This is a genomic window from Pedobacter nyackensis (assembly GCF_032678475.1).
In the GTDB taxonomy this organism is placed as follows: domain Bacteria; phylum Bacteroidota; class Bacteroidia; order Sphingobacteriales; family Sphingobacteriaceae; genus Pedobacter; species Pedobacter nyackensis_A.
The window spans coordinates 1-57,671 of sequence record NZ_JAVTSF010000010.1 but is presented as its reverse complement, the minus strand read 5'-3'; the positions used below and the strand labels follow the sequence as shown (position 1 = coordinate 57,671).

Below are 57,671 nucleotides of genomic sequence, written 5' to 3'. Positions count from 1 at the left end.
TAAAACATCTTGTTTCGTAGGGTCGTTGCTATAGTAACCGTCGGCACCAACAATTCTTTTTCCACTTACAGGGTCTGTATTGTAGGCATTTACAATGATCTGACCGTAAGGTTGGTTCAGACGGGCTGTGACAGTGGCACCCTGAGCACCCCATAAGATTTGTTCTTGAACATCTCTATATAATCCTTTAACGATAGGTTTTGACTGACTGGCATTAAATAGCATATTCCAGCTAAAATCCTTTGTTTTGATTGGTGTACCATACAGGCTTAATTCAAATCCGGTAGTCGTAATTTTTCCGGCATTAATTCTTAGAGAATTTACACCTGTAGCTTGTGCAACGCTTAGTTTCATGATCTGGCTGTACATTGTAGCGTGGTAAACGTTAAATTCAAAGCCTATGCGATTGTTTAAGAATCTGTTTTCTAAACCAAACTCAAACTCTCTTTTTTTCTCTGGCTTTAAGCTAGTAGGTGGCAAATCTTCCACAGGACTATTTGTAATAGTACCTCCATAGCTGCCAAGTCCATATATTACGTTTGCAAAATATTCAGGGCCTGGTCTACCAACATCTGCCCAGGAACTCCTAAATTTACCATAACTAATCCATTCGGGTAATTTGAATGCATCTGAATAAATAAATGAAGCACTTGCGCCAGGATAATAGTACGAGTTGTTCTCAGGAGGTAAAATTGACGATCCGTCTCTCCGTCCTTGAAGTTCTACGTATAACCAGTCTTTATAAGTGAATTGCGCTGAAGCTACCAATGCTACTAATCTGTTTGATCCTCTACTATATTGCCTGTCAGTTGAAGAATAAAATTCATCAATTTTACTGTTGTTCAATGAGAACCAATCTCTGGTAATGAAGCCATTACGGGTAAATCTGGTGACTCTCTCCGAATTACCTGTTTGCAGTATCCCCCCGAAGAAAGCATTTAACGTAAGGTCTTTGGCAATATTTTTTTCATAGTGCAATAAACTCTGAGCATTAGTTCTGATAGATCTACTGTTCGTAACGGAATAATATCCACTCGCAGCTTCAATTAATGGACGTGTGACTCTTTCCTTTGTTTCTCCATGATTTGTGATCAAATCGAAACCACCCAAGGTTTCAAGGCTGAAACCTTTTCCAAGATTAATGCTAATCGTTGCAGAATTAATAAAGTGTTCGCGTGTATTGTCATAAGAGTTCATAGTCTGGTTCCAGAAATAATTCCTTGCCAATCCATCTCTTACAATTCCTCCTGTCGGATTTTGGGCCTGCCGGTTTTGAACATACCACCAGAAATATCCGGTTTCAGGGTCAACAATTTGTTCTTTACTTAAACGCTTAACGTCCAGCTGACGGGGGATACCATAGGTTACAAAGGCATCCTGGTTTTGATTTGGAGAGTTGTGATTAAATGTATTTACGTAAGTACTTACTAGTTTAAATCTTAACCTGTTAGTTACTTTAAAATCACCACTAAACATAAATTTGTTATCGCTGACATCATATCCCTGAAAAATTCCTTTAAAATCATTTCTTGTATATGAAGCTCTGATATTACCTAATTCACCACCACCCTGTATAGCGACATTTACGTTATTGGTAAAACCATTTTGATAAAAAGCATCTATATTATTTGGTTGAGCAACATAAGGCCTTTTGACTCCGTCATACCACAAAATTTCGCGACCATCCATTTTAGGACCGAAATTATAGTTTGTAGGATAATATGCCTGTTGGCCATTTCTTATAAAAAAACCTTCCTTATCCACTGTCCCAGGGTTGCTCCATGGTGCCGGAAAACCTGAGCCGAACTCATTTTGAAATTCCTGCATGATCCATGGCTTATCAAAAGAGCGGCTATAGCTAAAATCAATTCCTAAACCATCTTTTTTTCCACCGCTTTTTGTAGTAATTAAAATTACTCCATTAGCACCTTCATGACCATAAAGTACGGAGGCTTTAGCACCCCTCATTATTTCGAATGATTCGATATCATTCATGTTAAGGTCGTTTAAACCATTACCGGTACTTCTGTTGATGTCTGTAGGCCCATCCAACATAGGAATACCATCGATTACAAATAAAGGTCTGGTGTTAGATGCTTCGACAAGTGCCACAGCATTTCTAATGTTTACATTAAAACCGCCTGATGGACCAAGTGCTGTCGAGCTTATTCTTAGGCCTGGTGCCTGCCCATATAATGCGCTTAAACTATTCATCGGTGAACCATCATTCTCCAATACACTTGTTTTTACAGTTGTCGCGGAATAACCAAGCGCTCTTTTCTCTTTTTTAACGCCTAAGGCTGTTACAACAACTTCGCTTAGTGATTTTTCATCTACTACCAATTGAATATTAAATACGATACTGCCTGCAACACTGACTTCCTTAGGATGGAACCCTATGTATTTAATAGTAAGGGTAGCTGTTTCTGGTACTGTAAGCGTGAACCTTCCTGCGGCATCAGCCATAGTTCCATTGTTTTTCCCTTTTTCAAAGACACTGGCCCCAGGTATGGGTTGGCCTTCTGGATCTCTTACCGTTCCGGTAACTTTCTTCTGTGCATAGACAGTAACAGTTATTAGGCTAAATAACAGTACTGTCAAACATCTTAAGTAAATTTGTTTCATTTTTTTAAGATTTAATTAAACATTTAGGTTACTTATTGTTTACAAACTTGTGTATTCGTTTTAAAGGATTTTGCCTACTCTCCGTTTAGGAGAGTTATATTCCTGTCGGAATTCGTAATGATTCGCCATTGGCATTCTGGTAAATAAAATATTTTTAATATTTAGTATTACTGTCACTTGATAGGGGATCGGCTACTATAAAAAGTTTCTCATCAGCATCTAAAAAGGAGCAAGCATTCATCTTTATAATTAATGACACTTTTCTGTTACAAAACAATAATTGAACTTATGAAAAAAATAGGAAAGATCCAAAAACTTTATAAAAAAATTATTAACATCCGAGGTTTAGGTAATTTATTAAATTTGGCTGCTGAAGAAAAAGTACCACTGTTATTATATAGGATTGGCGAGAGAGACAGCATAGAGGCTTTTATTTGAACAAAACACTGCGTATTATTATATTGTGTACATGGGATTTTACGATTTAGATAAACAGGACCGCTTAAAGGTTGTTGCGGAAATTAGCAATGATATCGCTACTGAGTTGGAGACAGGAGAATTTAAAAAGACTATTCAATATTTCGCTGATGAGGATACATACATCAGGAAATCAGCCTATTTATCTCTTGGTAAAGTATACCAGGCTAAAGGAGCTCTGCGTTTTAAAATAACCAGTGTGTTGGAAAAATTGTTTTCGGAAACAGATTTTAGAATCCGGCAGACTGTAATCAACACAGCAGGTGAGATTGGTAAAACTGATTTTGAAACCGTGAGGAACTTTTTTGAAAAAGGGCTTTTCGATGAACACCATTCGGTTCGCAACGCAGTGATTGGTTCCATAAAAAAAATGGGCGAAGTAAATCCAATACCTGTACTTGGATGGGCAAGACTTTATCTGCACCATGAAGATAAAGAGATCCGCAGGGAGATATGCCACGGTATCGAGCTTAGAGGGCGCAAATATCCTCAGGATATTTTACCCATGCTACAAGAATTGCAAAATGACAAAACCACAAGGGTTAGGAGTACATTGGTACATGTTATTGGTCAGATTGCTTACAAAAAAGGTTGTATTCAAATAGTGGTCGAACACCTTAAGAACTGGGAAAATAAACAACTTGTTGCAGAGGCGCTTGAAGAGATTATTGATGTTCATGACCGTTATAAGGACTTTGCTGTTTTAACACAAGAGCAGGCCAGGCAATATATTGAAGATAACTTTACCTGATTAGCAAAAGAGTTTCACTTTCATTTTTCTTCCGTTAAAAATTTTTACTCTTTTTTATTTTCGGATGCTGAAAAAAACTTTTATATATTCGCCACTGAATATTTCAGCTCCAACAATAACCTTAGCTTGTTTATCGCTTTTCTGCATGAAGTTACGTCAATTAATTAACGAAATTAAAGTTTTAGAGGAGGTATCTACCTTTTCGAAACATGAACAGCTCATTCAGGGGATTATAAATGCATTAGATCAAAAGATATTGGTTAGGGGAGATGCATTACCTTCTGTGAATGTAATGATAAAGGAGATGGGGTTTGCGCGTGAAACCATCTCAAAGGCTTATAAGGAGCTGGTGAACAGGGGTATTATCGAATCAAAAAATAGAAAGGGATATTTTGTAGCAACAGAAGATACTGAGCAGCATTTAAGAGTGTGTTTATTGTTGTATGCGTTTGACACCTTTCAGGAGACCTTTCATCAGAGTTTTAGAAACAAATTGGGTGAAAATATTCAATTAGATGTTTTCTTTCACCATAATAATTTCGCCGTATTTGAAAATACGATAAATAATATCAAGGGTAAATACGGTATGTATGTTATAGCACCCATTGATCTTCCTGAAGCTGTGCCTTTGATAGAGCAGTTTCCTATGAATAAGCTGTTAATTGTTGACAGACAATTGAATTTAAATGAAGATCATTCCTATATCGTACAAGAATTTAAACAGTCATCTTATAGGGCCTTCGTTGAACTTGTAGATAGCATTAAAGAGTTTGATGAATTTGTGTTCTTTTTTAAGCAACAATCTGCAGAGCCAAATGACGTACTAGATTCGTTTCAGCGTTTTATCAAAGATTACAACGTTAATGGTGTAATAAAAAGCAAATATGAATCTGGAAGTATAGAACCAAATAAGGTATACTTTACAATTCATAATCTCGAACTATGGGAAATTCTTAAAGACTCTAAAACTAAAGGGTTGAAACCAGGGAAGGATTTGGGTATATTATCTCATAACGATGATAATGTAAAGGAAATAATTTTTGATGGTATAACTACTTTTTCTATTGATTTTGCCAAAATGGGTGAGATGGCAGGAGAGTTTGTATTGTCAAGAAAACCCATTAAACATATTATGGAAAATAAACTTATTAGACGGAATTCCTTGTAAGGAAATCTTACTGTGTTGATTTTCATTGTCTTCTATTCAATAGATTTCGCCAAAAAATAATTCGTGTTAAATAAAGTTCTCTGAAAAATAAATTTTGGATTATAAAATATTTTCATACTTTTGGTAGTAGGATAGTGTAGTATAGTACAACTGCTGATCAAACAAACGAACCAACCAAATATAAATTATGAAAATGTTAGCATCCATGGGATCTAATAGGCCCACACCACAAATTAATTATCATCGGTTATTTAAGTGTAATTCTTCCTGAATGGTTTATTGTCGTCATACAATTTTCGCATTTGGTTAAATTATCACATTTAGAGTTTAATCCGTATAAAACTCATTTACTTTAAAACTTAATAATTGATGAAAGATTTTTACTGGTTTTACAGGCGCATTTTAGTACCTAAAAAGTTAAGCTATATACCTGTACTTAGCTGTTTATTAATACTCTCCTTAACTACTTTAAATGTTCCGGAGGCCTTATCTCAAACAGGAAACAAAAAAACAATTACAGGTAAAGTGACCGATGAAGCAGGATTGCCGCTGCCTGGTGTTGTTGTCGCAGCCGTTAGTGGACCAAAACAAGGCACCCAAACAGATAATAACGGAAGGTTTGTACTTGATGTAGAACCTGGTGTTGTACTACGTTTTTCTTATGTGGGGTATATAGAACAAAGGGTAACGGTTACTGCTGATAACAGCTTGATTAATATCAAGTTGCTGGAAAGTAACATTCAAGCTGAGGAAGTTGTAATTACAGCGATGGGGCAGAAACAACGTAAGGAGGCAATTGTTGGTTCTGTAACTTCTGTCAGACCCGGTGAGCTTAAGGTTCCTTCAAGTAATCTTACCGGTGCAATGGCAGGTAAAATTGCAGGTGTCATTGCTTTCCAGCCTAGCGGCCAACCAGGTCAGGATAATTCTAATTTCTTTATCAGAGGGGTAACTACATTCGGCTACAGAAAAGATCCTTTAATCCTGATCGACAATGTTGAAATGACTTCTTCTGACCTTGCAAGGTTACAGGTTGACGATATTGAAAGCTTTTCGATTCTAAAAGATGCAAGTGCAACGGCTTTGTATGGTGCAAGGGGAGGGAATGGTGTTATCCTTGTTAAAACCAAAGAGGGGAAAATAGGAAAAGCCCAGATTACTGTGAGACTGGAAGGTTCATCATCAGAAGCTGTTAAATCGCTGGAACTTGCAGATCCAATTACCTACATGAAGCTCTATAATGAAGCGATAACAACCAGAAACTCACCCGGAGCTCTTTATACGCCGAATAAAATAATGAATACCCAGGCAACTCTAGATGGTGCCCCGGGTAGTAATCATTTTGTTTATCCCGCTGTAAACTGGATGGATATGCTATTTAAAAAGCGTACCAGTACAGAAAGAGCTAACCTGAATATCTCAGGAGGAGGGGGAGTAGCCCGTTATTACATAGCAGGTTCTTATTCAAATGACAATGGAATTTTAAAGACCGACATTAGAAATAACAACAACAATAACGTCCGGTTCAAAAACTATCAGTTGCGTTCAAATGTTAATATTGACCTTACCAATACTACCGAGCTAATAGTTCGTTTATCTGGTAATTTTAATGAATATGTGGGCCCAATGACTAACGACCCATCATTCGCGACAGACCTTTATAATATTGCAACACATACCAGTCCGGTTGATTTTCCTGCTTTTTACGAGCCGGATGCAGCTAATGCAGGTGTACAGCATATTCTTTTTGGTAACAATACAGATGCCACCGTTTTGCCAGATGGGACTACTCCACCTACTTCTTCAACAGATGTGAGAAACATCAATCCTTATGCGGCTCTGCTTAGGGGGAACAGAAGATTTTCTGAATCAAGAATGCTTGCGCAGTTAGAATTGAGCCAGAAGTTAGATTTTCTTACTAAAGGGTTAAATTTTAAAGGGATTTTCAGTACAAACAGGTATGCAAGGTTTGAATCTCAATTGGCTTATGCACCTTATTTTTATAACGTTAAGTCATATGATAAAGCTTCAAATCAATATACGTTAAACTGGATTAACAATAGGCCGGATCAGGCAAGGGAGTATTTAAATTATTATGCGGGCGCAAGTACGCTAAATACCTTCCTTTATCTGCAAGGCGTACTAGATTATTCGGCTGATCTTAACGAGAATCATAATGTGAGTGCTGCTTTGATCGGAACTCAGCAACAGCTTTTAAATGCAAATGCAAATTCATTGTTCAATTCGTTGCCATTTAGGAATTTAGGGGTGTCAGGGCGTGCAACTTACGCTTATAAAAGTCGTTATTTTCTGGAATTCAACTTCGGCTATAACGGATCTGAGCGTTTCTCTGAAAACCACAGATTTGGTTTCTTCCCAACTGTTGGGGCTTCATGGATTGTATCAGGTGAGAAGTTTTATGGAAACCTGGCTAATGTAATAGACAGAATGAAGTTGAGAGCAAGCTACGGTCTTGTTGGTAATGATGCTATTAGCGACAGAAGGTTCTTTTATTTATCAGATGTTAATTTAAACGGGGGGAATTCCGCTTCATTTGGAACAAATCTGGGGTACTCGCATAATGGTGTGACTATTAATAATTATGAGAATAGAGATGTAACCTGGGAAGTGTCTAAACAAATTAACTTAGGACTGGAATTGACACTTCTTAAGAATTTTAGGTTCACTACAGAGGTTTATAAAAATTATAAATCTGATATTTTGCAGGAAAGAAAGGATATTCCAAGTACAATGGGATTAGAATCTGGCATATCTGCAAATATAGGAAAAGTAGAGTCTCAGGGAATCGAGTTCTCCCTTGACGGAAAACATAATTTTAACAAAGATTTCTGGATTGCTTCAATGGCCAACTTTACTTTCTCAGAAAATAAATTTACTCAATTCGAAGAACCTGATTTTGAAGATAAGTACCGCCTTCATAATGGGGTGTCGCTTTACAGAAACTACGGCTATATAGCTGAACGCTTATTTGTAGATGATAGTGAAGCGAGAAACTCACCAAAACAAATATTCAGCACCAACGGTGTGCCGCCAATGGGTGGTGATATTAAATATCGGGATTTAAATGGAGATGGAGTGATAGATGGTAAAGATCGGACCTGGTTTGGAAATCCGACTGTGCCTCAGATTGTATATGGGTTTGGGATGTCTACCGGATATAAGAATTTTGATCTAAACGTATTTTTTCAAGGACAAGCTGGTGTTTCTTTTATGATTGATCCAGCTAGAACGAGTCCGTTTGTCAAAAGTCCTGATTCCTGGTTACCAGGCAATACACAAGTAATTAAGCAATATGCAGACGACCATTGGTCGGAAGACAATCAAAATTTATACGCGTTGTATCCAAGACTTGGTACAACTGGTGGAATCATAGAAAATAACCGTCAAGATAGTTCTTGGTGGTTACGTGACGGCAGTTTTCTGAGAATGAAGTCTCTCGAATTAGGTTATACCCTTCCACGCAATTTGGTAAGTAAGATTAAACTTAAAAATCTAAGAGTCTATTTTAGCGGACTCAATTTGATTACCTGGAGTCCTTTCACCATGTGGGATCCGGAAATAGGTGGTAATGGATTTTCATACCCTTTGCAAAAGGTATATAACCTCGGAATAAATGTTAGTTTATAGTTACTTATAAAGGATAAAGACATGAAGTCATTATATTCAAAATTTTTATACGCTGTTGTTCTGGCATTGTCCTTAACATCATGTAAAAAGTACCTTAACGTTACACCTGATAACGTTGGTACAATAGATTATGCTTTTAGAAACCGTAATGAAGCAGAAAATTATTTGTTTGGTTGTTATGCTACTTTACAACGGTTACAAGAGCCCTGGATGGATGCAGGATTTGCTACCTCTGGAGAATTGGTATTCCCGGGGCCAAAGGAAATAGACGATACGCAGAGTATCAATCCCGTAGGCTTTAATATGATGAGAGGTACACAGACAAGTGCTACCCCGGGATTGAACTATTGGGATGGTAATGAGGGTGGACAGGCAATGTTTCAAGCCATAAGACGCTGTAATACCATGCTGGAAAACATCGACAAACCCATAGACCTGGGGGAATCGGAGAAGAAAAGATGGATTGCGGAAGTTAAGTTTTTAAAGGCTTACTACCATTTTTATTTGTTCAGAATGTATGGCCCGATTCCGATTACAGACGTTAACTTACCTATTAATAGTTCTATTGAAGAAACAAGGGTAAAAAGAAACCCTGTAGATTCAGTAGTAAACTACATGGTTCGTTTACTTGATGAAGCTACTCCTGATTTGCCTAATCAAATTCAAAATCAGGCGCAGGAACTAGGTAGAATAACCGGGCTCATTTCCCGGTCTGTAAAAGCTCAAATCCTGGTAACTGCTGCAAGTCCTTTATTTAATGGAAATCCCGATTATGCTGGGTTTACCAATAAAGACGGGCAGGTATTATTTAGTGCTGAAAAAGATCCTAAGAAGTGGGATCGTGCTGCAGAAGCCTGTTCGGTAGCCTTGAATGCCTGTTTGGCTGGCGGTTTAAGGTTACACACTTTTGTGCCAACAGCTAATATGCCTGGTAATCTTCCTCAGGAATTAGTAGATGTTTTAACGTTTCAAACAGCTATTACTGAAAAATGGGAATTAAATAAAGAACTGATATGGGGTATGGCACCTAATTTCGGATTTGGAAGACAAGAAAGATTTATGCCACGTTTAACAGCTGCGGCTGCCTTAAATTTAGCTAGTGCCCAGGGCTTTTTTGCTGTACCAATTGCTCAACAGGAATTGTTTTATACGAATAACGGACTGCCAATAGATGAAGATAAAACCTGGGATTATAGAAATAGATATACTTTAAAAACGGGAACCTCTGAAGATCAGTACTATATCCATAACGGTTATGAAACGGTAAAGGCCCACTTTAAACGTGAATCCAGATTTTATGCTTCTATTGCATTTGACGGTGGTGTTTGGTATGGAAATGGTCAATTGTCAGATCCTGCAAATGCGAGTTATGTGCAGGCGAGAGGTACCGTAAGTTATGCAGGTCCTAAAGATCAAGGGCATACGAATATTTCGGGATACTGGCCAAAAAAACTGGTGAATTACCTAAGTGTTTATAGTGACCGGTTTACTTATGAAAATTTCCATTTCCCTTTAATGAGACTTTCAGATCTTTATTTACTGTATGCAGAAGCACTGAACGAACAAGGGAAAAATTACACAGAGGTATTACCTTATATTGATGAAGTAAGAAAAAGAGCGAAAATTCCCTCGGTCACCGATGCATGGAGTGCTCAGCTTTCTACAAATCCTTCAAAATATACCACTCAGGCCGGTCTTCGTCAAATCATTCATCAGGAAAGAAGAATTGAACTTGCTTTCGAATGTATGCCTGGATGGGATTTACGTAGATGGAAAGAATTACAAACAGTAATGGCTAAACCGATGCAGGGATGGAGCATTTATGATGATCAGGCAGTGAATTACTATCGTCCGCGTAATTTATTTGTTCCAGTGTTTAACACCAAGGATTATTTATGGCCTATTAAGGCAGATAACCTGGCGGTAAACCCAAATTTAGTTCAAAACCCTTTTTGGTAGTCCTATATAAAGATATATGATCATGAATATAAAAAAATACATCTTGCCTTGCCTGATTATACTGATAGCCGGTATCACAGCATGCAAGAAAAATAATGGTTTCAATACCATTATTTCCGAAGACAAAACAAAGCCGTTACCTGTTAATAATATCAAAGTCGATAATTTTAATGGAGGAGCGAATATTACTTATGATCTTCCTAATTCCCCAAATATTTTATATGTGCTGGCTAAGTATAAAATCAACGAGAATACGGATAGGGAAACTAAATCTTCCTATTATCAGGACACTGTTGTTGTTGATGGGTTTGCAAAACAAAAGCCTTATGAAGTAACCTTATATACGGTTTCAAGGGCAAATGTAATGTCCGATCCTATAACTGTGACAGTTAATCCGTTAACACCTGTTTATCTTGGTGTAAGACCATCAGTAAAGTTAGATCCTGATTTTGGTGGTATAAGTGTAACCGCCGAGAATCCGTTAAAGAAGCAAATCGGGATTGTGGTTATGAGTTATAATAGCAATACCCAGTCGATGGAGATTGAGGATCAGCGCTTTACCAAGGATGCCAGTATTAATTATTCAGTTACGGGATTTGCTTCTGTTGAACGTCAGTTTGGTGTGTATGTTACAGATAAATGGGGCAATATTTCAGATACACTGCAAAAGCCACTTATTCCTTTATATGAAGAAACGATGGATAAAACTAAGTTTAATGTGTTGGATCTGAGTACAGATAGCAAAATAGACTATGATTGGCAGAGACCTTATCTATGGGACGGAAAATTAGATGGAAATGGCTGGCATACTGCGTATGGGGTACCACTGCCGTATTCCGTGAGTTTTGGCATTGGCAAAACTTATAAACTGAGCAGGTTTGTTGTATACCAAAGAACCGGAGAACGTTACACCTATAAATTCGCAAATCCAAAGGAATTTTCTTTATGGGGCACCAACTCATCCACTCCGGATGATATTAAACTTCCTGTAAGAGCAGCTGAAGGTGCTGTGATAGGAAATTGGGTGAATTTAGGGAATTTCCGTTTTCCAGATCCACCATCGGGTAACCTTCCTAGTGCAAGTAACTCAGCGGATGAGGATTTTGTAAAAAAGGGAGTAAGTTTTAAAGTACCTTTTGCCGCTCCTTCAGTTAAGTATTTAAGGTTAGCTGTAGCAACCGTATGGGGAAATGAAGCTGCTGCCCATCTTATGGAGATTACTCCGTATGGAATACCTGAATAAAAATATCAATTGAACTAAATATCAAATTATATAAAGATGAAAAATCTTATAATTTTTATTGGTCTTTTTCTGTTCGTTATTGTAGCGGGCTGCGAAAAGCAACAAACCGATTTTCGGGAATTTTTTGATGGTCATGAGGTTGTTTATACCGGTAGTGTGGCTGACGTACTAACCAGAACAGGAAATTTGAAGACACAGCTAAAATGGAAATCGAGCTCCGATCCGAGTATCGTAAAGTATGTGATTTATTGGAATAATAAGGTAGACTCTCAGGTTGTAGCAATTAATGGCAAAACAGATAGCGTTTTTGTAACTATCCCGAACCTTGAGGAGTTTGTGTATTCCTTTACGATCTATTCTTATGATAGCAAAGGGAATAGGTCAGTTCCAAAGGAAATAAATGGTGTGAAGGTTTATGGGGATATTTATAAAAACGGTTTATTAAACAGAGCCTATGATGCGGATGATCCTTATATTTTCAATTCCGACGGATCTGTTACACTTAATTTTAATACACCCGATACCGTAAACGTAGGTACACTTATTAAGTATACTGATGTTTCCGGAAGTATAGTTGAAAAGACTCTTTCTCCTGAAAATAACAGTATTGTACTCCCTAATTATAAACGTGGAACTGAGGTGCAATATCTTTCTTCTTATATGCCTGAAAGAAATTCCTTAGATATTTTTACGGTCCCGGCTTATTCTACCTATCCAACCATTTACGCTTTAGAACAATGTGATAAATCTAAATTTGCTGAAGTTTATTTACCAAAAGATGTGAAAATTTATAACGGTGATGAGTGCCCGGTTAGGAAGCTTTGGGATGGGACTGTAGGTCCTCAAGGTTATCCAAATATTTTCCACTCTGCTGATGGTAGTAAAATTCCTCAGGTATTTACTTTTGACATGGGCAAGATTTACGAACGGTTATCTGTTTTAGAAGAAACAGGAAGAGACTGCTGTGGCAATCCACTCAAGTTTGAAGTCTGGGGTATCAATGATCTGACTAATGCAGAAACTACTTTAGATGCTAGTGAAGCAGGTTGGAAAGCAGAATCAATTAGTAAAGGTTGGACTTTGTTGAAAGAAGTGATCCGAACAGATGAGGGAAAAGTAGCAATGAAATTTAACTTGATAGATAATGCGCCACCAGTTAGATATATCCGAATTCGAATAACTGAAGCTAGTGGGAGCAATTCGACGGCTAACATGAGTGAGCTTACTTTTTGGAGTAAACAATTATAACAGATAGTTGAGTTCCTTGGTTTATCTCCACCATGCTTTAAATCATAATTTGGCATGGTGGATTTTTAACTGTTATATTAAATGACTATGATTATAAAAGGAAAAGTGCGGAATTTATTTTTTGTTTTGTTATTGATCTGTGCTTCTTCACAAGCACAGATCAATAACAATTTAAGAATTTGGGACGACAAGCCAGCTAAAGACTGGATGACTCAAGCATATCCAATTGGTAATGGAAAGTTGGGGGCAATGGTTTTTGGCGGGGTAGAGGAAGAACATATTCAATTTAACGAAAGTAGTTTGTGGACTGGTGATGAACAGGAGACTGGCTCTTATCAGGCATTTGGTGATATCTATATTAAATTCAAAAATATTGAGCCAGCTAAAGCAACTCAGTATAAGCGGATTTTAAACTTAAATAATGCACTTCATCAGGTTAATTATCAATATGATAATCTCCCGTATACCAGAGAATATTTCTCTAGTTATCCGGATCAGGTTATGGTTTTTAACTATACATCAAAAGCAAAAAATGCGTACTCAATAACCATTAAGCTAAAAGATGCGCACGCTAGTAAAACGCAAGGAAAACCTAATCAATTATCCATAACAGGAGTGTTGGATAACGGGTTGAAGTACGCTTCAACATTACAAATAAAACATGATGGAGGTACCTTAACCATTGATAAAGATGCAGAAGGTAACAGTCAGATACACTTGTTGAAAGCAAATACTTTTACTTTGTATTTGTCTGCTGCAACTGATTATGTTAATCAAAGATCGAAACGCTGGAAAGGCGAAAATCCAGAACTTATTGTCAATAGAAATTTAGGAAACGCTACACAAAAAAAGTATGAGCAACTAAAAAATAATCACATTAAAGATTATCAAAGTCTATTTAACCGTGTTACTTTACAAATTGGAAAAAACGATTCCAGAGTAGAAGTTCCGACCGCTCAGCGAATCATTAATTATAAGAAAAATGAAGATAGCGGTTTAGAAAACACCTTGTTTCAGTATGGTAGGTATTTGCTGATCAGCTCTTCCAGAAAGGGTGGTTTGCCTGCTAATTTACAAGGTATATGGAACAATACGAACAATCCACCATGGCGCTCAGATTACCATTCAAATATCAATGTTCAGATGAATTACTGGCTGGCAGAACCGACTAATTTAGCTGAGAGCAATATTCCATACCTGGATTATATAAACAGCATGCGTGAAGTTAAAAAAGAAAACACCCAAAAGGAATATCCTGGAGTGCGTGGTTGGACGGTAAAAACAGAAAACAACATTTTTGGCGGCGAAAGTTTTTTATGGAATACACCTGGAAGTGCATGGTATGCTCAGGCACTTTGGGACCATTATGCTTTTAACCAGGATAAATCATATTTAAAGGAATTTGCTTATCCCATTTTAAAAGAGATCTCTGAATTTTGGGATGATCATTTAAAACGTAGACCTGATGGGGTAATTGTAGCACCCAATGGCTGGTCGCCAGAGCATGGCCCAAGGGAAGATGGCGTAAGTCACGATCAACAAATTGTATATGATTTGTTTTCCAATTATATTGAGGCTGCAGATTCTTTAAACATTGATAAGGACTATCGCAATCACATTGCAAAACTTAGGGACGGTCTTTTGAAACCTAAAATTGGTAAATGGGGACAGCTACAGGAATGGGAAGAGGATAAGGACGAACCGAATGATAAACACAGACATGTTTCGCATTTATACGCATTACATCCGGGCAAACAAATTAGCATTACCAAAACACCTGAATTGGCTAAGGCTGCAGAGGTTAGTCTAACTGCCAGAGGCGATGAATCTACGGGTTGGTCTATGGCCTGGAAAATGAACTTTTGGGCTAGATTACATGATGGATACCATGCCTATAAGATCTTAAAAAACTTTATCACGCTGGTTGGTGGCGATGGAGTTGATTATGATCACGGTGGAGGTATTTATTCAAATCTACTTTGTGCGCATCCTCCTTTTCAAATTGATGGAAACTTTGGGTATACCGCTGGTGTGGCCGAGATGCTTTTGCAAAGTCATGAAGGTTTTATCGAGTTTTTACCTGCTATCCCTAATCAATGGAAAAGTTATGGCGAAGTTAAAGGTTTAAAAACCAGAGGAAATATTACAGTAAGCTTTAAATGGGAGAATGGTAAAATCACCAGCTATAATTTAACTGCCCCAAAAACATCAACTGTTAAAATTAAGGTAGACGGGGTCTTTAAAGACGTAAGAGTGAAAAAAATATAAACTGTTAGTAACGAATTTTTTAATAATTAATCCATAAACAATAATGCCTATTAAACTTTTGAAAAATATTTTTACGTTGATTTTAATGTTTTGTGCGAACCAGATGTACGCACAACAGAAACTAAGATTATGGTATAATGAACCTGCAAAAATGTGGGAAGAAACGCTTCCGCTTGGGAATGGACGATTGGGAATGACCCCTGATGGAGGTGTATCAAAAGAAAAAATAGTGCTTAACGACATTACATTGTGGTCTGGCGGTCCTCAGGATGCCAATAACTATGATGCTTATAAAAGCTTACCTAAAATAAGACAACTTATTCTGGAAGGAAAAAATGATGAAGCTCAGGATCTGGTAAACAAAGATTTTGTTTGTAAAGGCCCAGGTTCAGGTGGTGCACAGTGGGGTAAATATCAAACCCTTGGGGCATTGGAACTGGAATTTAATTACAAAGGAATCAATTCTGGCCAACCTGAAGTAAAGCAATACCACCGGGAATTGTCGTTGGAACGAGCTATAGCCACTAGCAGCTTCAACGTAAATGGTGTAAACTATAAAAGGGAGTACTTTACCAGTTTTGACGATGATGTAAGCGTGATTCGTATCACTGCTGATCAACCTGGACAGCTTAATTGCAAGATCATGCTAAGCAGACCTGAAAAATTTGCTGTAAAAACTGAAGGCAATGAATTGCAGATGTCTGGACAGCTGGATAATGGGACTGACGGTCAAGGAATGCAATATTTGACCAGGGTTAATGCAAAACTAAAGGGCGGTACACTTAAGGCTGAGAACAATTCACTGGTGGTTAAAGATGCTACCGAGATTGTTATTTATATTGCTGCAGCAACAAATTTTAGAGATTTTCCTTTTATTGAAAAAACAAAACAGGTGCTTGCAGCAGCGGTTAAAAAGCCTTACGAATTGCAGAAAAGCAAGCATATCGCGAACTTTGGAAAACTATTTAAACGCGTTAGTATCGACATGGGGGAAGGTGCATCGGCAAAACTTCCTACCAATTTAAGGTTAGATGGGTTCTATAAAAATTTTGATAATGACCCTTCTCTAGCTCCACTATTTTTTCAGTTTGGCAGGTATTTAAGCATCAGCAGTACAAGGGTAGGATTGCTGCCACCAAACTTACAGGGATTATGGGCTAAAGAAATACATACGCCATGGAATGGTGATTATCACCTGGACGTAAATGTACAAATGAACCACTGGGCAGTTGAGGTAGCCAATCTTTCTGAACTGAATTTGCCTTTGTCGGAACTGGTAAGAGGCCTGGTTAAGCCAGGAGAAAGAACAGCAAAAGCGTATTATAATGCAGATGGTTGGATTGCGCATGTAATCACAAATGTATGGGGCTTTACAGAGCCTGGAGAAAGTGCCTCATGGGGTGCTTCGAACGCGGGATCCGGATGGTTATGCAACAATCTTTGGGAACATTTTGAGTTTAGTCAGGATTTAAAATACCTGAAAAGTATTTATCCTATACTAAAAGGATCAGCTGAATTTTACAAAAGTGCCCAGATTAAAGATCCAAAAACAGGTTGGTTGGTTACCTCACCTTCGGTATCTCCTGAAAATACGTTCTATCTGCCTAATGGGAAAACAGCAAGCATTTCTATGGGACCAACAATTGACAATCAAATTGTACGGGAGTTATTTGGAAATGTAATCAAGGCTTCAAAATTATTAAACATTGATGCTGAATTTAGTGCTGAGCTGCAAGAGAAATTAAAATCTGTACCACCTGTTGGCCAAATAAGTAAAGACGGTCGTATTCAGGAATGGTTGGAAGATTACAAAGAGACCGATCCTGAACATAGACATATCTCACATTTATATGGTCTGTATCCTGCATCGCAAATTACGCCATTTTCTACACCTGAACTGGCTGAAGCCGCAAAGAAAACACTAGAGGTTAGGGGAGATGACGGACCTAGCTGGACTATCGCTTATAAACTGTTATTCTGGGCAAGGTTGCAGGATGGAAACCGTGCTTTTAAATTGTTGAAAGAGATTTTAAAACCAACATTAAGAACAGATATCAATTATGGTGCTGGAGGAGGCGTATATCCCAACATGTTGTCTGCCGGTCCTCCATTTCAAATTGATGGTAATTTTGGTTCCACTGCTGGTATTGCAGAAATGCTTTTGCAAAGCCATGATGGTTTTATCGAGCTGTTGCCAGCAATACCTGATGCCTGGAAAAGCTATGGAAATATTAAGGGTTTTAAGGCAAGGGGTAATTTTACGGTAGACATGACCTGGAAGGATGGTAAAATTGTTAACTATCGTATCGCATCGCCAAAACCACAAAAAGTAAAAGTTAAAGTAAATGGCGAGTTAAAAGAAATCGTAGCTCAGCGTCTGTAGTCGGAGGGGGAACTCTAAAAGCACAACGCACGCAACAAATAACACACAACAGGTAACGCGCAACACACCACAAATGAAACAATAAAAATGACAAAAATTAAATTACTTTCTTGTTTGTTATTCCTGGTCTTTTTCCTGAACCACGCCAATGCCATTACTTTTAAATTTGGTAGGTCTGGGAAAATCATATACGACCTGAATTCCGGAACTTTTAATGCTTATTTAAACGCCGATGAGATCTTAAAAAACGGGTTCTCAAGTTTTAAAGAAAATAACGAGGCCTATAATTCGAAAGACTATGCACGAAGGAATTATTCCAGTGTTAAGATTTCAGATCAATTTGGAAAAGGTATAAAGCACATCATTGACCTTACCGGACCGGGTAAACCTGATATGAAGCAAATATTCTACACCTACGACCACCTCCCTTATTTTTTGGTTGAAATTGAGATTTCAGGGGTTAGTGTAAGTAGTAATGAAATGATTCCTGCTCAAGGCTTGCTTCCCGTTTTGAATGAAAACATGGAGATCAGAAGTGTATTTATCCCTTTCGATAACGACACCTTTATCAGTTACAACTCAAAGCTGTTGAAAAAAAGTGAGCAGCAGATCAGTGCAGAAGCAGGTGTGGTTTATGACAACAAATCGTTCAAAGGAATAATTTCGGGATCAATAAACCATAGGGTATGGAAAACAGGCGTTACATCAGGGATTGATACAGAGGGTAACACCACTATCGTTGTACAAGCTGGCTTTATTAACAAGGATATAACCAGAGATGGAATTCCTCATGGCGTCTTAAAAGGAAATATCGTAAAATCTCCGAAGATTTTTTACGGTCTGTTTGAGGATTGGAGAACCGGTATGGACCTTTATGCGAAGGCAAACAGAATTGCAGAACCACCAATTGTATTTAAATGGACGCAACCAACTCCTATTGGGTGGAATAGTTGGGGAGCTATGCAGGAGAAAATATCCTTCGATAAAATTGTTAAAGTCACCGATTTCTTTGCCGATAGTTTAAAAACTTTTAGAAATGAGGGGACGGTTTATATTGATTTGGATTCCTACTGGGACAATATGCTTAAAGGCGGATTGGAAGGAGATTATTCAAAGCTAAAGGAATTTGCCGATTATGTTAAAAAACGCGGTTTAAAGCCGGGAATTTACTGGGCACCATTTACTGATTGGGGTTTTAAAGCAGGTGGCGACAGGAGGGTGGAAGGTGGAAATTACAAGTACGCCGATTTGTGGACTAAAGTAGGAGCAGGTTACCATGATCTTGATGGGGCGAGGGCATTGGACCCAACACATCCGGGCACGCAACAAAGGATTGCATTAGTTATAGGAAAGATGAAGGAATGCGGATTTGAGATGATCAAAATTGATTTCCTCGGACATGCAGCGATAGAGTCAAACCAGTTTTATGATCCGAAAATCAGCACGGGAATGCAGGCTTATGAGTTGGGTATGACTTATTTGCTTAAACAGTTAGACGATAAAATGTTAGTGTATGCAGCTATATCTCCAACTATGGCTTCCGGTAGATACATTCACGTAAGAAGAATCGCCTGCGATGCCTTTAAATCTATAAATGATACAAAATACACATTAAATGGGTTGACTTACGGCTGGTGGCAAACCCATTTATATGATTATGTAGATGCAGACCACGTAGTGCTTGGAACGGAAAGTATGGGGGCCAACAAGGCACGGACACTGTCTGCAATTGTTACCGGAACTTTGATAGTTGGAGATGACTTTTCAACAACAGGACAATGGTCCGGTCGAGCAGCAGAGCTGTTTCAAAATCAGGCATTATTAGCCATAATTAAAGATGGAAAAGCCTTTACACCGGTTGAAGGGGATAAAGAAGCCTCAGAAATGTTTATCAAACAATCTGGCAAAACGCAGTACCTGGCTGTCTTTAATTATGGAAATCAGGAAAAAAAGTTTGTGGTCAAAGCTGCTGCCCTGGGATTAAAAACCTTTAAGGGATATCAGCTGGAAGACCTGTTTACCCATCAATCTAAGTCGGCCGGAGATGCAGCAGAAATTTTACTGCCACCTGGCGATGCCACATTAATAAAAATTACGAAGTAAATTATATAAGCCTATAAAATCATTTAGAATGTTTAAAGTACGATTGAATACTGCCCTTAATCCTTTTTGTTTATTACTTTTTTTCTCTGCGCTAAGTCCTTTTAGGTCGGAAGCACAGTCTGTTGTTATTCCAATAGAAACACAAAACAATGCACTGGTTTTTCAGGCAGATGCCAATAAGGACCTGTTGACGATTTATTTTGGTAAGAAATTAGCTAACAACAGCGAATATTTACACGTACCAGCGATATATAAGCAGACTTCGGATTATTCAGGTATACTTAATTCAGCCTATGCGCCATCTGGTTCCAAAAATTTGGCCGAACCTGCGATTACGGTGACCCATGCAGATGGTAACAACTCCCTGGATTTAAAATATGTAAGTCATGCTTTAAAGCAAATTGACAATAATGTCTCCCTGCTTAGTATTGTTTTAAAAGATCCTGTGTACGATTTCTCAGTAACACTTTTCTATAAAACCTATTTTAAAGAAGATGTGGTAGAACAATGGTCGTCAATTCAGCATCGCGAAAAAGGTAATGTTACGTTACACAAATATGCTTCGGCAAATCTTTATTTAAAAAGTTCAGGCTATTGGTTAAACCAATTTTATGGCGATTGGGCGAAAGAGATGCAACCTGAAGAATCTAAACTTACACGCGGTATTAAAACATTAGATAGTAAATTGGGTACGAGGGCTAATTTGTTCCAACCTCCGGTATTTATGGTATCTCTGGGTAAACCAGCAACAGAAGATGAAGGAACTGTTTTATTTGGTTCATTGGAATGGAGCGGGAACTTCCGTACCGATCTGGAAGTAGACTATCAAGAGAATTTAAGGATTGTTTCGGGTATCAACAACTATGCATCTACTTATACCTTAAAGTCAAATGAAACTTTTGTAACCCCGGTATTTTTGCATACATTATCTACAGATGGTAAAGGAGTAGCAAGCAGAAACTTGCAGCGTTGGGCCAGAAACTATAAATTATTAGATGGGAAAGGTCAGCGTTTAACATTATTAAACAACTGGGAAGCTACTTATTTTGATTTTAATGAAAGTAAGCTTGCAGGTCTTTTAAAAGACACCAAGAAACTGGGAGTAGATCTTTTCTTGTTAGATGATGGTTGGTTTGCCAACAAGTATCCACGTAATGGTGACGTTGCTGGATTGGGTGATTGGCAGGAAAATAAAGAGAAATTGCCTAATGGTATTTCTTCACTAGTTAAAGAAGCACAAAATAACCAGGTTAAATTTGGCATCTGGATAGAGCCTGAAATGGTTAACCCGAAAAGTGAATTGTACGAAAAACATCCTGATTGGGTAGTTAAGCAACCTAAAAGAGATGAGCACTATTTCAGAAATCAATTGGTGCTTGACCTTACCAATCCTAATGTCCAGGATTTTGTTTACAACGTAGTAGATGGGTTATTTACAAAGAATCCTGAGTTGGCCTATATCAAATGGGATTGTAATTCCATAATTTACAATGCGCATTCTGCTACCATTAAAAATCAAAATCATTTCTACATAGAATATGTAAAAGGCTTGTATAAAGTTTTGGAGCGAATCAGAGCAAAATACCCTACAGTACCAATGATGCTTTGTTCTGGTGGTGGTGGCAGGGTTGATTATGCCGCGCTACAGTATTTTACAGAGTTCTGGCCAAGTGATAACACAGATCCATTGGAACGTATCTTCATGCAGTGGGAGTATTCTTATTTTTATCCAGCTATAGCTACAGCAAACCACGTTACAGACTGGGGTAAACAACCAATAAAATTCCGTACAGATGTGGCTATGATGGGTAAATTGGGTTTTGATATTGTGGTTAGTCACCTCAATGCAAACGATCTAAAATATTGTCAGGATGCTATAAAGAACTATAATTCGCTTAAGGAAATCATTTGGCAAGGAAACCAGTACCGCCTGTCCAACCCAAAAGAATCAAACGTAGCTGCTATGCTTTATCTTGATGAAAATAAATCATCAGGTGTAATATTCAACTACCTTGTCAATTACAGGTATGGCGCAAATAGCAGCTTGCCTATTCGATTGAAAGGACTTGATCCGGCAAAAAAATATAAGATCAGGGAGATAAATCTTTACCCAGGTACAGAATCAAGTATTAAAGGAGAAACAACCTTTTCTGGCGATTTCTTAATGAAAATAGGGTTCAATCCTGATGTAAATTCATCAAGAACAAGTGTGATTTTGAAAATAGAGGCTTTAAACTAACCAAACTTCACAGATGAAAACAAGATTAGTTTATATTTTAATATTATGTTGTTTTTTAAACATTAAAACATATTCCCAGACAAAATCCAATGAAGGAGGGATTTTAGCACCAACGCCTCCAATGGGCTGGATGACCTGGAACTATTTCGCTGACAATATCAACGAGAAGGATATCATGGAAATGGCCGACGCTATGGTGAGTACGGGTATGCTAAGTGCAGGGTACAATTATGTTTTTATAGATGATGGATGGCAGGGAGGAAGAGACAATAGGAACAACATTATCGCTGATCCCAAAAAGTTTCCTTCAGGAATTAAAGCACTTGCAGACTATGTTCACAGTAAAGGGTTAAAATTGGGTATATATTCTGATGCGGCATTACTTACCTGTGCTGGATATACAGCCAGTCTGGGTTTTGAAGAACAGGATGCAAAAGCATTTGCTTCATGGGGTATAGATTACCTGAAATATGATTATTGTGGTGCTCCTGATGATGTAGAAATCGCTAAACAGAGGTATAAAACCATGGCTGATGCATTAAGAAAGAGTGGTAGAGATATCGCTTTCGGGATATGCGAATGGGGAGGACGTAAACCATGGTTGTGGGCAGCTGATGCCGGAGGACAATTGTGGCGAACCACTAATGACGTAAGAGATAAATAGAAAAGAAGAAGTGCTGAAGAAGGTGGAGAAGGAATATTAGATATCATGGACATCAATGCAACACTTGATAAATATGCAGGCCCAGGACATTGGAATGATATGGATATGCTTGTGGTTGGTTTAAAAGGAAAAAAAGGTCCTTCAGGCGATCTAGGTGGAACTGGATGTACCAATACCGAATACCAGAGCCAGATGAGTTTGTGGAGCATTATGGCTTCGCCATTAGCCGCTACCAATGATTTAAGAACTATGGATGCCGAAACTAAACGTATTTTATTAAACAAAGAGGTGATCGCTATTAATCAGGACCGATTGGGTAAACAAGCCGAACGAAAAGTTAATAATGAGAACTGGACGGTATTGCTGAAGCCACTTGAAAATGGCGATTATGCCCTGGCTATATTGAATCGGACTGAAACCAGTCAGGATATTGCTTATGATTTTGCTGGTTTTGGATTGACCGGGAATTATCAGATTAAAGACTTATGGGAGCACAAGGTTGTCGGAAAAGGTAAAAAATGGAAAGGTACCGTGAATGCTCATGAAACCAAACTATTCCGCTTAAGTAAGATCAAATAATTTTATGCACGATTTTTTTATTCATTTTTAATGGACCAATTATTTAATCTTGATGCAAATCCGCATACGCGGCTGAATATTCTCACCGGGGAGAAAGTTCTCGTTTCTCCTCATCGTACCAAAAGACCCTGGCAGGGTAAAATAGAAGATGTAAGTCCGGATAACCGCCCCAAATATGATCCCAAATGTTATTTATGCCCGGGGAATGTTCGGGCAGATGGCGCGGTAAACCCTGAGTATACAGATTGTTTCGTTTTTCAGAATGATTTTGCTGCCTTACTGGAAGATACGCCTTTGGAAAATCTCAATGAAGATGGACTTTTGGTTGCAAATAGCGAGCGGGGGCTTTGTAAAGTTGTTAGTTTTAGCCCTAAGCATCAACTTACACTACCAGAATTAGAAAATGATGAGATTGTATCGATCATAAAAATATGGCAAAAGGAATTTAAAGAACTTGGGCAATACGATTGGATCGAGTATATTCAGATCTTTGAAAATAAAGGCGAGATTATGGGATGTAGTAATCCGCATCCACATGGACAAATTTGGGCACAAAGTAGTATTCCGGAAGAAATTTTAAAGGAAACGAAACGTCAGAAAAGCTATTATGCCGTTCATCGTAAAAGCCTGCTTTCAGCTTATCTGGAAATAGAACAAAAGAAGCAGGAAAGAATCTTATTTGAAAATGATTATTTCGTTGTTCTCGTGCCTTTTTGGGCTGTATGGCCTTATGAAACGATGATTATCAGTAAACGTCACGTAACAGGAATTGATTTGTTTACAGCGTCTGAAATTACTGCACTTGCCGATGCCTTGAAACAACTGACAATAAAGTATGATAATCTCTTTGAGACTTCATTTCCATACTCAGCCGGAATGCATCAGGCGCCAGTTAATGATTTAGACTATCCAGAATGGCATTGGCATATGCACTTTTATCCACCATTGTTACGTTCAGCAACGGTAAAAAAGTTTATGGTTGGTTATGAAATGCTGGCAAACCCACAACGCGATATTACTCCTGAATTTGCTGCCGCACGTTTAAGGGATTTACCAGAGATACATTATAAAAAAAGATAGAATGAAACTATCAGAAATTGCTATGTCAACAGCCAAAGTGGATGTTGACCGTTTAAAATCCATTTTTAAAAGCAGATATGGTACAGTGCCGTTAGTTGTTAAATCACCCGGTAGAATCAATGTCATAGGAGAACATACAGATTATAATGGAGGTTTTGTGATGCCTGCCGCAATAGATAAGGCCGTTTATGTTGCAGTATCAAAAAGAGAAGACAACGAAATTCATCTCTACGCAGAAGATTTTAAACAAAGTCACGAGGCTTCTTTAGCGGAATTAAATATTTCTGAAAAAGGCTGGCCAAACTATATCCTGGGTGTTGTAGATCAAATCATCAAAAGAAATAAAGCTATAGGTGGATTTAACCTATATATTGATGGTGACGTTCCTCCTGGAGCGGGACTTTCCTCATCTGCAGCAGTGGAATGCGCTACGGCATTTGCACTTGATCAGGTTTTTAATCTGGGATTTCCAAAGATGGAATTAACCGATATCGCGCAAAAGGCAGAACACGTATTTGCAGGTGTGAGTTGTGGGATTATGGATCAGTTTGCTTCTGTTTTTGGAAAGAAAGATCACGCAATAATGCTGGATTGCAGGTCTATGGAATATGAATACGTTCCGCTTAATCTGTCTGGTTATCAGTTTCTATTACTCAATACGAAGGTGAAACACTCACTCGCAGATAGTGCATACAACGATAGGAGAGCGCAATGTGAACAAGCGGTCGCCTGGATTAAAGAAGCACATCCTGAGGTTAGTACATTACGTGATGTGGATATGGAAATGCTGGAAATATATGTAAAGCATAGAGATGTAGATGTATATGAGAAATGCAGCTATGTAGTCAAAGAGAATGTAAGGTTAATTCAAGCTGCCGGATATTTAAAGGATGGAAATCTGAAGGCTTTAGGCAAGCTCATGTTTGACACTCATGATGGATTAAGTAAAAGCTACGAGGTTAGCTGTGATGAATTAGATTATTTAGTGGATGCCGTACGCGCAGAAAAATCCGTTTTGGGAGCAAGAATGATGGGCGGTGGCTTCGGTGGCTGCACACTTAATATTGTTGAAACAGAGCATATTTCTGAACTGGTAAAGAAACTAAGTGAGGATTACGACCAAAAGTTCGGACTTAAACTGGAGGCCTATTTAGTAGAAACTGCAGCAGGTACTGGAATAGTACTTTAGCTTTAAATAGAAAAGAATAACAACCTTAAACAAAACCAATAATGAACAATAACGTGCTGGGTACGAGCGATTATATCGTATTTTTTATATATTTTCTTATCGTAGCCTCCTACGGACTATACATCTATTATAAGAAAAAGTCCGTATCAACGGGATCAAAAGATTACTTTCTTGCTGAGGGATCTTTAACCTGGTGGGCAATTGGAGCATCATTGATTGCTTCAAACATTTCTGCAGAACAATTTATAGGCATGAGCGGTTCCGGTTTTAAAATGGGACTGGCTATAGCTACCTACGAATGGATGGCAGCTGCGACATTAATAGTCGTAGCCATATTTTTTATACCCGTGTATCTTAAAAATAAGATATCTACAATGCCTCAGTTCTTAAGTCAGCGGTACAATGGTACAGTGGCTATGATTATGGCTGTATTCTGGTTGTTGTTATATGTGGTGGTCAACTTAACTTCAATTCTTTATTTAGGAGCTTTAGCTGTAAGTAGCATTTCAGGATTTAGTTTAGAGTTGTGTATGTATGTCATTGCTGCTTTTGCCATTATTATTACGCTTGGTGGAATGAAAGTTATCGGCTACACCGACGTTGTACAGGTGTTTTTCCTTATTCTTGGTGGACTGGCAACAACCTATTTAGCGCTAAACCTTGTCTCAGATCATTATGGTACCAAGGGTATTGTTGAAGGATACAGTTTGATGACCTCAAAGGCATCCGAGCATTTTCATATGATTCTAAAACCGGATAATGAGAATTACATTGACCTGCCCGGTCTGAGCGTGCTCATAGGAGGGATGTGGATTGTAAATTTAAACTATTGGGGTTGCAATCAGTATATTACACAAAGGGCACTTGGTGCCGATTTGAATACCGCGCGTGCGGGAATCTTATTTGCTGCCTTTTTAAAATTGCTGATGCCTATTATCGTAGTTCTACCTGGAATTGCGGCCTATGTTTTATTTAAGGACGGTGCATTTCAGTCTGAAATGATCCAGAACGGATCGGTAAACCCCGATCGTGCTTATCCGGTATTGTTGAATCTCTTACCCGCGGGCTTAAAAGGTTTGTCATTTGCAGCACTTACGGCAGCTGTAGTAGCATCTCTGGCAGGTAAGGCCAATAGTATTGCAACAATTTTTACTTTAGACATTTATAATAAAGTACTTAAACCCGATGCGTCAGAGAAAAATCTGGTTTTAACGGGTAAAATTGCTATTGTTACAGCAATGATCTTAGGTGTATTGATCGCACCATATCTGGGAATCGATAAAAAAGGAGGTTTTCAATATATTCAGGAATATACTGGTTTTGTTTCTCCCGGTATTTTTGCCATGTTTATACTAGGGTTTTTCTGGAAGAAGACCACTTCTAATGCTGCGCTTTTTGCAACTATCGGTGGTTTTTGCTTATCATTATTTTTAAAATTTCTTCCGAACTGGACTGATCTTTCCTGGTTATCTGGATGGGGCTTTTCGGTTAAAAATGTTGAAGGAATTTATGAAATTCCGTTTATCGATAGAATGGGCTTTGTATTCTTATTCTGTGTTATAGGTATGTATATAATTAGTCTGTCGCAGAAAAAAGAAGATGCAGAAAATAAAGGGCTGGAGATTGATATCAAGATGTTTAAGACTACAACTGGCTTTGCAGTTGGTGCACTGTTGATTTTAGGTCTGCTTGTAGCGCTTTATGGCGTTTATTGGTAGTCGTAATACGCTAAGTAAACTTCATTGTTAACAGAAAACAGGCTGTAGCATAGGAATAGTTAATCCTATGCTACAGCCTGTTTTCTGCATTTATTACTATGCAGATGCTAGATACAAAGGAGAGAACAGCAGGAACAATAAGATCATAATGATCAACAGGAGACCATTTGCCCAGTGGCGATTTTTCCATGGTTTTAGATCAACAACTGATTTATTCTGTGCGACATACGGCTTCTCCATTGGATATAATTTTCCAATGATTAACATAATGGCTGAAGTGACTACAAAAAGTATAGCCAATACGTGTAGGAAATGGATGCCCGTGTCAAAAACCATCTGTGTAAGTATATATCCGATCAAACAAAATGAGATGCCTATTTTCGCTGCAATTGGCGGGACTCTTTTTGTTACAAATCCGATAAACATGATGGTAAATATAGGGATACTAAATGCAGCATTTATCTTTTGCAAAAAGGTGTAAAAGCTATCATTCGAAAACATGAACAGAGGTGCAATAAACATCGCCAGCAAAGAGGCAAACATTTCAAAGCGCTTGGAGCTTCTGAGTAAATTCTTTTCAGTAACCTGGATACCTTTTTTTTCTTTAAAAGGCTTGTAGATATTTAAAGTAAACAATGTGCTCGCACTGTTGAGTCCGGGCGAGAACGATGTGATTGCTGCGCCGAAAATAACGGCGGCAATAAAGCCGCTTAGCACCGGAGGAGATACATCGCTTACTACTCTCGAAAATACTTCGGTCGTATTTTCCATATTGCTGTACATATGAACGCCAATAATTCCCGGTAAGATAAAAAGTAAGGGGCCAAGTAGTTTTCCTGCACAAGCAAGGGCAATTCCCTTCTGACTGGTTTCAAGGTTGGATGACGCAAGGGCTTGCTGTACGATAACCTGTTCTGTACCCCAATAAAAAAGGTTCATTAAAATCATACCCGTAAAAATGGTAGAAAATGGAACTTCATCACTGGCAGTTCCTATAGAATTGAAATGTTCCGTTTTCGTAGAGAGTATAGTATGTATTCCATTTTGAAAGTCGCCACCACCAATGTGTCTTAAGCCGAAATAGGCAAGCAGCAACGCACCAGTAAACATGCAGATTCCTAAGGCGAGATCGGAAACTACAATAGCTTTTAGTCCGCCCAGAATGGAGTACAAACTACCAACCAGACCAATACACCAAACCAGGATCCAGATACTGCCTCCATAGCTGATATGCCAGATGTCTGAAAAATGAAACAGACCGTTTAATGCAATTGCCCCACTGTATAATACAATTGGTAAAAGATTAACCATGTAGCTGATTAGGAAAACAAAAGATACCAGTTTTTTTGTTTGTGGATCGTACCTGCTTTCCAGAAAATCTGGTGTGGTAGACATGGCTCCCTTCAAATAAATAGGGATTATAAATTCGGATACAAGTAGCATGGCGAATACCGAACTTACGCCCCAGGCCATTACCGTCATGTTGTTGAGGTATACCGATTCGCTGTTACCAACAAATTCTGCCGCACTGATATTTGTGAAAAATAGGGCACTGCCAACTGCTGTGAAACTTAAATTACGGTTGGCCAGAAAGAGCCCTGCGGATGTTGTTATTTTATGCCTTCTGGTTTTAAGCCAGGAAATTAAAGCAACCAGAAGGGTTACAGCTATAAAGGTGATAAAGGCGGTGAGGTTCATTTGGTTTCGAAATTATAGAAAAAATGTGTTTGTAAAACAATAATAATTGCAATTACGGGAAAACTTCTTTTATATTTACCTATAGATAGTACAGAATAGTATAGATCAGTGTATTAGTCTGTTTATTTCTAACCAAAAAACAAATATGAACGTAGAATTTACTAATCAAAAGTAGATAATTCTAATCTGCTAATTTTTTAACACACATGAAAAAAATCCTTTTTTTATACTTCTTTCTTTGCCTTTGGTTTGGCACATATGCCCAGGGTGATGGAGTAACTTTTAAATCAAGCGATGCCGCGTTGCAGACGGCATTTAGTCGGGCCAAAGAAATGGCTTTAAGGTATAAAGGTAAACCCGGTGATTCTGTTGGGCCCTGGTATGAATCTGCACTGCCCCCAAGAATGGCATTTTGTATGCGCGACGTGTCTCATCAGAGTATCGGGGGCGAGATTCTGGGCTTACATCAAGAGAATAAAAATATGTTCAGGCTTTTTGCGAAAAACATATCTGAATCTAAAGATTGGTGCTCTTTCTGGGAGATCAACCATTTTGGGCAGCCAGCGATCGAAGATTATCGTAATGATAAGGAATTCTGGTACAACCTAAATGCTAATTTTGATATTCTTGAATCGAGCTGGAAACTTTATTTATGGACGGGTGACGAGGAATATATTAAAGGTGCAGATTTTGAGAATTTCCATGAAAAAACTGTAACTGATTATATTGATCGTTGGGTTTTACATGTAGATTCTTTGTTGAAAAGACCAAATCATCCAAATGCACCGGTACCGTTTAACGATGAGGATTCATTTCACAGATGTCGTGGTTTACCGTCTTATTGTGAAGGGGTGCCAAACATGAAAATGGGGGTAGACTTAGTCGGAGCAATTTACAGAGGAATGATGTCGTATTCTTCAATATTAGATGTCAAGGGAAAGCGAGCCGAAGCTGATAAATTCAGAGCAAAAGCCGCTGCCTACCAAAATAGTTTAGATGAAGTATGGTGGAATGAGCATGCTTCGCGTTACAATACTTACTATTCAAAAGATCATAAGTTCGGAATGGACGAAGGTGCTACTTTCTTGCTTTGGTTTGATGCCTTAAAAGACGGAGAACGCAAAGAAAAAACCATCCAACACTTACTATCAAGAGATTGGAATATAGAGAACTTATCTTATTTTCCTTTAATCATGTACCAAAATGGACAGCCAGAAAAAGCATATAATTATATGTTGCATTTAACTGATCCATCAACGCACAGGAGAGAATATCCTGAAGTTTCTTACGGGGTGATTAAAGGTTTCACTGAAGGATTAATGGGGGTAGAACCTGATGCTAGAGTTGATCAGGTCAGCACATTAAACCGTGGAAAACTTGCAACTACTTCAGAAATTATAGATTTACCTATATTGAAGACAACAATTAACATTAAACATGAAGGAAACAAAGCTACAACTGTAAGCAACACCGGAAAAAAGAAAATCCGATGGTTGCCTAAGTTTTTAGATGATAACGGAAAAACTGTTACTAAGAAAGCTGTTTGGGTAAAACCAGGAAGCTCAAAAACAATAAACAGGAAGTAATTCCCCTGATGCCTGTGTTACGGATTTCTTCTGTAGCCAAGTTCGGCTCCGCCTGAAACAGCTAATGTTGTTCCGGTAATGAACCTGGCCTTATCAGAAAGAAGAAAAACACAGGCATCTGCAATTACATCACCTTCAGGACAATCACCTAGTGGATGGATATCATCCAGATAGTTTATTATAGATGCAGAATTTGGTTGTTCTTGACTCCATTTGCGCAGCATAGGCGTCCATACCCCGGCAGGCATTACCGCATTAACCCTTATTTTGTCAACAGCATAATCAAGTGCCATTGATTTGGTTAGTGCATTCATTCCACCTTTGGTTGCTGAATAGGCTGCATGGTTTTCCTGTCCGATGTCGCCAACCAAACTGCTGGTATTTAAAATGCAGCCTTTTGTTTTTCTAAGCGCATTTATACCGAAACGAGTGGTCAATAAAACACTTTTTAAATTTACGTTTATCAATTGATCCCATTCATCATCACTGGTTTCATCTAAGGGTTTTGACGGTGAAGCAATCCCAGCGTTGTTATGTATCGCATCTATCCTTCCATATTTTGTTATAGTTTGCTGAATAGCTGCTTCCACGTCATTGGCTTTCGATACGTCGCATGCGATTCCTAAATGTCTGTCACCTAAAATTTCCAGAGCTTCATTGATTGGGCTTGTCGCCAGGGCCGCTATAACAACAATCGCCCCTTCCTGTGCATATGCCTTGGCACATTCAAGGCCAATCCCTGCTGATCCTCCGGTAAGAAAAATCACTTTGTCTGTTAATAACTGCATATAAATTATTGCGTGTTAATTTTATCTAAATACGTAGTATAATATCGCTGTCACAGTTAGTAATAAGGCCGATAGAAATTTATAATTTCCTATGCCACTCCATCCTTTGCCTTGTAGCGGTTCCAAAGGGGATTTCCAATACAATGTTGCACTTTCTGCAGTATGCTGCACTGGATACAGGTATGAGAAAAATACCTGAATAGCCACGCAAGCACAAAACAGGTAAAAGGCCATCATCATAAATGGAATATGTCCAATAACTGATTCGGGATACAATTTGTTTATTGCAAATACAACGACGCCTAGTGCTGAACCAATCCACAACGTTAGCTTTGCTGATGGTGCTGAGGCTTTCTTCCAGAATACACCTAGTAAAAACACACAGGTAATAGGAGGGGCAATATGTGCAATGATATCGTTGATCCCACTAAAGATACTTTCATATCTGTTCAGTAGGGGCAATAAGGCAAGCGAAAAGACAAGTGCAATGCCCGCTGATATTTTTCCTACGTTTATCAATTGTTTGTCGGAAGCTGTTGGACGGAACCGTTGATACATATCATAACTTACCATCGTAGAGATCGAGTTTAATGCACCCGAAACCTGGCTCATTAAGCCTGATAACAATGCAGCGACAAGTACACCTACCAAACCAGAAGGTAACAACTGTGTAATCATGAGGGTATAAATACCTTTGGAATTTACGTTCCCTTTATCATCCAGGCCAAGGCTACTGATATCCAGATGTCCTGTTTTTGATAGGGTATAGGCAAATAACCCAGGTAAAACGAAAATAAATACGGGTAATATTTTTATGAATCCGCAAAACAAAGGGCCTACCCGTGCATGATTCTCGTCTTTAGCCCCCAGAACCCGTTGTACAATGGTTTGGTCAGCACACCAGTACCATATACCTAATATTGGGTATCCCAGGAGTATGCTATACCAGGGCATTCCACTACTGTCGCCATGGGGACGTAACATAGACAACTTGTCCATTTCACCATTATCTTTAAGTACTGCGGTCATAGATTCCCAACCACCCATTTTATCGAAAGCTGCATAGCTGATGATAAAAGCTCCGGCAAGTAACACAACGGTTTGTATAGATTCGGTTACTACTACTGCTTTTAAGCCACCAATAATGGTGTAAATGGCTGTAATAACGCAGATAACGATTACGCTTACGTACATGTTTAGGCCAAATAGGGTTTTGAGTACAATCCCGCCTGCAAGCATAGAGAATGCAATATGGATAATAATAGCCGAGACAACAGAAATTACAGCCAACCAATCGCGACTGGATTTATCGTACCGTTTTTCCAGAAAATCAGGTAAAGTTGCTACACCTGATTTGATGTAGAAAGGAACAAAAAACAAGGCCAGTAAAATGAGTGTTATGGCAGCCATCCATTCGAAGTTTCCATTCAGCAAACCGCTGTCGAAACCGCTTTGAGCCAGACTTACCAAATGTACAGTCGAAATATTGGTGGCAAAAAGTGCCAGGCCTATGGCTGGCCATTTAAGGGTTTTTCCGGCTAAAAAGTATTCACCGGCAGCGTTAGCTTTAGTTTTTTGGCGATGTCGGATTCCTACCCAAAGGCCTATAGCCAGAATGCCGAGAATGTATAGGATACTAATGCTTAAATCAATGGAATTTAACATTTTTAATTAGTTTAATGGTTTTAAATCACAACTGCTTCCTGGTTCCATCGGTGTTTTGTAAACACCGCCTTCAATTTTAACAGGATGAACAAAATGTTGTTGCAAATGAGGGATGTGCTCTAAAAACAGCGCTTCATGACCCATTGAAATATGGTTAAACAAGACAAGGTGCTGATGTAGCTGTCCCATATCACCCACATGTGGCACTACGGGGATATTATATTTGCGACAAAGTAAACTAACAGTTATAAATTCACTGACGCCGCCTACCCTTACTGCATCCACCTGCATAAATCCGGCAGAACCTGTTTGCAGGTAGTTTTTAAATATGATGCGGTTGGGTACATGTTCTCCCAGTGCCAGTTTTGTTGGGGCTATTGCTTTTGCAAGGGTGGCATGTGCCAGGACATCATCCGGATGTGTAGGCTCCTCTATCCAATACGGATTCATGCTTTGTAAATCCTTACATATTTTAAGGGCTTGTGGTAAAGTCCATTGCTGGTTGGCATCAAGCATTACTTTAATATCATCACCAGCTACTTCACGGACAATATGTGCTCTGCGGATGTCTCTTTCAGGATCGGTACTGCCAACTTTGAGTTTCATGGCGGTAAAGCCTTCAGCTACGGCTTTCTTGCAGTTTTCACGAACTTTTTCATCAGAGTAATTAAACCAACCAATTGAGGTGTCATATCCAGCATAACCAGCGTCGATGATCTGAAGCCTGTCGGACTTGCCTGTCTGGTTGTTTTGCAGTAAATGTAAAGCCTGCTCTGATGTAAGTTCGTCTTCCAAATAGGAGAGGTCGAGTGTATTGACAATTTCCTGCGGAGAAAGGTCAATCAAAAGTTTCCATAAAGGAACACCTCTTTTTTTTGCCCATAAATCATAACAGGCATTTGTTACCGAAGCGAGGGCTAAATGAACAACCCCTTTGTGTGGACCCAGCCATCTAAATTGCTGCTCGTTGGCAAATTGATTAAAAACTGCCCCAAAATTAGCCATCAGTTCTTCAATATCCCTTCCTTTTAACTGTTCAGCATAAAATGCTGCGGCTTTGCACACTAAATCATTTCCTTCACCAAGGGTAAAGGCAAAGCCTGTTCCGGTATGACCACTGTCATCAATCAGGTTGGTTACAGCGTAAGAATATATGGGGTCACGGTGAATGGCATCGCTTCCTGCTCCTTTGCCTAAAGGGAAGCGTGCATCTTGTATTTGAATCTGCTTAATCATGGTTATGGATATGACTGGTTATATGTTTTAGTTTACTTTGGTCGTAAAACAAAAATATAGTCTTTCAATTTTCCATCCAATGAACTATTCAAGTGTTTTAATGGATTATAATCTTATCAACGCATCGGAGCAACCCGATGCGTTGATAAGATTATTAATAACTGTTATTTCCAGCCTCCGCCTAAATCACGATAAACATTTGTTATTGCATTAAACTGTTTCTTTTTAGTTTCAATGAGTTCAAGTTTAGCAGCCAATGCATCTCTCTGGGTCATTAAAACTTCCAGGTAATCAGCTCTTGCTGACCTAAAAAGGTCATTGGAAATATCAATAGACCTGGTAAGTGCAGTCACTTCTTCCGACTTCGTGTTGTAACTCTTATCCAGGTTATCGATGCTGGAAAGTTGATTAGAAACTTCGAGGTAAGCATTTAAAATAGTGCGCTCGTAGTTATACATTGCTTGAAGCTGATGCGAATTGGCTGTATTAAACTCCGCTTTGATTCCATTTCTATTTATTAGCGGTCCTGCCAGGTCCCCGGCAAGCGAATAAAGTATAGATTCCGGGAATTTTATGATGTATGACGGTTTAAATGCTTGCAATCCTACAGCAGCCGAAATGTCTAAGGAGGGGTAGAATTCTGCCCTTGCAACTTTAACATCCAGTTTTGCAGCTGCAAGTTCCAATTCCGCCTTTTTTATATCGGGCCTGTTGCCTAATAACTGTGATGGAATACCCGAATGAACTGCCATTGGTGTTAGCCCTAAAAAGTTGTTTTTATCTCTGGGTATTTCCTGTGGATACCTGCCGAGCAAAAGATTGATTTTATTCTCTGTTTCTTTTATGTTTTGAATAATTTCAAACTCAAGGCTTTGCGAATTCAATACCTCTGCCCGGAATTTTTGAACCGCCAGCTCTGTAACCCGGGTTGCTTCCTTCTGCACTTTTATAACTTCAAGCGCTTTTCTTTGCAGCTCAATATTCTGCTTAACCGTTTCCAGTTGGTTATCAAGTGCCAGTAATTCGTAATAAGAGTTAGCTACCTCGGCAATAAGATTAGTAAGTACAAAGTTTCTACCTTCTATACTTGATAGATATCGGGTAACGGCTGCTTTTTTAGCATTATGCAGTTTTTTCCAGATGTCGACTTCCCAGTTGGCATAAGCGGTCAGGGTATAGTCCATCAGCGGATCAGGTACTTCCTTTCCGGGAGCGATTTCTGTAGCAGCATCACCGGCCCCCTGACTGGTATATCTGCCTACCTTTTCAACACCAAGCCCAACCTTTGCACCAACAGTTGGCAGGAGTTTTCCTTGCCTGATCCTGATGTCGTTTTTTGCAATTTCAATTTCCTGTAAAGTGATCATCAGCTCCTGATTGTTCTTAAGGGCTGTGTCTATCAGATTAACCAGATTCGGGTCGTTGAAGAAGCTTCGCCACTGAAGGTTTCCCGTATTGGTGGTGTCACTGTTGTTGTTGTAGGTAATGGGAACTGATTTTTTTTCAGTTAGCTGGGGGAGGGCTGGGACCTTACAGCTGGCAACGGCCATACTTATCCCGAACAGGCCAATATATTTATAGATGCTGAGTTTATACATTGTGATCAATTTCTTCAGTTAGCGGATTCTCTTTTTCATGTTTAACGAGCTTATACTTTTCTGCGATAGTACCGAATATGTAATACAATCCGGGGATAATCAGTACACCTAAAATAGTTCCGAGCAACATACCTCCGGCAGCTGCTGTACCTATAGTTCGGTTGCCGATCCTTCCGGGGCCGGAGGCAAAAACCAGTGGGATAAGGCCGGCTATAAATGCAAATGAGGTCATTAAAATAGGTCTGAACCTTACTTTCGAACCTTCCATTGCTGCTTCGAATACAGATGCGCCAGCAGCATGTTTCTGCGTAGCAAACTCCACAATCAGTACGGCATTTTTACCCAACAGGCCGATTAACATGACCATAGCAACCTGCGCATAAATGTTATTTTCCAATCCCATTACTTTAAGTAAAAAGAAGGCCCCGAAAATACCTACAGGTAATGAAAGTATTACCGTTAAGGGCAGAATGAAACTTTCGTACTGGGCAGCAAGAATCAGGTATACAAATCCCAGGCAGATCAAAAAGATATAAATAGCCTCATTGCCGCGTGATACTTCATCTTTTGAAATACCGGCCCAATCAATACCAAAACCGCGTGGTAAGGTTTTTTCGGCAACTTCATTGATAGCACTAATTGCTGCACCACTACTGTAACCCGGCGCAGATGAACCACTTATTTCTGATGCATTGTACATATTATGACGGGTAATCTCCGATAATCCGTATACCTTTTCCATTTTCATAAAAGCAGAAAAAGGAACCATTTCATCATGATTGTTTTTTACGTAAAGCTTAAGGATGTCTTCAGGTAAGGCCCGGTATTGAGGGGAAGCTTGCACCATTACTTTGTATTGGCGGTCGAACTTAATAAAGTTTGTTTCATAGTTACTACCTACCAACGTTGAAAGTGTATTCATTGCATTCTCAATAGTTACGCCTTTTTGCTGGGCAATATCATTGTCAATGCGTAGCATATACTGAGGGAAGCTGGCACTATAAAAGGTAAATACCGATGCCAGTTCCGGGCGTTTGTTTAATTCTTTGACAAAGTCCCTGCTTACTGTTTCCATTTTTTTGTAATCGCCCGATCCGGCTTTGTCAAGTAAACGCAGTTCGAAACCACCTGCGGCGCCGTAACCTGGTACTGCTGGCGGCTGGAAAAATTCAATCGTAGCACCTTTAATGTCTTTTGAACGCTCTTCAAGTTCCTGTATGATTTCCTGAACCGATTGTTTACGGTTTTCCCAGCTTTTTAAGTTAATGAGACAGGTACCTGAATTTGCCCCTGTACCTTCAGTTAGAATTTCATAACCTGCAAGAGAAGATACAGATTGTACGCCGTCAATCTTTTCCGCAATCTGTTGTAGCCGCTCTGCTACCTGGTTTGTGCGCTCCAGAGAGGAACCTGGAGGTGTTTGAATGATCGCATAGAACATCCCCTGATCTTCGTTCGGAATAAAGCCTGAAGGGAGACTATTGTTGATGAAATAAGTTCCTGCACAAAATGCGATCAATACCATAAAAGTGACGGCCCGGCGGTTAACAATCAGGCCCAACACTTTCTGGTATTTTTCTGAAAGCTTGTTAAACCCGGAATTGAACCCATCCAGAAATCTGTCCGGCCCTGTGTTCTTTTTAGGTTTTCCATGGTTGTTCTTCAGGATCATGGCACAAAGCGCCGGGGTGAGTGTTAGTGCCACTATTCCGGAAAGTATAATTGCAGTGGCCATAGTAATCGAAAATTGCCTGTAGAAAATACCTACAGGACCGGACATAAATGATACCGGGACAAATACGGCAGCCATTAAAAAGGTAATGGCAATAATCGCCCCGCTAATCTCATGAATCGCTTTTCTTGTGGCCTTAAGTGGTGAGAGATGTTCTTCTTCCATCTTGGCATGTACCGCTTCGATGACGACGATCGCATCATCTACAACGACACCGATGGCTAGTACAAGCGCGAATAAAGTGATCAGGTTTAGGGTGATGCCAAAAAACTGCATAAATACAAATGTGCCAATCAGCGACACAGGAACTGCAATTGCAGGAATGAGGGTTGAACGCCAGTCGCCCAGGAATAGAAATACAACCAATCCCACGAGTATAAAAGCTTCTACTAAAGTGTGGATTACTTTTTCAATAGAAGCATCGAGGAATTTGGAAACATCATAACTGATTTCATAATCCATTCCCTTTGGAAAAGAACTCTTTTTGATTTCCTCCATCTTTGTCTTGATGTCTTTGATCACCTGACTGGCATTGCTTCCGTATGACTGCTTAACGGTAATTGCCGCTGAGGGTTTTCCGTTAAGATTGGAGTATATATCGTACATCGAACTCCCAAATTCAATTGTAGCAACATCTTTAAGACGCAGGATCTCTCCATTCGGACTGGATTTTAAGATGATGTTTTCATATCCTTCTCTGGTGGTAAACCTTCCGGGGTATTTTAACACATATTCAAAGGCCTGCGATCTTTTACCTGAACTTTCGCCGGTTTTACCTGGTGATGCTTCCAGACTTTGTTGATTGAGGGCTTCCAGAACTTCGTCCGCCGATATCTTATGCGCCAGCATGCGATCAGGCTTCAGCCAAATTCGCATGGCATATTCCCTGTTCCCCAGAATGTCGGCAACACCAACACCGTCAACACGTTTCAACTCAGACAGCAAATTGATGTCGGCGAAATTGAAAAGGAATTTCTGATCCATGTTTGGATCTTTACTGTATAAATTGATATACATCAGCATGTTTGATTCCTCACGTGTGATCTTAACCCCCTCACGCACTACCAAAGGAGGGAGTTTATTTACTACAGATGCTACCCTGTTTTGAATATTTACGGAAGCCTGGTTAGGGTCTGTTCCAAGGTTAAATACAACCTGTATCGTTGCCTCTCCATCGTTTCCTGCATCAGAGGCCATATATTTCATGCCGGGTACACCATTGATTGCTCTTTCGAGTGGGATGATGACTGATTTGATCATAAGCTCTCCATTTGCACCGGGGTATTCCGCTGTGATATTCACTTTGGGAGGGGAGATGGAAGGGAATTGGGTTACTGGTAAGTGGGTCATGGCTAAAAATCCCAGAAACAGTATAATGAGTGATATGACGATAGACAGGACAGGCCTGTGTATGAATTTGTTAAACATAAAATTATTTTAAGATTGAATGACTACTCTGCTTTCAATTGGAGCCCGGAAAGCACATTCTTAGGTGCTATGAATTCATATTTGATCTTATCGTCATCTTTTACTTTCTGTACGCCTTCAACCAGAATCTTATCATTTTCAGAAAGCTGGTTACTCACCACATAAAGATCTGGCATTTGACTGATGATACTAATGTTTCTTGATTTTACTACGCCATTCTTGTCAACAACAAAAACATAGATCTTGTCCTGAATTTCATAGGTCGCCTTCTGCGGAATGATTAATGCATTTTTTAATGGGACAGTCATCTGTATTTTACCCGTTTCGCCGTTTTTTAACAGCTTATCCGGGTTCTGGAACCTGGCCCTGAAAGCGATACTTCCGGTTTCGTTGTTAAATTCACTTTCAATAGTTTCTACCTCGCCTTTATATTTCAGGGGTTGGTTGTTTGCTAAAAGCAAACTTACTTTAGTGTTCGCGCGACTTTTTATATCGGTTGCATAGTTTAGGTATTCTGGCTCAGATACATTAAAATAAGCAAACATCTGCGTATTATCGGAAAGACTGGTTAGCAGTTCACCCTCATCAATTAAGCTTCCCAGCTTCAAAGGGATACGGTCAATAGTACCGTCGAAGGGAGCTCTGATCTCGGTGAAAGACAGATGGAGTTTTGCCAGCGCTGTCTGGGCTTTCGCCTGATCAACTTTTGCCTGAGCCATAGCCAGCTCATTTTTTGAGACGATATTTTTATCGGCCAGGGTTTTGGTATTCTGCAACTCTATCTCTGTTGCTTTGGCTTCGGCCTGGGCTTTCAAAAGCTCAGCTTCGTACATTTTTGGCATGATCTTAAACAAGAGCTGTCCGGCTTTAACAGATTGCCCTTCATCAACATAAATATTCTGCAGGTAACCTTTTTCCTGTGCCCTGATTTCAACGTTTCGTACAGACTTTATTTGCGAAACATATTCTCTGTTAAAAGTAGTGTCGATTCTCAATGGGGTTGTTACGGCGTATTTTCCGGCCTCTTCCTCTTTTTTTTCTTTATTAGATATACAGCCTGTATGGCACAATACAGCGCAAATGCCCGTAAGCATTATAATTTTATTCATAGTCTTAATTGATGATTAGCGATTTAATGATCTGGAATCAGAAATTCCAAAGAAAGGGAGTTACGTCAGTTTTCCTGGTTGATTATTTAATTACACCAGTGTTAACTGAGGCAGCTGATCGCTCTCATAACCTTAAGACTCTTTGCAGAATGTATTTGTAAGAGGAAGAATAAGATAGGTGTCTGCAAAAAGGCAAACGATTTTTAAAGTAATTGTAGAAACAAACTAAAACGGATGCATAGGCAAGTGTGATAAAATACTTGGTTAACAGCACATATTTTCTGGAAAACATCGAATCATCATCATCTTCGTTTTCGAGACTTACGAATTCATCCTTTTTGCTGTTAAGACTAGCGTCTTTAATTACAGGGAGATCCTGGTTTGTCGTTTCTAAATGTGTTTGTTGTTTTTTCTCAACATGTTGAGCGGAAGAATAACTAAAGCTGTCATCATGAATGGCTGCATAAACATCTGTATGTCCCTTCAGAAGAAGGAAACACAGCGAGAAGAAAAAGACAATAGCAGCTTTCATAGTCTGCGGCAAAAATAATATTAGGCATGAAAGTTTTGCTATGCAGATAGTCAGAATATTGTCAATAATATTTAGCTGATAATCCTCTATTGGAAATCTGAATGCAGGAGTTTTTATGGTATCATTTATTTAAAAATAATCCTGCAAGTTTTAATACAAATGACTGATCAAAACTGTCACTAAGATTGCTGGTTAAAGCTATACAAATCCCATCATTTGGATAAGCCAATAAAAAGGAACGACCTCCAACAGAACTACCTCCATGGTGCACAAAGTAGCGATTGAAATTGTCTTTGTCCATTCTCCAGCCTAAGCCATAATCGGTATGTTGTCCATCGTCAAGTGTGTTTGGTGTCCATAATTTTTGTTTTGTCGATTCCTTTAAAAAAGTATTATTCATTAATGACCGACATATGGTTACCAGGTCAAAAGGAGTGGAGAGGTAGCCTCCACCGGCCCATTTGTTTGAATTGTCTACAGCAGGACTATTAATTATCGCTCCATCTACTTTATCATAAAACCTTACCCGATTGTCTATTATTTCATAAGGGTTGTCGGGTAATGTGTTTTTTAGATTCAATGGTACAAAAATGCTGTCGCGCATATAGTCCGTAAAGTTCATTGAAGTTGCACCTTCGATAACGGCACTTAGCAAAACATATCCGTAGGTAGAATAAAGGTATTTTGTATTTGGTTTAAAAGCCAGTGAATCCTCTTTAAAGACGTCAATACTTTTTTTAACAGATTCATAGTTTTTGTAACTTAAATATTCTCCGTTATTATAAGCTCTGATGCCAGAGGTATGATTTGCTAATTCACGTACAGAAATGGTATATGCTTTCGCTGGAAAGTAGGGGACAAAATCCCGAATATTGTCTGATAATTTTAATCTATTGTTTTCCAGTAGTTTTCCTATAGCAAGGGTTGTCAGTGTTTTTGATACACTACCGATCCTGAATTTTGAATTAATTTTTACCGGTATCTTATTTTCCAGATCTGAAAAGCCAAAACCCTGTGACCAGATAACTTTATCTTTTGTACTTACAGAAATAGATAAACCAGGTATATTTTTTTCTTTCATTAAGATCATAACCAGTTTTTCCGCTTTTTGAATTTCAGATTTAAACTTTGGGTCAATAAATACCGTTCTGGTTTGGTTTATTTCCGGTTGTTCATTTCTCGCCACCGATTGGCTGAACGTCGATATTGTGGTTAGGAAAAGTATTGAAGTAAAAATATATTTCATACATCTATTTAGTTGGAAGCCTGAAGTTAACAAATAAATGGATTGTATGTGTGTGGTTTTAACGTGGCAAAAATGTGGCTGGAATGCCGCTCAGATATTATAATTCGTTATGCGATAATTTTATGATGGTAAAGTGAATAAAATGAACGCCTGATATTGATAAATAGTTCTTATATTAGCACTCGAGAGCGTTAAAAAAGCGGGATGTTCACCAGTAGGATGATGCCCGCTTTATTTTTTATTTTACCAACATTTTTTTATACTCTCTTGGGGTAACACCTTTCGCTGCTTTAAAAAGTTTATTGAAGTTACATAGGCTATTGAAGCCGCAAACATAAGCCAGTTCATTAATCTGCCTGTCGGTTTCTGCCATCAATTTACAGGCGTGACCAATACGTACTTCATTTACAAATGTGACAAAAGTTTTTTGAGTGCGGTTTTTGAAGTACCTGCAAAAGGCCTGTTTGTTCATATTGGTCATGTCGGCGGCTTTTTTAAGCAAGATTTCCTGGTTAAAATTATCAAAAACATATTTCAGTATTTTATCCATTCTGTCGTTGTCCTTTAATTGATAATTATTGGTATAGCCCGGGCTAGCTAACAATTGATAATCTTTCGTATGGCAAAGTACTCTTATAATTTCAAGTACACCTACTAAACGACCTATCTCGTCAGTTTCTGAAGCTATTTTTATCAACAATGGTTTCACTTCGTTTTTCGCAACGTCTCCAAACTTAATTCCACGTTTGCCTAGCTGAAAAAACATTTTTATCTGTTGTATATTCTCTGGTTCTTTAAAAATATCAAGTATTTTTTCTGGGTGAATGAAAAGGGAAATTGATCTTGCTTTTGAATTTCCAACGGTATTGATAAAGTATTCTTTACTGTTGTGCCACACATGTGGCAAATTTGAACCTACGAAAAACAATTCTTCATTGCCGAAATTCCGTATGCTGTCGCCAATCATTACACGGCCTTCGCTTTCCATAAGGTAGACAAGCTGACACTCTTCATGGAAATGGAATTCTGTAGAGAAATATGGTGCGTCGACTACTTTTATACCGTAAACATTATTTATTTTTCCGTCGAGTATTTTAGCGAATAAAGGCTTCACGATATTTGGTTTATGATAATTCCTTGTCAAATTAATTGTCTGACTCCAATCATCTACCGGGAGTGCTTCCAACACTCCTGGCTTATTTTGGAACCAGTTTTTTTAAGCACATTTACCTGGTCATGCTAATTCTCCTTCCTTCAATTTTAAATTTAATATCACCCGTGCCCTCCAGCATTTTCAGTATGCCTCCTAAAGTTCGTGAACGGGAAATCCGGCCTCCAAAATGGAGATTTTCCAATGCCGGATCATAGCTGATATCTACATTATACCACCTGGAAATATTATTGATCATTGTTTTAAAATTCTGTCCATCGAAGATAAACTGACCATTTTTCCATGCAGTCTCCATTTCTACATCTGCCATTACAACCTTTGCTACGCCCTGTTTAAAAATTGATTGCTGCCCGGGCTTTAAAAATGTTTCGTCATTAATAGCTACAGCACCTTCAACCAAGGTGGTTTTAATAACTGTATCATCAAGATAGGCATTCACATTAAAATGTGTTCCCAACACGCTTATTTCCTGATCTTTTGAAACGACCACAAAGGGACGCTGTTTGTCTTTGGATACCTTAAAGTAGGCTTCGCCAGTTAATTCTACCTGACGCATTTTATTCCCCGAAAAAGAGGAAGGATATTTTAGTGTAGATGCTGCGTTGAGCATTACCTGGCTGCCATCCGGTAAAATCACCGTATAAATACCTCCACGTGGTGTAGTAATCATCTGAGGTCCATGAAAATTTTCGGTATCTCCTGAAACTTCAGTCCCATCGTTGTAAGTTAATTTTGATGGTTGAATTACAACTCCATTTTTTACTTCACTTAAAGTAATAGTTTTACCATTTGCAAGCGTCAGTGTAGCTGTGTTTTTTCCGGGAGCTATTTTATTTGCTAATGCATCCATATCTACCTTTTTACTACGTTTACTACCTGTTGAATAGAATAAAAGACCAACAGCTAGTATGATGAGAATCGCTGCCGCCACCATTGTAACTATACGTAACCTCGCATGCTCTTGATTTTGAGGGGGGGCACTTGTGATGTAGTTGAATTGCTGGCGTTCAATTTCTTCAGGCATGGCTAACAGTTCGTCAGATCTTAAGTTTTTCCAACGGTTTTCGAACATAAAACAGAATTCGCTTTCAAATTCCGGTTTGCTCACTAATGCTTTGAATTCTTCAAGTTCTGCGACCGTTAGGCTGTCTCTTTGAAATTTATTATATAAAAAACTCGTTTTTTTTGTACCCATGTTGCGAGTCGACAGGATTTTATAAAATTAACTGTTCTATTAATAGATACACTTCTCAACCAGCGTGAGGGTGACAAGGTGTTAAAATAATTTTAACAGGATGATTAAGATTATGAGATCTACACGATTTTTCATAAAAAAACGAACTGACGCTAAAGCACGTTTCATATGTGTTTTAACGGTGTTGACCGATATATTGAGCTGCTCTGCAACTTCTTCATACTTCAATCCATTTTGCTGGCAAAGGATATAAATTTCACGTTGCTGAGCCGGAAGTTTCCCTATAGCTTCTGTGAGGACTTTTCTTGCTTCACGGAGTAAAATGGTTTCCTCAGTTTCGTTGTGGTCCTCTACAAATTGCTGGCCGGCCTGTTGATTATGTTTCTTTTCTGAAACGAGTTTACGGAAGGCATTTAAGGATAGGTTCTTTGCCGTGACACGTAACCAGGCTTCCATGTGGTCAAAATTGTTAAACCGCTGTTTATGTCGCCAAAACTGCAGAAAAACCTCTTGTGTGATTTCTTCAGCCAAAACAGAAGATCTTAGAATCTGAAGGGCAATTGTGTAAGATTTTTTGTTGAATTTCCCATAGACGGTTTTAAAGGCAAGTGCATCTCCTTCAACTATTTTCGCTAGTAACTCACTTTCGTCTTGAAGGGCTTTGGTAATCATTTGGTTTTTTCAAACGTAAAGTTAGTTGTTTTTAGCATTTGTTCAACAATAGGACAAACCTTTTTCCAAAATGCACAATTAAGAATGAACAGTTTTTTCTCGATTTTAAGCCCAGGTTAAAATTCCCTGGGCTTTTTTTTATGGTCTCTTGTTTGAAAGACTTTTTACGGTTTAGGTGATAGTACTTCCTCTATCAATCGATAAGCTCCATCGGCGTTGGTATATTTATACCTTAGGAAGAGCTTACCAGTTATGGGATCATAGGTGCTTTTCGGTAAAGTAGGATGATTAACAATAGGGGCGGTCGTAGAAATATATCCAGATACCTCAATGGTATTGTCTTCCTTAAAGGTCAATGTCATTTTCGAATCGGCAAAATTTCCCAAATTAGCTATATCGTTCGTAGTCACAATTCCCGGAGTGGTAGTTCTATCCAGTTGTTTATCGATTGCAATGGCTACTGAACTTGCAAGACTACCGTCCGCATTGTAGTTTGCTCTTGTACCTACAGCGATGTAATTCCCTGGACGCAGATCGATTAATATTTCGTCTTTTTTTAAGACCGTGAAAGCATCAATTGCTTTTCGTTCAGGTAGATATTTGGACTGAACATACACCGTTGATCCTGCCTTAACTTCATTGAGTACTGTTTGACTTTCAGTGGGTAATACTGTGATGTTACTAGCGGTTCCTGACTTGTTGGTGTAACTTACCATAGTATTTATCTCACCTTGAGCTGAGCCTGACCAGTTTATGGTAAGTTTAGAATTAAGACGGTCTAAATCGGTAGAGGCAACAATTCTATTAGATAAAGAGTTTTGGTATATTTCACCATACGAAACCCCGGAAGTAAGTAAAGCAATAGATTTGTTCCCAGCATTGTCTGCGGTGTAGATCTTGAACAGATAAGAACTCTCGGGCATATTTTCTAAAACGACCTCAGCTACCTTGTCGGTTGAATTGATAGGTACTTCTTTTACCTGTTTATTGTCGTTCCAGGAGATAATTGCTTTTGTTGCTGTTCTGTTTGGAGGAAGCGTTAGCGCAAGTTTAATTCTGTTATTTCCTGCAAAACTCTGTATAGAATCTACACGAGTAGCATAGATAATTTCTCCATCTTTGATAAAGGGTGCTATGCTGTCGTTCTCTTTGGAGCATCCTGGGAAAATAAGGACAATAATAAATGCTATTAAATTATATCTAATTATAGACTGATGTTTCATAATGTTATTTGTAAATGGACGGTACGTAAATTTTTACTAATTTGGATTTCCCCAGAACTGTAGTTCCATGACATGAACAAAGTCAGTATTTGCCCAGTTTTGTAGCATTTTAATACGGATATACCTCACTGCAGAAGCATTAATGTCTATATTGAACTCATTTCCCTCTGCAGCCTTAGCGAGATCTTCTGCTGTATTTTGACCTGGAGGAAGGCCAGAAGGTTTTACAACTTCATATTCCCCTAGTTTAGTCCATCCTGTAAAATTTGGATCATCAACCAGCGGCAACACTGCTGCACCATATACTTCAAATTTGCGCATGTTACCATGTCTGTAAGAATAGCCGTCGGTGGTACGCTGAAATTGTTTAAACCGGCTTAATTTAGCGGTTACCCCCAAGTCTACGGTAAACCATAAAGGTAAACCAGGTCCTGGTGCTGTATGAAAGCCGTTGCCCTCAGCAAAACTATTGTCAAACAATCTATCTAGCGGCCAGCTATACGCCGTAACCCTATCAGTTGGCAGAACAATAGCTTTATGTTTAAATCTATCTAACATCGTTTCGAAAAATGGATTAATATCCTTGTAAACGATTGGAGATGTATTACCAAATTTATCTCTGATGTAGGCGCCAAATTTTCTTGGTTTTGATTCATATCCTCTTACACTAAAAGCTCCGAGTTTGGCCTTTGTATAAAAAGTTTTTACAGGAAGCATCTCATTATTGTTGTCGGGTGTTAAAACAACAATGGCAATGTCAGCCTCGTTTGCATTGGTGTATTGTACATTTACACCACCGAAATCATCAACCAGCACAAGATTATTTAAGGTTTGTATATAGGCTGGTGTAAGTGGATTTACAGTTACAGTTACAGGTTCAGACTGGTTTTCGGCCTTATCAACCGCATATAGTTTTACTTCATAAGATTTAGCTTCACCAAATCCATCTACAATTAAAGAATCTGTACTGTAAGAGGCCTTAATTTGTCTAAAAGTTCCCGGTCTGATCTCATATTTCTGGCTCCTCTACTTTTGCATAACTATTGTTTGCATATGTAAAGTTACCCATCAAACTTATATATAGGGAATTGGTGAAGCTGTGAGAATAATTTATTGAAGTTTCGAAAGCACGCGATTTTGCTGCTCCAACATTTGCCCTTACAGGAGCTGTTAAGCCCATAGTGGTAGGTATAAAAGCTCTATCCATTAATATATGATCCGTATCGTCTTTTGAATAATCCATATTGATGGTAAACTCTTTAACCTGTACATCCATCCCGAAGTTTATGCGTTTCGATCTTTCCCAGGTAATGTCCGTATTGTCATATCTGGTTACCGATACTCCTGAACGGTTTGTATCAAAGTTTTGTCCGAAAACAAACCCTCTGCCGGCATCGTTCAGGTTGACATTTGAGAGGTAGAAGAAACGGTCGGCAGCACTGCCTATGGCATCATTACCGATAATGCCATAGGTGGCACGGAGTTTTAAGCTGGAGATGATTTTACTCATACCAGTCCAAAATTTTTCGTTTGAGACATTCCAGGCTACACCTGCAGAAGGGAAGAATCCAAATCGCTTGTCTTCCGAAAAACGCTCTGAACCATTATACCCAAAATTTACTTCGGCGGTGTATCTCTTATCGTAGCCATAAGAAGCACGACCAGAAAAGCCCAGGTTTCTAAAAGGTAATGATGCTTGTAAGCTACCAGCGTTAGCAGTCAATTCATTCCTTAAAATACCAACAACAAGGCCACTAACCGCATGTTTTTCGTTGAATGTATGATCATAATTTAACGCGGTTTCCATATAAGATGCTGTAGAAACCTGTTTATCCCCTTCAGCATAACTTAATGTTTCGCTACCAGCGGTTGGATTAAGTGCTTGTAACGTATAATTATTGGTGGCATTGTCATAACTACTGACATTGTAATAGAATGGATTGTAATTTCGTGAAATATCAAAATAGGAGCGGCGTTGAGTGCTGGCCATTAGCCTGGCTTTTAAACCTTGAAAAAGATATTTCGACAAGTCTTGTTTCAGCTCTATTTGTGCAAGCATTAAAGATCTTGAATAATCTTTATATCCCTTTACCATATCCGCATAAGGATTAATATATTGACCATTCTCAAAATTTCCAAACAGAATATGCTTGGTAAAACGATTCGAATTGTCTGCTGGATAAAAGGCGGGAAACAGTACGGGGTTTGTATTAATTATCTTTGTATAAACACCAGTTCCTCCATCAATTGGCCCATTGTAATCATCAAAATTTCCATATAGCCTTACCGCCATTTGTGTAGTATTGGTAATGTTTACATCCACATTTGAACGTAATGAATATGAATTTAATTTAATATTGCTGTTAAAATTATTGCGTTCGTCAACCTTAAGAATTCCGTTGTCCTGGTTAATACTTCCTGTTACAAAATAGGTGGCTACCTTGCCTCCTCCGGCAATGCTGAGGTTACTTCTCTGATTTAATGTAGATTTCTTTAATAGCATATCCATCCAGTTTGTGGCTGGGTAAACCAGTGGATTAAGACCAGCTACTGTAGCATCAATTTTGTTAGGTGAGTAAAGTTGTACGCCCAATGGATCTCTGGTGGTTACGGCCTCATTGTGCAAACGCATGTAGGTTACCGGGTCAGCCAGTTCTAAGTTCTGAGTAGGTCGTGATAAGGCAAAATTCTGTTCAAAATTAATTTTAGCACGTCCTTCAGAACCACGTTTTGTAGTTACCATAATAATGCCGTTAGCTGCCCTGGCACCATATACAGCAGCTGAAGTAGCATCTTTTAATACTGAAAAACTGGCAATATCATTAGGTTGTAAACGGGCCAGATCTGTAGCAGTAAGCTCCAGTCCGTCAATTAAAATTAATGGTTCTCTTTTAAAGCCAAAAGATGTTGCTCCCGTACAAAGAAATTGGCGTTGTCTGCACCAGGTTCACCACTTCTTTGAAAGGCAATAACTCCGGCAACGCGGCCCGATAAAGCTGTGGTTAAGTTACTTGAGGGTACTTTAAGTTGTTCGGGCTTAATGGTTGTAATCGCACCTACTACACTTTCTTTCTTTTGTGTACCAAAAGCTACGATCTGTACTTCGTTTAGTGTAGACTTATCTTCTCTTAGTACAATATTTATTTCTGGTTTGTTGGCAGGTACCGCTATTTCCGCATAACCAACCATTTTAAAAATTATAATTGCGTTGTTGGGTACTTTAAGAGAATAACGGCCGTTTAAATCTGTAGAGGTGCCGTTAGAGGGATTGTTTTTTACTAAAACTGATACTCCCGGAATTGGTTTTTGCAGACTGTCCAATACTATCCCCTGTATCAGACTATCTGCCAGATTGATGCTTTTTTTTGGAACTGTTAAAAATAATTCATTGATTTCTTTTTGTTCGGAAACGGTTATTAAAAGTTTAGGGTCTTTCGAAATAGAAGCCCTTGCATTGGCCGACCAAAGTATGGTCAGGAAGATGAGCGCCCGCAAGTAAAGCGTTGGTATAGTGGGACGCTTTAGTACTGGTAAATAATTGATCATAAAAATTAGGTTTGGTTTATTCGTAAAGTTAGAATCCAGAAAACCCTCATTCTAAGACCAAATTCGCAAGTAGTGATGTTGTGTTAGCAGGAAGTGCCGTTTGTTATTGTTTAGGTTCCTGTCGCATGTAAAGGCTTGTCTGTTTGAATTGTAAAATACATAAGCCAGTTGTTTTTGAACATGATATTTACATAAACTACGATTTAAATCCGGGTATGATTAAAATATATCTTAACCATTTTTGGCAATGGAACCGCGATCAGATTCAATTCGATGGATTTTCCTAAGAGTTAATTTCGCTGACTGTTTGAGTTCGATATTACCAGGGGTTTAGTAGGGCGTTACTAGGGCCTTAGTAGGGCCTTGCTTTACCCCCTAGCCCTAGTAACGCCCTACTAACGCCCTGTTAAGTATAAGTTAATGTTCAAGTAAGAGTAAACTCAGAGCAGGAACAGACAATTCAGATAAAAACGCTTATACTGGTGATATTTTTTATCTTTAGCTCCTAATCAGAAAATGTTAGGTGACGGTAATCAATTTAAAATATATGAAGTTTAAAAAGTGCTTTTTTTCACTTTTGTTTATGGTGGGTGGACTGTATGCACAGGGACAAACACAACCAAATGTGATTTTTATTCTTGCTGATGATATGGGCTACGGCGATATCGGTTGTTATGGTCAGACCAAAATAGAAACACCTAATATTGATAAACTTGCTGCGGGAGGGATACGCTTTACTCAGTTTTATGCAGGAACTTCTGTATGTGCTCCGTCCAGGGCATCGCTAATGACAGGATTGCATACAGGACATACTCCAATTAGAGGGAATATGGAGATTAAGCCTGAAGGTCAATTGCCGCTACCAGCGACTACCTATATTATGCCTGAAATGTTCAAAGCTGCTGGTTATAAAACCGGTGCGTTTGGCAAATGGGGGATGGGATTTCCTGGTTCGGAAGGAGATCCGGTTAACCAGGGGGTCGACCAATTTTATGGATATAACTGTCAGCGACAATCGCATAATTTCTTTCCCGGTCATTTATGGGATAATAACAAGCGTGTAGAGTTGAATAATACAATAACCAGGCAGGTTGAGTATGCTCCGGAATTGATTCAAAAACAGGCCATAGCCTTTATGGAGAATAATAAGAATGCTCCTTTTTTTATGTACATGGCTTATACTTTGCCTCATGCGGCTTTGCAACTGCCAAATGGAGATAAAACTTTTGAATATTATAAAACCAAATTTGCTGAACAACCTAAAGCTATAACAAGTGATTGGGGCGGTTCAGGTTATCAGCCGCAAGCTTATCCACATGCAGCCTATGCTGCAATGGTTACAAAGTTAGATACGTATGTTGGAGAACTGGTTTCAAAATTAAAAGAACTAGGCTTGGAGAAAAATACATTAATCGTTTTTACAAGTGATAACGGTCCGCATAGAGAAGGAGGGAATGATCCTGAGTTTTTTAACAGCAGTGGTGGCTTTAAAGGGATTAAAAGGCAGTTGACTGAAGGTGGTATTAGGGAACCGGTAATTGTGAATTGGCAAGGTAAAATAAAGTCGGGACAGACGTCTGATTATCTTGGCGCATTTTGGGACTTCTTTCCAACATTTGCAGAGTTGGCAGGTCAAACTTTGCCCTTCCGTTCTGATGGACTATCTATAGTTCCATTGTTGTTGAATAAAGGAAAACAGAAACAGCACGACTTTCTGTATTGGGAGTTTCATGAGGATGGCGGTCGTCAGGCTGTACGTATGGGTAAGTGGAAGGCTATCAGAGAAAATGTGATGAAAAACCCGGAAAGCCCGATTGCGCTTTACGACATAAGTAAAGATATTAAAGAAAGTATAGACTTATCAGCTAAATATCCTGCCATTGTAAAAAAGATGCGCGAAATTATGCTTAAGGAGCATCTAGAAGAAAAGAATTTCCCATTCCTTACAGGGAAAATCTGATCTGCATGATTGTTTGACTTTATTCGAGTTTTTTTAAGGCATAGAAGAAACCATTGGTGTCTCCAAAGTATAACATCTGATTTTCTACTAAAGGGCTGCCTAATATAGCGCCTAGTGCAAGTATGCTGTGTTCTGTTTTAATGTAGTCTGCGCCATATAAATCGATTTCTTTTCTTAAATGATCCTGTTCATCGAATATACTTGCGTAAGTCTTTTTGCTTTCTTCGGTTTGAAATGTTGATTTGACCTTTCCAGATTCAGGATCTACAAAATATATTTTGCCATTAAAGCAACCGAAAGCAATTTGATCGTTTATGCTAATGGCGGTGCCGTAAACCCGCATATTTAGCGGTAAGGTCCATTTTATTTCTCCTGTTTCGGCATTCATGCTGTAGAAGCGGTGAGTGTCGGATGTGCCAAAATAAATGTTGTTTTTGTAAAGGAGTGGACTGGCGATAATCCAACTTCCCCTTTCTTTCATATTCCAGTTGCCTGTACCGGTTTTTAAATTGAGTGAGTAGATGTTGTAATCTCTGCTGCCAAAGATGATGGCATTGTTATGAATGATGGCCGCTTTTTGAATTTCTCCTTTAGGGAAAGAAACATCACCTACGGTTTTAAATTTCCAGATGAGTTTTCCGGTAGTGGATTGGAGGGCGTAAAGATTGCCATCGTAGCTCCCGGTGTATACAACTGTATCCTTAACGATTGGTGTGGCATGGACAATTCCATTGGTTTGGTATGCCCATAGTTTTTTCCCTGTGCTGGCATTAATCGCATAAATGTGATGATCGCCGCTACCAATGTATACTGTGTTGTTGTTTATTACAGGCGAAGAGATATAATAGTCCCAAATATCATATACTTTTTCTCCATTGGTTTGAAAGGTCCAGGTAATTTGTCCGTTGTCTTTATTTAGAGCGTATATTTTACCATCAGCACTGGAGAAAACCACTTTATTGTGGTGTATTGCAGGGCTGGAATGAATTTTTCCATTGGTTTTAAACTTCCATTTCAGTTTACCTGTGTTTTTATCTAGTGCATAGAGGCTGCTGTCGGCGCTTCCAAAATAGATCAGGTTCGCACTAATTATTGCAGAAGAATGGATGGCGGCGTTTGTAGGGAATTTCCATAATACTTGCTGTTGCGCTCTGGTGTTTTTTGCGAAAATACTGCACAAAATGATAAGGAGTAGGGGGCGCGTTGTTGCTGAATGAAAGCGTTTTAGGTTCATGTTTTTTGAATATCTTTTTAAAGATAATAGAAAATTAAAGTTTGTATATTTAAAATACTAAAATTATAGCTCATGAAGAAAATTGTTTCATTATTACTGATTGTACTTGGTGTTGTTGGATTGGTAAAAGCGCAGGAGCTCCCTGTACGTGGATTCTGCGTTGTTGCTCCAAATGAAGCTCAGCTTAGTACTTTTATCAAATTTATCGACGAAGAACTTGCCTCGCGTAAAGTGAATACGTTAGTGTTGCGAGTAGACTTTAATTATGAGTTTAAGAGCAGACCTGAATTGAGGGAAAAGGACGCTTTGTCTAAAAAACAAGTTAAAAGGATAGTAGAGGTCTGCAAAAAAAATGGCATTCGTTTAATTCCGCAGATTAATTTGTTGGGACATCAATCATGGGCTGGTAGAATTGGTAATTTGTTAAAAGTCTTTCCTGAGTTTGATGAAACACCTCATGTTAAATTGCCTGAAAAATATGAATGGCCAAATGCTGACGGTTTATATTGTAAAAGTTATTGTCCCCTGCATCCAGAGGTTCATAAGGTAGTATTTGATTTGGTGGACGAAATTTGCGAAGTGTTTGAAGCGGATGCGTTTCACGCTGGAATGGATGAAGTGTTTTATATAGGTGATGATAAATGTCCGCGTTGTTCAGGACGTGATAAGGCGGAACTTTTCGCAAACGAGGTTAATAAAATAAGCAATCATCTCGCGTTAAATAAAAGACAATTATGGATATGGGGTGATCGTTTGATAGACGGTAAAACTACAGGTATAGGTATGTGGGAAGCCAGTATGAATAATACACATCGGGCGGTTGATCTGATTGATAAAGGTGTAATGATTTGTGACTGGCATTATGATCGTCCGGATCAGACTGCGGTGTATTTTGCGATGAAGGGCTTGTCGGTTGTGACGTGTCCCTGGAGGAAGCCGGAAAATGCCATTGCTCAGGTAAAAGATCTGGTGAATTCCAGGAATCGTGCTACCCCTGAATTAAAAGATCGTTATAAAGGAATGATGCAAACCATTTGGACTGGCTTGGGATCTTTTTTGGATGAGTTTTACGGAAAGAAGGTTGTGACTGGGGATAGTGAGGTGGCATGTTTTAAAGCACTTTTCAGCGAAATAAATAATATTCCGGTTACTAAACCTTAAGGAATTATTTTAGCTTCTTTTATTTCTTTTTAGTTTATTTTGTGTCTATAGGTCTTTCTTTTAGGCTTGTATTTGTAGCATTCATTTTATTTTTTTGTTCATTTTGTGCATTTTTATTGTGAGTTGTATTGATTGGCATAATAATAATGTTTGTATAAGTGTTGTGTAATTACACTTTTTGGGAAAATTATTTCCCAAATCTCTACACTTTGTTTTGTTGATTTGTTTGTGTTTCAAATTTTGTTATTTGTATAATGTGCCATATTTTGGCTTTTTTAGCGGTTTTATTGCTTTTGCGAATTTTTTGGCCTGATTATTATATGTAAAATCACATTTTTAACAATTTTTTTAAATAAATGAAATAAATTCTAGCTATTTTGGTGATGGTAAGTCTAATTAAACTCTTAAGAAAAATTAGTGTCATCACTTTATATGCTAAAGACGCTCGGCGGTAATATTGTCTCTTTTAATAGGAATATATCCGCTTTGTTTTTTCTACTTCTTTTTTGCTTCTCTTTAGGTGTAAAGGCAGAAGGGAGTAGGGATTTGTATCCTTTAGGAGCCGCAGGGAATAGGGCTTTTTTGTATTCTAATGCTGCAACTGGAAATATTAGTACTTCGGTAGCTTTCCCTTTCAGAACATTGGGAACGCATTATGTTTACGCTGAAAAAAATGAATATATAGCGGTGGCATCTAGCGCACAGGGGCTTGGTAATGGTGTAATTATTATTACTTCGCCACTAGGGGTACAAACAACTACTCCCGTTGGAAGCACAGTAGGTAAAATCTCCAGTAGAGTAGAAGAATTAGCAGGGCCACAGTTCCCCGGACTTAGTGCATCGAATGATCGCTACGTACCTTATTCTTTTCAGGTTGGCAATGATGAGGGGATTTGGAAAATTGAATTTGTCCCAACGGGTAATAGACTGGATACGAGTAGTCCTACAGCATCGGATGTTTCAGCAGATGGTACTTGGGGGCAAAACAGTAATACTCCACTTATTTCTGCCTGGGACGTTTCAGTTTGTAACGCTACAAAAGACAAATGGTTAACTGGTAGGGTGTATACCAATGTTTTGAATTTAAAACTTTCCCAGAATTTTGACAAAGATAGTAAGGCTTATAACGGAATAAATTATGTTTTAACCAAAGATGGTAGGGCGTATCGTGTAAAAAACAATGGTAACAATGGGTTAGGATTTACTTTTTTTTCAAATAATAAAGGGTTTATAGATGCTACCGGTAATCCACTTTATAAAAGTCTTAATACGACAGACGAAACCGTAATTGCTAACTCAGTTCATGATCCAAGAGCTGTTGATAACATAACAAAAAATTTGGTTACTCATAAATTGTTTTATGGACCTCCTTCTCCTGATCTACCTGTCTCTGCCAAGGTTGCTATAAATGGAACTACTTCTACAACTACCTGGCTAAAAAATGACCCAATTGTCCCAGTTGTTTCGAACATCGATTTTAGCGGTTCTGAGGGGACTACGGGACAGGCGAGTCAAAAAGGAGGGATAATTACGTTTAAAACTAACGTTGCAGGTTCTTACCGAATCACTATACCACTTGGCTCTGGTAAAGACAGGGTGCTGAATGGCGCGGCGGCCGAAGGTATAAATAAGATAAAATGGGATGGGAAGGATGGTCTGGGAAATTTAGTGCCTGGTGGTTTGGTTGTTCCTGAAGTAAGAGTTAGACTGGCATCTGCGGAAGTACATTTTCCATTTATAGATATGGAAATTAATCCAAACGGCATTATTATTGAATTGACTGAAAATACAAACAAATATCTCGTAAATCCAATACCTGGAGTTATTGACGAAAGTGTGTATAGTGATAGGGTATACTGGGATGATAGCGATATTACCGGAGGTAAGGCGGGTCAAGTTTCTGTTCCTCAGGTGAATGTTATTAATGGAGTGTCAAGTAATTCGAACGGGCATAAATGGGGTACATACAGTGGTAATAGCGGTAATGGGAATGGCGGTACTGGTTCAAATAGTTATGGTAATGAAAAGGCCATGGACACTTACGCCTATATCCTTAGTAAAGAAGAAGCACAGCCTTTAAATGTGCATGTGAAGGTGGCAGATTTGCAGATTGTGAGTGTAATGCCAACTTATACTTTTACAGCTGGAAGTACCCAGATTACGTATACTGTAAAGGTTAAAAATGCTGGTGTTAGTGATGTGGCAGGCGCCGCATTTAATTTTAAGATACCCACCGGTTTTACTATTAATACCAATGGGGTAAGTAGCTCTTTTGCCGGAGCGACTGGAGCTGAAAGCAATGCGGTTATTGATGCAATGGGATTTAGTTCTTTGTTGACTTTGGCTAATGGATGCGAATTTACTTATGTGATTACCGGAACTGTTGGTGCTGGTATTTCGGAAACTGATATTGTAGTGGAGTCTAGTATCATGAGGCCAAAAGATGTTACGGATCCAGATGCCACCAATATTGTATTTGAACAAGCACCTACTAACCCGCATGAGGAGTGTGGAAATGGAACGGGTGGAACAGTTTGTAACAATATTAAATATAATACGATTAAGACTTTAGAGGTTTGCGTTGGTTCGCCAATTACCCCATTTGTTTACGATCTGGCCGCGGGTGGTACAACTTATAATATTGACGGTTTACCGAGTTGGTTAACCCCCGTTGTTGGTATTGGAAAAGTCACATTTAGTGGCACCTCTACTGTTGCTAACTCGTTTTATTTTACAGTCGGCACTGCTGGTAATGAGAGAGAAAAAACAACCTATCTTGTTAAAGTTAATCCAGTTCCTGTAATTCTTCATCAGCCAGTGGCTACATCGGTTTGTGAAGGAACTAATGCTGTTTTCTCTGTGAATTCTGATGCTACGAGTTTTCAATGGCAATTTAAAAATGGTAATACCTGGGTTAATTTTACCGATGATATGTTGGTATCTGGTTCGACAACATCAACTCTGACTTTGGCTAAAATTCCAGGCACATGGAATGGTAAAAAAGTTAAGGTAATAGTAACCTCGAGTTTTGGTTGTGTGACGGAATCTAATGAGTGCTTGATTACTATTTTAGCGCTTCCAAATAAACCTTCAATTAGTTACGATGCAGACTTAGAATTTTGTCAGGGAACACTTATTACTTTAACTTCTTCTTCTGGCACAGGCTACCAGTGGTATAAAGATGGTCTGGCGATTCAGGGTGCTACCAACGCAACTTATCTTGTAGGTGCATCTGGCTCGTACACGGTGGTTGTTACGAATCCTAATCATTGTGAGAGCGCTCCGTCCGAGTCTGTAGTTATTAGTGTTGTGGATAAGCCGGCACCTCCGACAATATCTTCAACCAGTCCCGTTATATGTGAGGAAGGAGAAGTGTTGTTAACTTCGTCTGACGCATATTCTTATCAATGGATGAGGGGGAATGTTAACATACCTGGTGCTATTCAGAAAACTTATAGTGCTAAAATAGCTGGTGAATATTCTGTTAGAATTAAGAATGAATTTGGTTGTGGTGCACTTTCTGCTAATAAAATAGTAGTAACTGTTAAC

At 38.8% G+C, this 57,671-nt stretch carries 35 protein-coding genes and 2 pseudogenes (1 of these 37 running past the window's edge); 19 read left to right on the top strand and 18 right to left on the bottom strand.

Translation table 11 applies throughout. From position 1 onward, the window contains the following. Window positions 1-2,625, bottom strand: the 5' portion of a protein-coding gene (locus tag R2Q84_RS24055) for a SusC/RagA family TonB-linked outer membrane protein (RefSeq protein WP_316819157.1). It extends 642 nt beyond the left edge of the window; the window shows 2,625 of its 3,267 coding nt (coding positions 1-2,625); its start codon is at window positions 2,623-2,625; its stop codon lies off the left edge, out of view. 469 nt (window positions 2,626-3,094) lie between these two features. On the opposite strand from R2Q84_RS24055, the gene R2Q84_RS24050 reads away from it, so the two are divergent. From R2Q84_RS24050 to R2Q84_RS23980, 15 genes and pseudogenes are all read left to right on the top strand, one after another. Beyond that, complete coding sequence (locus tag R2Q84_RS24050) at window positions 3,095-3,853, top strand: HEAT repeat domain-containing protein (protein ID WP_316819156.1); 759 nt, start codon at window positions 3,095-3,097, stop codon at window positions 3,851-3,853. 145 nt (window positions 3,854-3,998) lie between these two features. Further along, window positions 3,999-5,021 carry a GntR family transcriptional regulator gene (locus R2Q84_RS24045; RefSeq protein WP_316819155.1) on the top strand — a complete coding sequence of 341 codons (1,023 nt, stop codon included), beginning with the start codon at window positions 3,999-4,001 and terminating at the stop codon, window positions 5,019-5,021. A 369-nt stretch (window positions 5,022-5,390) separates the two neighbouring features. Then, window positions 5,391-8,669 (top strand): TonB-dependent receptor, encoded by a 3,279-nt coding sequence (locus R2Q84_RS24040; protein ID WP_316819154.1) that lies wholly within the window; start codon window positions 5,391-5,393, stop codon window positions 8,667-8,669. 21 nt (window positions 8,670-8,690) lie between these two features. Further along, the gene (locus R2Q84_RS24035) at window positions 8,691-10,628 is read left to right on the top strand and encodes a RagB/SusD family nutrient uptake outer membrane protein (RefSeq protein ID WP_316819153.1); all 1,938 of its coding nucleotides are present in this window, start codon (window positions 8,691-8,693) and stop codon (window positions 10,626-10,628) included. Window positions 10,629-10,650: 22 nt separating this feature from the next. Next, window positions 10,651-11,871 (top strand): DUF4959 domain-containing protein, encoded by a 1,221-nt coding sequence (locus R2Q84_RS24030; protein ID WP_316819152.1) that lies wholly within the window; start codon window positions 10,651-10,653, stop codon window positions 11,869-11,871. A 36-nt stretch (window positions 11,872-11,907) separates the two neighbouring features. After that, entirely contained in the window at window positions 11,908-13,119 is a 1,212-nt protein-coding gene (locus tag R2Q84_RS24025; protein WP_316819151.1) for a DUF4998 domain-containing protein, read from the top strand. Window positions 13,120-13,200: 81 nt separating this feature from the next. Then, on the top strand, window positions 13,201-15,387 hold the full coding sequence (locus tag R2Q84_RS24020) for a glycoside hydrolase family 95 protein (RefSeq protein ID WP_316819150.1): 2,187 nt from the start codon (window positions 13,201-13,203) through the stop codon (window positions 15,385-15,387). A 43-nt stretch (window positions 15,388-15,430) separates the two neighbouring features. Continuing rightward, the gene (locus tag R2Q84_RS24015; RefSeq protein ID WP_316819149.1) at window positions 15,431-17,770 is read left to right on the top strand and encodes a glycoside hydrolase family 95 protein; all 2,340 of its coding nucleotides are present in this window, start codon (window positions 15,431-15,433) and stop codon (window positions 17,768-17,770) included. A gap of 87 nt (window positions 17,771-17,857) precedes the next feature. Then, on the top strand, window positions 17,858-19,873 hold the full coding sequence (locus tag R2Q84_RS24010) for an alpha-galactosidase (RefSeq protein WP_316819148.1): 2,016 nt from the start codon (window positions 17,858-17,860) through the stop codon (window positions 19,871-19,873). Window positions 19,874-19,901: 28 nt separating this feature from the next. Further along, a complete protein-coding gene (locus R2Q84_RS24005; protein ID WP_316819147.1) occupies window positions 19,902-22,112 on the top strand; it encodes an alpha-galactosidase in 2,211 nt (736 codons plus the stop codon). Between the two features lie 13 nt (window positions 22,113-22,125). After that, window positions 22,126-23,073 (top strand): annotated as a pseudogene (locus R2Q84_RS24000) (glycoside hydrolase family 27 protein); the annotation flags it as partial. Next, window positions 23,065-23,355, top strand: a complete 291-nt coding sequence (locus R2Q84_RS23995; protein WP_316819231.1) for a hypothetical protein — start codon at window positions 23,065-23,067, stop codon at window positions 23,353-23,355. The pseudogene R2Q84_RS24000 and the gene R2Q84_RS23995, both read left to right, overlap by 9 nt. 30 nt (window positions 23,356-23,385) lie before the next feature. Beyond that, on the top strand, window positions 23,386-24,435 hold the full coding sequence (locus R2Q84_RS23990) for a UDP-glucose--hexose-1-phosphate uridylyltransferase (protein WP_316819146.1): 1,050 nt from the start codon (window positions 23,386-23,388) through the stop codon (window positions 24,433-24,435). A 1-nt stretch (window position 24,436) separates the two neighbouring features. Continuing rightward, a complete protein-coding gene (locus R2Q84_RS23985) occupies window positions 24,437-25,624 on the top strand; it encodes a galactokinase (RefSeq protein WP_316819145.1) in 1,188 nt (395 codons plus the stop codon). Between the two features lie 41 nt (window positions 25,625-25,665). Beyond that, window positions 25,666-27,342 (top strand): sodium/sugar symporter, encoded by a 1,677-nt coding sequence (locus tag R2Q84_RS23980; protein WP_316819144.1) that lies wholly within the window; start codon window positions 25,666-25,668, stop codon window positions 27,340-27,342. 96 nt (window positions 27,343-27,438) lie between these two features. Here the strand turns inward: R2Q84_RS23980 and R2Q84_RS23975 are convergent, their stop codons facing one another. After that, entirely contained in the window at window positions 27,439-29,040 is a 1,602-nt protein-coding gene (locus tag R2Q84_RS23975) for a solute:sodium symporter family transporter (protein ID WP_316819143.1), read from the bottom strand. A 206-nt stretch (window positions 29,041-29,246) separates the two neighbouring features. On the opposite strand from R2Q84_RS23975, the gene R2Q84_RS23970 reads away from it, so the two are divergent. Beyond that, window positions 29,247-30,626, top strand: coding sequence for a hypothetical protein (locus tag R2Q84_RS23970; RefSeq protein WP_316819142.1), 1,380 nt, complete (start codon window positions 29,247-29,249; stop codon window positions 30,624-30,626). A gap of 17 nt (window positions 30,627-30,643) precedes the next feature. Here R2Q84_RS23970 and R2Q84_RS23965 read toward each other — a convergent pair whose 3' ends face one another. The 15 genes from R2Q84_RS23965 to R2Q84_RS23895 all read right to left on the bottom strand — a co-directional run bounded on the left by R2Q84_RS23965 (window position 30,644) and on the right by R2Q84_RS23895 (window position 49,767). Continuing rightward, on the bottom strand, window positions 30,644-31,414 hold the full coding sequence (locus tag R2Q84_RS23965) for an SDR family oxidoreductase (protein ID WP_316819141.1): 771 nt from the start codon (window positions 31,412-31,414) through the stop codon (window positions 30,644-30,646). Window positions 31,415-31,435: 21 nt separating this feature from the next. Then, entirely contained in the window at window positions 31,436-33,079 is a 1,644-nt protein-coding gene (locus tag R2Q84_RS23960) for a sodium:solute symporter (protein ID WP_316819140.1), read from the bottom strand. Between the two features lie 6 nt (window positions 33,080-33,085). Next, window positions 33,086-34,315, bottom strand: a complete 1,230-nt coding sequence (locus tag R2Q84_RS23955) for an enolase C-terminal domain-like protein (protein WP_316819139.1) — start codon at window positions 34,313-34,315, stop codon at window positions 33,086-33,088. A gap of 164 nt (window positions 34,316-34,479) precedes the next feature. Then, on the bottom strand, window positions 34,480-35,913 hold the full coding sequence (locus tag R2Q84_RS23950; protein WP_316819138.1) for a TolC family protein: 1,434 nt from the start codon (window positions 35,911-35,913) through the stop codon (window positions 34,480-34,482). Further along, on the bottom strand, window positions 35,906-39,073 hold the full coding sequence (locus R2Q84_RS23945) for an efflux RND transporter permease subunit (protein ID WP_316819137.1): 3,168 nt from the start codon (window positions 39,071-39,073) through the stop codon (window positions 35,906-35,908). The genes R2Q84_RS23950 and R2Q84_RS23945 overlap by 8 nt, the downstream gene beginning before the upstream one ends. A 23-nt stretch (window positions 39,074-39,096) precedes the next feature. Further along, window positions 39,097-40,182, bottom strand: coding sequence for an efflux RND transporter periplasmic adaptor subunit (locus tag R2Q84_RS23940; RefSeq protein ID WP_316819136.1), 1,086 nt, complete (start codon window positions 40,180-40,182; stop codon window positions 39,097-39,099). 124 nt (window positions 40,183-40,306) lie between these two features. Further along, window positions 40,307-40,714, bottom strand: a complete 408-nt coding sequence (locus tag R2Q84_RS23935; RefSeq protein ID WP_316819135.1) for a hypothetical protein — start codon at window positions 40,712-40,714, stop codon at window positions 40,307-40,309. Between the two features lie 121 nt (window positions 40,715-40,835). After that, a complete protein-coding gene (locus tag R2Q84_RS23930; protein WP_316819134.1) occupies window positions 40,836-41,960 on the bottom strand; it encodes a serine hydrolase domain-containing protein in 1,125 nt (374 codons plus the stop codon). Between the two features lie 238 nt (window positions 41,961-42,198). Next, a complete protein-coding gene (locus tag R2Q84_RS23925; protein ID WP_316819133.1) occupies window positions 42,199-43,149 on the bottom strand; it encodes an AraC family transcriptional regulator in 951 nt (316 codons plus the stop codon). Window positions 43,150-43,186: 37 nt separating this feature from the next. Next, window positions 43,187-44,326 (bottom strand): FecR domain-containing protein, encoded by a 1,140-nt coding sequence (locus R2Q84_RS23920; protein ID WP_316819132.1) that lies wholly within the window; start codon window positions 44,324-44,326, stop codon window positions 43,187-43,189. 81 nt (window positions 44,327-44,407) lie between these two features. Beyond that, window positions 44,408-44,998, bottom strand: coding sequence for an RNA polymerase sigma-70 factor (locus tag R2Q84_RS23915; RefSeq protein ID WP_316819131.1), 591 nt, complete (start codon window positions 44,996-44,998; stop codon window positions 44,408-44,410). Between the two features lie 164 nt (window positions 44,999-45,162). Then, entirely contained in the window at window positions 45,163-46,221 is a 1,059-nt protein-coding gene (locus R2Q84_RS23910) for a DUF4998 domain-containing protein (protein WP_316819130.1), read from the bottom strand. Between the two features lie 36 nt (window positions 46,222-46,257). Further along, a complete protein-coding gene (locus R2Q84_RS23905) occupies window positions 46,258-47,205 on the bottom strand; it encodes a DUF5000 domain-containing lipoprotein (RefSeq protein WP_410478437.1) in 948 nt (315 codons plus the stop codon). Window positions 47,206-47,230: 25 nt separating this feature from the next. Further along, window positions 47,231-49,084: a SusC/RagA family TonB-linked outer membrane protein gene (locus R2Q84_RS23900; RefSeq protein ID WP_316819229.1), complete on the bottom strand. Its 1,854-nt coding sequence runs from the start codon at window positions 49,082-49,084 to the stop codon at window positions 47,231-47,233. A 14-nt stretch (window positions 49,085-49,098) separates the two neighbouring features. Further along, the gene (locus tag R2Q84_RS23895; RefSeq protein ID WP_316819129.1) at window positions 49,099-49,767 is read right to left on the bottom strand and encodes a carboxypeptidase-like regulatory domain-containing protein; all 669 of its coding nucleotides are present in this window, start codon (window positions 49,765-49,767) and stop codon (window positions 49,099-49,101) included. A gap of 547 nt (window positions 49,768-50,314) precedes the next feature. Here R2Q84_RS23895 and R2Q84_RS23890 point away from each other — a divergent pair. Further along, a complete protein-coding gene (locus tag R2Q84_RS23890) occupies window positions 50,315-51,727 on the top strand; it encodes an arylsulfatase (protein ID WP_316819128.1) in 1,413 nt (470 codons plus the stop codon). A 19-nt stretch (window positions 51,728-51,746) separates the two neighbouring features. Here the strand turns inward: R2Q84_RS23890 and R2Q84_RS23885 are convergent, their stop codons facing one another. Next, the gene (locus R2Q84_RS23885) at window positions 51,747-52,961 is read right to left on the bottom strand and encodes a PQQ-binding-like beta-propeller repeat protein (protein WP_316819127.1); all 1,215 of its coding nucleotides are present in this window, start codon (window positions 52,959-52,961) and stop codon (window positions 51,747-51,749) included. Between the two features lie 72 nt (window positions 52,962-53,033). Between R2Q84_RS23885 and R2Q84_RS23880 the strand changes: the two genes are divergently transcribed. Both R2Q84_RS23880 and R2Q84_RS23875 read left to right on the top strand, forming a co-directional pair. After that, window positions 53,034-54,122 (top strand): family 20 glycosylhydrolase, encoded by a 1,089-nt coding sequence (locus R2Q84_RS23880; RefSeq protein WP_316819126.1) that lies wholly within the window; start codon window positions 53,034-53,036, stop codon window positions 54,120-54,122. A 432-nt stretch (window positions 54,123-54,554) separates the two neighbouring features. Beyond that, a pseudogene (locus tag R2Q84_RS23875) lies at window positions 54,555-57,671 on the top strand (hypothetical protein); the annotation flags it as partial.

Bases quoted from the DNA above. Each gene is read 5' to 3' on its own strand.
- R2Q84_RS23950 (WP_316819138.1), bottom strand. From the start codon at position 35,913: ATGTATAAACTCAGCATCTATAAATATATTGGCCTGTTCGGGATAAGT.
- R2Q84_RS23945 (WP_316819137.1), bottom strand. From the start codon at position 39,073: ATGTTTAACAAATTCATACACAGGCCTGTCCTGTCTATCGTCATATCA.
- R2Q84_RS23915 (WP_316819131.1), bottom strand. From the start codon at position 44,998: ATGATTACCAAAGCCCTTCAAGACGAAAGTGAGTTACTAGCGAAAATA.
- R2Q84_RS23960 (WP_316819140.1), bottom strand. From the start codon at position 33,079: ATGTTAAATTCCATTGATTTAAGCATTAGTATCCTATACATTCTCGGC.
- R2Q84_RS24050 (WP_316819156.1), top strand. From the start codon at position 3,095: ATGGGATTTTACGATTTAGATAAACAGGACCGCTTAAAGGTTGTTGCG.
- R2Q84_RS24020 (WP_316819150.1), top strand. From the start codon at position 13,201: ATGACTATGATTATAAAAGGAAAAGTGCGGAATTTATTTTTTGTTTTG.
- R2Q84_RS23890 (WP_316819128.1), top strand. From the start codon at position 50,315: ATGAAGTTTAAAAAGTGCTTTTTTTCACTTTTGTTTATGGTGGGTGGA.
- R2Q84_RS24015 (WP_316819149.1), top strand. From the start codon at position 15,431: ATGCCTATTAAACTTTTGAAAAATATTTTTACGTTGATTTTAATGTTT.
- R2Q84_RS24005 (WP_316819147.1), top strand. From the start codon at position 19,902: ATGTTTAAAGTACGATTGAATACTGCCCTTAATCCTTTTTGTTTATTA.
- R2Q84_RS23970 (WP_316819142.1), top strand. From the start codon at position 29,247: ATGAAAAAAATCCTTTTTTTATACTTCTTTCTTTGCCTTTGGTTTGGC.
- R2Q84_RS24010 (WP_316819148.1), top strand. From the start codon at position 17,858: ATGACAAAAATTAAATTACTTTCTTGTTTGTTATTCCTGGTCTTTTTC.
- R2Q84_RS23965 (WP_316819141.1), bottom strand. From the start codon at position 31,414: ATGCAGTTATTAACAGACAAAGTGATTTTTCTTACCGGAGGATCAGCA.
- R2Q84_RS23990 (WP_316819146.1), top strand. From the start codon at position 23,386: ATGGACCAATTATTTAATCTTGATGCAAATCCGCATACGCGGCTGAAT.
- R2Q84_RS23880 (WP_316819126.1), top strand. From the start codon at position 53,034: ATGAAGAAAATTGTTTCATTATTACTGATTGTACTTGGTGTTGTTGGA.
- R2Q84_RS23935 (WP_316819135.1), bottom strand. From the start codon at position 40,714: ATGAAAGCTGCTATTGTCTTTTTCTTCTCGCTGTGTTTCCTTCTTCTG.
- R2Q84_RS23930 (WP_316819134.1), bottom strand. From the start codon at position 41,960: ATGAAATATATTTTTACTTCAATACTTTTCCTAACCACAATATCGACG.
- R2Q84_RS23895 (WP_316819129.1), bottom strand. From the start codon at position 49,767: ATGATCAATTATTTACCAGTACTAAAGCGTCCCACTATACCAACGCTT.
- R2Q84_RS24035 (WP_316819153.1), top strand. From the start codon at position 8,691: ATGAAGTCATTATATTCAAAATTTTTATACGCTGTTGTTCTGGCATTG.
- R2Q84_RS23910 (WP_316819130.1), bottom strand. From the start codon at position 46,221: ATGAAACATCAGTCTATAATTAGATATAATTTAATAGCATTTATTATT.
- R2Q84_RS23920 (WP_316819132.1), bottom strand. From the start codon at position 44,326: ATGGGTACAAAAAAAACGAGTTTTTTATATAATAAATTTCAAAGAGAC.
- R2Q84_RS23975 (WP_316819143.1), bottom strand. From the start codon at position 29,040: ATGAACCTCACCGCCTTTATCACCTTTATAGCTGTAACCCTTCTGGTT.
- R2Q84_RS24030 (WP_316819152.1), top strand. From the start codon at position 10,651: ATGAATATAAAAAAATACATCTTGCCTTGCCTGATTATACTGATAGCC.
- R2Q84_RS23955 (WP_316819139.1), bottom strand. From the start codon at position 34,315: ATGATTAAGCAGATTCAAATACAAGATGCACGCTTCCCTTTAGGCAAA.
- R2Q84_RS23885 (WP_316819127.1), bottom strand. From the start codon at position 52,961: ATGAACCTAAAACGCTTTCATTCAGCAACAACGCGCCCCCTACTCCTT.
- R2Q84_RS23980 (WP_316819144.1), top strand. From the start codon at position 25,666: ATGAACAATAACGTGCTGGGTACGAGCGATTATATCGTATTTTTTATA.
- R2Q84_RS24040 (WP_316819154.1), top strand. From the start codon at position 5,391: ATGAAAGATTTTTACTGGTTTTACAGGCGCATTTTAGTACCTAAAAAG.
- R2Q84_RS23940 (WP_316819136.1), bottom strand. From the start codon at position 40,182: ATGAATAAAATTATAATGCTTACGGGCATTTGCGCTGTATTGTGCCAT.
- R2Q84_RS23985 (WP_316819145.1), top strand. From the start codon at position 24,437: ATGAAACTATCAGAAATTGCTATGTCAACAGCCAAAGTGGATGTTGAC.
- R2Q84_RS24045 (WP_316819155.1), top strand. From the start codon at position 3,999: ATGAAGTTACGTCAATTAATTAACGAAATTAAAGTTTTAGAGGAGGTA.
- R2Q84_RS24025 (WP_316819151.1), top strand. From the start codon at position 11,908: ATGAAAAATCTTATAATTTTTATTGGTCTTTTTCTGTTCGTTATTGTA.